At 71.2% G+C, this 56,272-nt stretch carries 52 protein-coding genes (1 of these 52 cut by a window edge); 32 read left to right on the top strand and 20 right to left on the bottom strand.

Features of this window, described 5'->3' with window-relative positions; translation table 11 throughout:
• On the bottom strand, positions 1-1,862 hold the 5' portion of the coding sequence (locus BM342_RS00260; RefSeq protein ID WP_092963440.1) for a S9 family peptidase. The gene continues 13 nt to the left of window position 1, outside the view; 1,862 of the gene's 1,875 nt are visible here — the first part of the coding sequence; it begins with the start codon at positions 1,860-1,862; its stop codon lies beyond the left edge, outside the window.
• A gap of 174 nt (positions 1,863-2,036) precedes the next feature.
• Between BM342_RS00260 and BM342_RS00255 the strand changes: the two genes are divergently transcribed.
• Positions 2,037-2,735 (top strand): TetR/AcrR family transcriptional regulator, encoded by a 699-nt coding sequence (locus BM342_RS00255; protein ID WP_092963438.1) that lies wholly within the window; start codon positions 2,037-2,039, stop codon positions 2,733-2,735.
• Positions 2,736-2,751: 16 nt separating this feature from the next.
• Here BM342_RS00255 and BM342_RS00250 read toward each other — a convergent pair whose 3' ends face one another.
• The 3 genes from BM342_RS00250 to BM342_RS00240 all read right to left on the bottom strand — a co-directional run bounded on the left by BM342_RS00250 (position 2,752) and on the right by BM342_RS00240 (position 6,266).
• Positions 2,752-3,867, bottom strand: a complete 1,116-nt coding sequence (locus BM342_RS00250) for a M20 family metallopeptidase (protein ID WP_218154870.1) — start codon at positions 3,865-3,867, stop codon at positions 2,752-2,754.
• On the bottom strand, positions 3,864-4,748 hold the full coding sequence (locus BM342_RS00245) for an alpha/beta fold hydrolase (protein WP_092963434.1): 885 nt from the start codon (positions 4,746-4,748) through the stop codon (positions 3,864-3,866). The genes BM342_RS00250 and BM342_RS00245 overlap by 4 nt, the downstream gene beginning before the upstream one ends.
• 111 nt (positions 4,749-4,859) lie before the next feature.
• Positions 4,860-6,266 (bottom strand): MFS transporter, encoded by a 1,407-nt coding sequence (locus BM342_RS00240; RefSeq protein ID WP_092963432.1) that lies wholly within the window; start codon positions 6,264-6,266, stop codon positions 4,860-4,862.
• A 188-nt stretch (positions 6,267-6,454) separates the two neighbouring features.
• On the opposite strand from BM342_RS00240, the gene BM342_RS00235 reads away from it, so the two are divergent.
• The 4 genes from BM342_RS00235 (at position 6,455) to BM342_RS00220 (ending at position 11,515) form a co-directional block, all read left to right on the top strand.
• Positions 6,455-8,008, top strand: a complete 1,554-nt coding sequence (locus BM342_RS00235; RefSeq protein WP_092963430.1) for a YncE family protein — start codon at positions 6,455-6,457, stop codon at positions 8,006-8,008.
• A 227-nt stretch (positions 8,009-8,235) separates the two neighbouring features.
• On the top strand, positions 8,236-9,729 hold the full coding sequence (locus tag BM342_RS00230) for an APC family permease (RefSeq protein ID WP_092963428.1): 1,494 nt from the start codon (positions 8,236-8,238) through the stop codon (positions 9,727-9,729).
• A complete protein-coding gene (locus tag BM342_RS00225) occupies positions 9,726-10,172 on the top strand; it encodes a hypothetical protein (protein WP_092963426.1) in 447 nt (148 codons plus the stop codon). The genes BM342_RS00230 and BM342_RS00225 overlap by 4 nt, the downstream gene beginning before the upstream one ends.
• A complete protein-coding gene (locus BM342_RS00220; RefSeq protein ID WP_092963424.1) occupies positions 10,169-11,515 on the top strand; it encodes a dipeptidase in 1,347 nt (448 codons plus the stop codon). The genes BM342_RS00225 and BM342_RS00220 overlap by 4 nt, the downstream gene beginning before the upstream one ends.
• A 22-nt stretch (positions 11,516-11,537) precedes the next feature.
• Here the strand turns inward: BM342_RS00220 and BM342_RS00215 are convergent, their stop codons facing one another.
• Together BM342_RS00215 and BM342_RS20050 are read right to left on the bottom strand one after the other, a co-directional pair.
• Positions 11,538-12,134, bottom strand: a complete 597-nt coding sequence (locus tag BM342_RS00215) for a hypothetical protein (RefSeq protein WP_092963422.1) — start codon at positions 12,132-12,134, stop codon at positions 11,538-11,540.
• 116 nt (positions 12,135-12,250) lie between these two features.
• Positions 12,251-13,126 (bottom strand): serine protein kinase RIO, encoded by an 876-nt coding sequence (locus BM342_RS20050; RefSeq protein WP_255368429.1) that lies wholly within the window; start codon positions 13,124-13,126, stop codon positions 12,251-12,253.
• A 273-nt stretch (positions 13,127-13,399) separates the two neighbouring features.
• Here BM342_RS20050 and BM342_RS00205 point away from each other — a divergent pair, with 273 nt between their 5' ends.
• Complete coding sequence (locus BM342_RS00205) at positions 13,400-14,983, top strand: MFS transporter (RefSeq protein WP_092963418.1); 1,584 nt, start codon at positions 13,400-13,402, stop codon at positions 14,981-14,983.
• Positions 14,984-15,053: 70 nt separating this feature from the next.
• Here the strand turns inward: BM342_RS00205 and BM342_RS00200 are convergent, their stop codons facing one another.
• Both BM342_RS00200 and BM342_RS00195 read right to left on the bottom strand, forming a co-directional pair.
• Complete coding sequence (locus BM342_RS00200) at positions 15,054-15,812, bottom strand: sulfite exporter TauE/SafE family protein (RefSeq protein WP_092963416.1); 759 nt, start codon at positions 15,810-15,812, stop codon at positions 15,054-15,056.
• A 120-nt stretch (positions 15,813-15,932) separates the two neighbouring features.
• Entirely contained in the window at positions 15,933-17,096 is a 1,164-nt protein-coding gene (locus BM342_RS00195; RefSeq protein ID WP_177231996.1) for a GTP pyrophosphokinase, read from the bottom strand.
• Positions 17,097-17,365: 269 nt separating this feature from the next.
• Between BM342_RS00195 and dnaK the strand changes: the two genes are divergently transcribed.
• From dnaK to BM342_RS00175, 4 genes are all read left to right on the top strand, one after another.
• Positions 17,366-19,234 carry a molecular chaperone DnaK gene (gene dnaK, locus BM342_RS00190; protein ID WP_092963412.1) on the top strand — a complete coding sequence of 623 codons (1,869 nt, stop codon included), beginning with the start codon at positions 17,366-17,368 and terminating at the stop codon, positions 19,232-19,234.
• Positions 19,235-19,243: 9 nt separating this feature from the next.
• Positions 19,244-19,828, top strand: coding sequence for a nucleotide exchange factor GrpE (locus BM342_RS00185; RefSeq protein WP_092963410.1), 585 nt, complete (start codon positions 19,244-19,246; stop codon positions 19,826-19,828).
• An 85-nt stretch (positions 19,829-19,913) separates the two neighbouring features.
• Entirely contained in the window at positions 19,914-20,915 is a 1,002-nt protein-coding gene (locus BM342_RS00180) for a DnaJ C-terminal domain-containing protein (protein WP_092963408.1), read from the top strand.
• Between the two features lie 7 nt (positions 20,916-20,922).
• Positions 20,923-21,345: a heat shock protein transcriptional repressor HspR gene (locus tag BM342_RS00175; protein ID WP_177231995.1), complete on the top strand. Its 423-nt coding sequence runs from the start codon at positions 20,923-20,925 to the stop codon at positions 21,343-21,345.
• A gap of 13 nt (positions 21,346-21,358) precedes the next feature.
• Here BM342_RS00175 and BM342_RS00170 read toward each other — a convergent pair whose 3' ends face one another.
• Positions 21,359-22,069, bottom strand: coding sequence for a hypothetical protein (locus BM342_RS00170; RefSeq protein WP_143109711.1), 711 nt, complete (start codon positions 22,067-22,069; stop codon positions 21,359-21,361).
• Positions 22,070-22,138: 69 nt separating this feature from the next.
• Here BM342_RS00170 and BM342_RS00165 point away from each other — a divergent pair, with 69 nt between their 5' ends.
• The 4 genes from BM342_RS00165 to BM342_RS00150 all read left to right on the top strand — a co-directional run bounded on the left by BM342_RS00165 (position 22,139) and on the right by BM342_RS00150 (position 25,427).
• Positions 22,139-23,275 carry a class I SAM-dependent methyltransferase gene (locus BM342_RS00165; RefSeq protein ID WP_092963406.1) on the top strand — a complete coding sequence of 379 codons (1,137 nt, stop codon included), beginning with the start codon at positions 22,139-22,141 and terminating at the stop codon, positions 23,273-23,275.
• Positions 23,276-23,342: 67 nt separating this feature from the next.
• Positions 23,343-23,633, top strand: a complete 291-nt coding sequence (gene clpS, locus BM342_RS00160) for an ATP-dependent Clp protease adapter ClpS (protein ID WP_092963404.1) — start codon at positions 23,343-23,345, stop codon at positions 23,631-23,633.
• Complete coding sequence (locus BM342_RS00155) at positions 23,630-24,121, top strand: DUF2017 family protein (protein WP_092963402.1); 492 nt, start codon at positions 23,630-23,632, stop codon at positions 24,119-24,121. Before clpS ends, BM342_RS00155 begins: the two co-directional genes overlap by 4 nt.
• 154 nt (positions 24,122-24,275) lie before the next feature.
• A complete protein-coding gene (locus tag BM342_RS00150; RefSeq protein ID WP_255368426.1) occupies positions 24,276-25,427 on the top strand; it encodes a DUF998 domain-containing protein in 1,152 nt (383 codons plus the stop codon).
• 133 nt (positions 25,428-25,560) lie between these two features.
• Here BM342_RS00150 and BM342_RS00145 read toward each other — a convergent pair whose 3' ends face one another.
• On the bottom strand, positions 25,561-25,956 hold the full coding sequence (locus BM342_RS00145) for an SHOCT domain-containing protein (RefSeq protein ID WP_092963400.1): 396 nt from the start codon (positions 25,954-25,956) through the stop codon (positions 25,561-25,563).
• Positions 25,957-26,106: 150 nt separating this feature from the next.
• Here BM342_RS00145 and BM342_RS00140 point away from each other — a divergent pair, with 150 nt between their 5' ends.
• From BM342_RS00140 to BM342_RS00115, 6 genes are all read left to right on the top strand, one after another.
• Positions 26,107-27,219: an AI-2E family transporter gene (locus BM342_RS00140; protein WP_092963398.1), complete on the top strand. Its 1,113-nt coding sequence runs from the start codon at positions 26,107-26,109 to the stop codon at positions 27,217-27,219.
• A gap of 32 nt (positions 27,220-27,251) precedes the next feature.
• On the top strand, positions 27,252-27,683 hold the full coding sequence (locus tag BM342_RS00135) for a DUF6325 family protein (RefSeq protein WP_092963396.1): 432 nt from the start codon (positions 27,252-27,254) through the stop codon (positions 27,681-27,683).
• Positions 27,680-28,051, top strand: coding sequence for an SHOCT domain-containing protein (locus BM342_RS00130; protein ID WP_255368425.1), 372 nt, complete (start codon positions 27,680-27,682; stop codon positions 28,049-28,051). The genes BM342_RS00135 and BM342_RS00130 overlap by 4 nt, the downstream gene beginning before the upstream one ends.
• A gap of 129 nt (positions 28,052-28,180) precedes the next feature.
• Positions 28,181-29,320 carry a type III polyketide synthase gene (locus BM342_RS00125; protein ID WP_092963392.1) on the top strand — a complete coding sequence of 380 codons (1,140 nt, stop codon included), beginning with the start codon at positions 28,181-28,183 and terminating at the stop codon, positions 29,318-29,320.
• Positions 29,321-29,324: 4 nt separating this feature from the next.
• A complete protein-coding gene (locus BM342_RS00120; protein ID WP_255368424.1) occupies positions 29,325-30,053 on the top strand; it encodes a methyltransferase domain-containing protein in 729 nt (242 codons plus the stop codon).
• On the top strand, positions 30,046-31,215 hold the full coding sequence (locus BM342_RS00115) for an FAD-dependent oxidoreductase (RefSeq protein WP_092963390.1): 1,170 nt from the start codon (positions 30,046-30,048) through the stop codon (positions 31,213-31,215). The genes BM342_RS00120 and BM342_RS00115 overlap by 8 nt, the downstream gene beginning before the upstream one ends.
• Positions 31,216-31,218: 3 nt before the next feature.
• Here BM342_RS00115 and BM342_RS00110 read toward each other — a convergent pair whose 3' ends face one another.
• From BM342_RS00110 to BM342_RS00100, 3 genes are all read right to left on the bottom strand, one after another.
• Positions 31,219-31,659 (bottom strand): nitroreductase family deazaflavin-dependent oxidoreductase, encoded by a 441-nt coding sequence (locus BM342_RS00110; RefSeq protein WP_092963388.1) that lies wholly within the window; start codon positions 31,657-31,659, stop codon positions 31,219-31,221.
• A 38-nt stretch (positions 31,660-31,697) separates the two neighbouring features.
• Entirely contained in the window at positions 31,698-35,048 is a 3,351-nt protein-coding gene (locus BM342_RS00105) for a hypothetical protein (protein ID WP_092963386.1), read from the bottom strand.
• A gap of 145 nt (positions 35,049-35,193) precedes the next feature.
• A complete protein-coding gene (locus BM342_RS00100; RefSeq protein ID WP_092963384.1) occupies positions 35,194-35,898 on the bottom strand; it encodes a YceI family protein in 705 nt (234 codons plus the stop codon).
• 191 nt (positions 35,899-36,089) lie between these two features.
• Here BM342_RS00100 and BM342_RS00095 point away from each other — a divergent pair, with 191 nt between their 5' ends.
• Positions 36,090-36,632: a hypothetical protein gene (locus tag BM342_RS00095; protein WP_092963382.1), complete on the top strand. Its 543-nt coding sequence runs from the start codon at positions 36,090-36,092 to the stop codon at positions 36,630-36,632.
• A gap of 22 nt (positions 36,633-36,654) precedes the next feature.
• Here BM342_RS00095 and BM342_RS00090 read toward each other — a convergent pair whose 3' ends face one another.
• Positions 36,655-38,091: a PucR family transcriptional regulator gene (locus BM342_RS00090; protein WP_092963380.1), complete on the bottom strand. Its 1,437-nt coding sequence runs from the start codon at positions 38,089-38,091 to the stop codon at positions 36,655-36,657.
• Positions 38,092-38,212: 121 nt separating this feature from the next.
• Between BM342_RS00090 and BM342_RS00085 the strand changes: the two genes are divergently transcribed.
• Positions 38,213-39,310 (top strand): alcohol dehydrogenase catalytic domain-containing protein, encoded by a 1,098-nt coding sequence (locus tag BM342_RS00085; protein ID WP_092963378.1) that lies wholly within the window; start codon positions 38,213-38,215, stop codon positions 39,308-39,310.
• Positions 39,311-39,417: 107 nt separating this feature from the next.
• Complete coding sequence (locus BM342_RS00080) at positions 39,418-40,791, top strand: APC family permease (RefSeq protein WP_177232162.1); 1,374 nt, start codon at positions 39,418-39,420, stop codon at positions 40,789-40,791.
• 100 nt (positions 40,792-40,891) lie between these two features.
• Here the strand turns inward: BM342_RS00080 and BM342_RS00075 are convergent, their stop codons facing one another.
• The 3 genes from BM342_RS00075 to BM342_RS00065 all read right to left on the bottom strand — a co-directional run bounded on the left by BM342_RS00075 (position 40,892) and on the right by BM342_RS00065 (position 43,772).
• Positions 40,892-41,314, bottom strand: a complete 423-nt coding sequence (locus tag BM342_RS00075) for a pyridoxamine 5'-phosphate oxidase family protein (protein WP_092963373.1) — start codon at positions 41,312-41,314, stop codon at positions 40,892-40,894.
• Between the two features lie 64 nt (positions 41,315-41,378).
• Positions 41,379-42,407: an LLM class flavin-dependent oxidoreductase gene (locus tag BM342_RS00070; RefSeq protein ID WP_092963371.1), complete on the bottom strand. Its 1,029-nt coding sequence runs from the start codon at positions 42,405-42,407 to the stop codon at positions 41,379-41,381.
• A 93-nt stretch (positions 42,408-42,500) separates the two neighbouring features.
• Positions 42,501-43,772 carry an MFS transporter gene (locus BM342_RS00065; RefSeq protein WP_092963369.1) on the bottom strand — a complete coding sequence of 424 codons (1,272 nt, stop codon included), beginning with the start codon at positions 43,770-43,772 and terminating at the stop codon, positions 42,501-42,503.
• Between the two features lie 89 nt (positions 43,773-43,861).
• On the opposite strand from BM342_RS00065, the gene BM342_RS00060 reads away from it, so the two are divergent.
• Positions 43,862-44,443: a TetR family transcriptional regulator gene (locus BM342_RS00060; protein WP_092963367.1), complete on the top strand. Its 582-nt coding sequence runs from the start codon at positions 43,862-43,864 to the stop codon at positions 44,441-44,443.
• An 81-nt stretch (positions 44,444-44,524) separates the two neighbouring features.
• Here BM342_RS00060 and BM342_RS00055 read toward each other — a convergent pair whose 3' ends face one another.
• On the bottom strand, positions 44,525-44,908 hold the full coding sequence (locus BM342_RS00055) for a hypothetical protein (RefSeq protein ID WP_143109709.1): 384 nt from the start codon (positions 44,906-44,908) through the stop codon (positions 44,525-44,527).
• Positions 44,909-45,085: 177 nt separating this feature from the next.
• Here BM342_RS00055 and BM342_RS00050 point away from each other — a divergent pair, with 177 nt between their 5' ends.
• The 6 genes from BM342_RS00050 to BM342_RS00025 all read left to right on the top strand — a co-directional run bounded on the left by BM342_RS00050 (position 45,086) and on the right by BM342_RS00025 (position 50,983).
• Entirely contained in the window at positions 45,086-45,655 is a 570-nt protein-coding gene (locus BM342_RS00050; protein WP_177231994.1) for a nuclear transport factor 2 family protein, read from the top strand.
• Positions 45,652-46,146: a MarR family winged helix-turn-helix transcriptional regulator gene (locus tag BM342_RS00045; RefSeq protein WP_218154869.1), complete on the top strand. Its 495-nt coding sequence runs from the start codon at positions 45,652-45,654 to the stop codon at positions 46,144-46,146. The genes BM342_RS00050 and BM342_RS00045 overlap by 4 nt, the downstream gene beginning before the upstream one ends.
• A 124-nt stretch (positions 46,147-46,270) precedes the next feature.
• Complete coding sequence (locus BM342_RS00040) at positions 46,271-48,439, top strand: ATP-dependent Clp protease ATP-binding subunit (protein ID WP_177231993.1); 2,169 nt, start codon at positions 46,271-46,273, stop codon at positions 48,437-48,439.
• A gap of 162 nt (positions 48,440-48,601) precedes the next feature.
• Positions 48,602-49,060: a YciI family protein gene (locus BM342_RS00035; protein WP_092963359.1), complete on the top strand. Its 459-nt coding sequence runs from the start codon at positions 48,602-48,604 to the stop codon at positions 49,058-49,060.
• Positions 49,061-49,079: 19 nt separating this feature from the next.
• Positions 49,080-50,408, top strand: coding sequence for an RNA polymerase sigma factor (locus BM342_RS00030; RefSeq protein WP_092963357.1), 1,329 nt, complete (start codon positions 49,080-49,082; stop codon positions 50,406-50,408).
• A 104-nt stretch (positions 50,409-50,512) separates the two neighbouring features.
• Positions 50,513-50,983 carry an aromatic ring-opening dioxygenase LigA gene (locus BM342_RS00025; RefSeq protein ID WP_092963355.1) on the top strand — a complete coding sequence of 157 codons (471 nt, stop codon included), beginning with the start codon at positions 50,513-50,515 and terminating at the stop codon, positions 50,981-50,983.
• Positions 50,984-51,049: 66 nt separating this feature from the next.
• Here the strand turns inward: BM342_RS00025 and BM342_RS00020 are convergent, their stop codons facing one another.
• On the bottom strand, positions 51,050-52,318 hold the full coding sequence (locus BM342_RS00020) for an MFS transporter (protein ID WP_369823079.1): 1,269 nt from the start codon (positions 52,316-52,318) through the stop codon (positions 51,050-51,052).
• Positions 52,319-52,416: 98 nt separating this feature from the next.
• Between BM342_RS00020 and BM342_RS00015 the strand changes: the two genes are divergently transcribed.
• Together BM342_RS00015 and BM342_RS00010 are read left to right on the top strand one after the other, a co-directional pair.
• Positions 52,417-53,973: a carboxylesterase/lipase family protein gene (locus BM342_RS00015; RefSeq protein ID WP_092963351.1), complete on the top strand. Its 1,557-nt coding sequence runs from the start codon at positions 52,417-52,419 to the stop codon at positions 53,971-53,973.
• Between the two features lie 114 nt (positions 53,974-54,087).
• On the top strand, positions 54,088-55,137 hold the full coding sequence (locus tag BM342_RS00010; RefSeq protein WP_092963349.1) for a zinc-dependent alcohol dehydrogenase family protein: 1,050 nt from the start codon (positions 54,088-54,090) through the stop codon (positions 55,135-55,137).
• 56 nt (positions 55,138-55,193) lie between these two features.
• On the opposite strand, the gene BM342_RS00005 is transcribed toward BM342_RS00010, so the two are convergent.
• Positions 55,194-55,862, bottom strand: a complete 669-nt coding sequence (locus tag BM342_RS00005) for a DUF2510 domain-containing protein (protein ID WP_092963347.1) — start codon at positions 55,860-55,862, stop codon at positions 55,194-55,196.
• Positions 55,863-56,272 lie beyond the last annotated feature (410 nt).

Raw genomic sequence — 56,272 nt, 5'->3', positions numbered from 1 at the left:
GATGCCTCGGACGGGCCCGCTGCGGCATCCTCCGACCATCGCCGCCCCGCGATCGCGCGCAGGGCGAGGTCGGTCATCCTGCGCTGGTCGTGCTCGAGCATGGCGAGCCCGGTCGGCTCGTGGCCGCCCGTGAAGATGTCGAGCACGACGTCGCCGCCGCGTGCGCCGAGGCGATCGACGTAGCTCTGCACGCCGATGATCGGGGTCCGCGTGTCGACCGACCCCTGGTTGATCCACACCGAGGCCGTGACGTCGTCGAGGTAGCTGACGGCCGAGAAGTGCTCGACCATCTCGGGCGGCACCCAGCTGCTCCACACGCTGCGCACCGCGGGGTTCATCGCCGCGATCGCGGCGGACCAGTCGGCCACGGCGACGTGCGCGAGGCCGCCGCGGAAGCGGTCGGGCAGCCGGCCGACGCTGAGCAGGGTGAGGTGCCCGCCGTAGGAGGCGCCGGTGATGAAGGTGGTCGCCGGGTCGCCGAGGCCCTGACTGCGCAGGAACGCGATCGCGGCGTCGACGTCCTCGATCTCGCGATCGCCGCCGACGCCCCAGAAGCCCTCGCGGAAGTCCCGGCCGAACGTGACCGAGCCCCGGTAGTTCAGGGTGGCGTAGGCGAACCCCGCCTCGATCCAGGCCTGCGCCGACGGGTTGTACGCGTCGACCATGACGAGGTTGGGGCCGCCGTGCACCTCGAGCACGGTGCCGATCGGTTCGCGATCGGTCGGCCTGCCGAGCCACAGCTGCACGCGGGTGCCGTCTGCGCTCTCGATCATGGTGGAGGTGAACGGCACGCCCTCCGGCACCGGTGCCGGTGCGATCAGCACCTCGGATGCCCCGTCGCGATCGATGCCGATGACGTGCCGCGGCTCGTGCCACCGCGAGCGCACCGCGCGGATCGTGCCGTCGGGCGCGAAGTACGACGCCCACTGGAACGGATGCAGGTCGGCGACGTCGGGGTCGGCGAAGCTCGCGCCGTCCATGACGACGCGCGCCGCGCCGGTCGACTCGTCGATCTCGAGCAGGCGGTGCAGCCCGTCCTCGACGTGGAGCGCGAGGATGCGGCCGGACTCGGCGTGCCAGTCGAGCGGGATCACCTCGCCGCGCAGCTCGGGCAGTTCGAAGTCGACGCGTTCGTTCGTCGTCGGGTCCCAGATCACGGGCCGCGCGAAGCCGGTGCGCTCGGTGTTGGCGAGCAGACGCGGGTCGCCGGCGATGCCGGCGAAGCGAACGCCGCGCACCGGCCCCGCGGGCAGGTCGTCGAGCACGCCGACGGTCGAGCCGTCGCGCGAGTCGACCACGGTGACGCGGGCTCGGCGGATGCCGGGATTGTGGTCGGTCGTGTCGACGGACACGAGCGCGGAGTCGGCGGAGACCTGCCCGTACCAGGCCTCGACGGGCGACGAGTAGACGACCTGCGGTTCGCCCCATGGCGCCGCGGGGATCCGCAGCACGTGGAACCCCTGCTCGTCGACGACCGTGGCGACGATGGAACGCCCGTCGTGGCTCGGCTCGATGCCGCGCAGCACGTACGGCTCGCGCCCGGGCGTGAGCGCCACCGTCTCGGACCCGTCGACGGCGATCGCGACGAGGGCGCCGACCTCCGACCCCCCGTCGTCGTCGAGGTCGACGACCCAGCGGCCGTCGTTCGTGAGCACCGCGCCGACGCCGACCGGGAAGGGCAGCAGTTCGCCGGGCGCCTCGCCTGCGCGCCAGAGCCTGGCGCGCGAGCCCTCGGGCTGGTCCTCGATGAGGAGAGCCAGGTCGCTCGTGCCGACCACCGGGCGGGCGGTGAGGAGCACGGGCGTCGCGAAGCGCGCCGTCAGGTGGTCGGGCCGGCTGTCCGGGTGGCGTACGTTCGTCACGACTGCTCCTCGCTTCACTGGTCAGGCGTGTTGACTATAACACTGACTAGTGATCGGATGGGGGCCCGGGAGCTGATCATCGTCATTGACTACGAGGCTGCTCCCTTAGGGTACGGTGGGTGCAATCCGGCCGCATCGCGCGTCGATGGCGACCGGTTCGAGGGGAGAGGCGCGATGGCGACCACGAAGACCGTGAAGCAGAGCCGGCCGCGGCGTGCGAGGGACTCGCTGAGCAGGGAGATCATCGTGGCGGCTGCCGAGGCCGTGGTGCAACGGGACGGCCTCGACCGCCTCACGTTCCAGGCCATCGGCGAGGAGCTCGACGCCCACCCCACGTCGATCTACCGCCACTTCCGCGACAAGGACGAACTGCTCCTCGAGCTCATCGACACGTTGCGCGCCAGATCGTACGCGGGCGCGATGATCGCGACCGACGACTGGATGGCGGACCTGCGTGCGCAGGCCCACCTGATCCACGACCACTACATGCGCTATCCCGAGTTCGCGCTGCAGATGGCCCTTCGCCGCCCGACCGACTTCAAGTCGATGGAGTTCTCGATCGGCGCGCTGCGTCGCGGCGGGTACGGGCCCGAGGAATCCGCGCTCTACGCCAGGGCGCTCGGCCAGCTGATCCGATCGGCGACCTCGATCCAGGCCGCGCTCGAGGCGCTGCCCGACGAGGTCCGCGACGCCGACGAGCTGACCTGGCAGATGGACTACCGCCGGCTCGACCTCGCCGAGTACCCGAACATCGCGTGGGTGGGCGAGAACCTGCCCGGCATCCGCGACCCCCGCGCGTGGGAGACCGCGCTCGAACTGCTGCTCGAGAGCATCGAGCGCCGCGCGCCGCGCAACGCCGCCGAAGGGGCCTGACGCGCGGCGAGCGTGCTCAGGCCGGTCCGGTGCCGGCCGACCCGCCGATGCCGTCGATGATGCCCGTGATGAGGGCGATCCGCTCCTCGATCGAGGCCAGTGAGACCCACTCGTCGATCGCATGGGCGCCGCCGCCGCGCGGGCCGAGGCCGTCGAGCGTCGCCGCCCCGATGGCCGCCGTGAAGTTGCCGTCCGAGGCGCCGCCGACCGAGACCGCCTCGACGGGCCCGTGCCCGAGGCGTTCGGCGACCGCGCGGGCGAGCGCGAGGAGGTCGCGCGACGTGGCATCCTCCATCGGCGGTCGGTTGATGCCCCCGCTCACGTCCACGCGCACGTCGGGGGTGTGCGTCGGCAGCGACGAGAACGCCGCGTGCACGCGCTCGAGTTCGCCCATGGTCCACGCGCGCACGTCGATCTGCATCTCGGCCCGGTCGGGGATCGCGTTCGTCACGGTTCCGGCGTGCGCGACCGTGGGGCTGACGGTGGTGCCCAACCGGTCGTCGGCGAGCCTCGGCAGGGCGAGCACCTGGTGGGCGAGCTCGGCCAGCGCGCTGCGCCCGAGTTCGGGCTCGAGCCCGGCATGGGCGGCCCGACCGTGCACCTCGAGGCGGTAGATGCTGCCGCCGCGCCTGGCGATCTTCACGGCGCCGTCGAGGCTGGGCTCGAGCACGAGCACCGCTCCGGCGCGCGCGGCCTCGCGTTCGAGCAGTGCGCGTGAGGTCAGCGATCCGATCTCCTCGTCACTGGTGAGGAGCACGGCGACGTCGCCCGTGTCGACGACGCTGCGGAGCGCCTCGGCCATGATGACGACGCCCGCCTTCATGTCGAAGGTGCCGGGGCCGGTGATGCGATCGCCGTCGATCGTGAACGGCCGCTCGCGGATGGTCCCGAGGGGCCAGACGGTGTCGAGGTGCCCGAGCAGCAGCACGCGGGGTGCGTCGCCGCCGCGCCAGAGCAGGTGCGTCACGCCGTCGACCACCACGGGTTCGCCGTCGCCGAGCAGGGGGTCGAGCCACGACCGCACGAGGCGGTGCGCCTCGGCCATGCCGTCGCGATCGCCCGTCGGCGTCTCGGTCGACACGAGCGCGTCGAGCCGGCTGATCACGCGGTCGCGGTCGAACGTCGTGGTCACCATTGCACGGTCCCGTCGTCGAGGAAGGCGGAGAGTGCGGTGGCCGTCTCGGCGGGCGCCTCCTCCGCGAGGTAGTGGTCGGCGTCGATCGGGGCTCCGGATGCCGCGTCGGCGAAGTCGCGCCAGACCTCGACGACGTCGAACGAGCGCCCGACGTAGCTGTGCGCGCCCCAGAGCGCGAGGAGCGGTGCGGCGACCCGCACGCCGGCGTCGCGATCGTCGCGATCGTGCTCGAGGTCGACGGTCGCAGCGGCGCGGTAGTCGGCGCAGCTCGCCCGGACGGTGTCCTCGTCGAAGCATCGGAGGTATTCGGCGAATGCCTCGGCCGAGATCGCGCCCTCGCGCACGGCGCGGCCGCGGAACCGGCTTTCGAGCCACTCGCGCGGGGCTGCGGAGATGAGTCGCTCCGGCAGTCCGTCGTCGCGTGCGAGGAAGAACCAGTGGAAGTAGCTCGTCGCCATGTCGCGGTCGACGTGCTCGAACATGTGCAGCGTGGGCACGATGTCGAGCACCGCGAGCGCGGCCACGGCCTCGGGGTGGTCGAGGGCGAGCCGGTGGCCGACCCGACCGCCGCGGTCGTGGCCGACGACCGCGAACCGGTCGTGCCCGAGCGCGCGCATGAGCCCGACCTGGTCGGCGGCCATCTCGCGCTTGGAGTAGCGGTCACCGGCCGGCTTCGTCGAGTCGCCGTAGCCGCGCAGGTCGGCGGCGACGACGGTGTGGCGCGTCGCGAGCTCGGCCGCGACCTCGCGCCACATCGCCCTCGTCTCGGGGTACCCGTGCAGGAGCAGCACGGGGGTGCCGGTTCCGGAGACGTCGGCGGCGATCCGCACATCGCCGACGTCGACGGTGATCGGTGACCCCGGATCGGTGGTTCGCACGGCGCCGCCTCTCTAGCAACATCGCAAGTCAATTGTGTTGACTATAGCAATGACTTGCGTCGCGCGACAGGCCGGGGGCCGGTGGGATGCCGGCCCGGGGAGTCCGAGTTCCTAGGCGGCGGGCGCCTTCGTCGCCTTCACCGGGATGAGCAGCGCGAGCCCCAGCGCGATCACGAGCACGATGCCGAGGATGCCGAAGTAGGGCGCCCCGCCGATCGTGACGAAGAGGGCGAATGCGGTCGGAGCCAGGAAGCTCACCGCGCGACCGGTCGTCGCGTAGAGGCCGAACACCTCGCCCTCGCGCCCGGCCGGGATGAGACGCGCGAGGAACGTGCGGCTCGCCGACTGCGCCGGGCCGACGAAGAGGCAGAGCGCGAGGCCCGCCGTCCAGAACACGATCTGGCCCCCGTCGTGCAGCACGAAGATGAGCAGGCCGCTGATCACGAGACCGATGAGCGCCGTCATGATGACCGGTTTCGCGCCCAACCGGTCGTCGAGTGCGCCGACGGCGATCGTCGAGATGCCCGCGACGACGTTGGCGGCGATCGCGAAGATGATGACCTCGCCGGCCGAGAACCCGAAGACCGAGGCTGCGAGCACGCCGCCGAAGGTGAAGACGCCCGCGAGGCCGTCGCGGAACACCGCGCTGGCGAGCAGGAACCAGACCGTGTTGCGCTGCTCCTTCCAGAGCCGCTGCACGTCGCGGCCGAGGCGCGCATACGAGGCGAAGAACCCCACCTTGCCGCGGTCGACGGCAGCGGGATTGCGGTACTCGGGCACCGCGAGCAGCACGGGCAGCGCGAACAGGCCGAACCAGATCGCTGAGACGAGCATGGTCACGCGCACGTCGAGGCCGTTGTCGCCGGTCACTCCGAACAGCCCGACCTCGGGCTGGATGAAGCCGAAGTACACGATGAGCAGCAGCACGATGCCGCCGACGTAGCCCATGCCCCAGCCGAAGCCCGAGACCTTGCCGATCGAGCGCGGCGTCGAGACCTGCACCAGCATGGCGTTGTAGTTGACGCCCGCGAACTCGAAGAACACGTTGCCCGCCGCGACGAGGAAGAGGCCCAGCATGAGGTACTCGGGCGCGGGCAGCACGAAGAACATCGCGAGGGTGATGGCCACGACGATGTAGGTGTTCACGGCGAGCCAGAGCTTGCGTCGCCCGCTCGTGTCGGATCGCTGGCCGGTGATGGGCGCCAGCAGGGCGATCAGCAGCCCGGCGATCGCCAGCGCCCATCCGAGCTGCGCCTCGACGGTGCCGCTCGGCCCGAACGACTCGCTCGTCAGGTACACGGTGAACACGAAGGTCGTCACGACCGCGTTGAACGCGGCCGATCCCCAGTCCCACAGGCCCCACGCGAGGATGCGTCCCTTCCGCGCACCGGCATCCGTCACGGCCTCGACCTGCTCGGTCGTCACGCCGATGGTGGCCGCCGCCCCGTCGGCTGGAGTGAGGTGCGTCGGCGGGAAGTTGCGCGGTGCGTCTGCGGGGGGCTCGGGGGGAGTGGTCATGCGAGCAGTCTCATTCGGTCGGGTGAACGGCCGGTGACGGATGCCGCAGGGCGGCGCCCGTCGACCGGTGCCGCCGGCTGGGCAGGCGTCTGATCGTCGGCGATCTGCACGAACACTACCCGCGCGCCGTCCGGTGCGTCGATGCCGAAGGTCTGGCGCACCGGCGCGTCGGATGCGAGACTCGATGAATGTTCGCCAACGACGGAGGCCCGCTCGCCCGAGGCGCTCGGCGCCGCCGCCGCCGGGTCTCGGCGGTCGCCGCGGTCGCCTTGGCGCTGCTCGCCGCATCGGCGACCGCACTCGTCGCGTCGCCCGCGGCATCCGCCGATCCCGAGATGACCTACGTGGCCGTTCCCTCCGGGCGGTACCCGATCGACGTCGACGCCACGCCCGACGGCGCCCACGTGTTCGTCATCTCGCGCGGCGACGGCGGCGTCGCCGACCTGCGGGTCTACGACACGACGAGCTTCGCGCAGGTCGGTGCCGTGACCTTCGGACCCGGCGCCGACTTCAACCCGACCTCGGTGCAGGTCTCGCCCGACGGCTCGCAGGTGTGGGTCGCGTTCTACAACCCGGGCCAGATCCTCGTCTACCCGGCCGCGGATCTCGAGGCGGGCGGCACCCCGACGCCTACCGTGATCACCGCCGGCGGCGGCTTCGTCGACCTCGAGGCCGACACGTCGGGCACGTACATCTACGCCGCGACCCTCTTCAATCCGCAGTACCAGTTCTCGACCGCCGATCCGACGGCCGCTCCTCGCACCATCTCCGTGCCGAACGGCTCCCGCGGCGTCTCGGTGCGCACCGACGACACCCAGGCGTACTTCACGTCGTTCGCGGCCGCGCCGGCCGGCGGCGTGCAGGCGGTCGACGTCGCCGGCGACGGCTCGCTCTCGCTCGGCACGCTCACCCCGACGGGCGACCTGCCGTGGGACACCGCGTACGTCGAGAACGTCGACCGGGTGCTGAGCTCGAACTCCGGCACGCCCACGTCGATCTCCGCGTTCACTCCGGGCTCCGCCGACCCCGTCGTGACGGATCCGGTCGACTGCGGTCCACGACTGCTCGACTCGACTCCGAATGGCGACCGGGTGTACGTCGCCTGCCTCACCGGCGGCATCGTCGCGATCGACTACGAGAGCGGCACGCCGGTCGGCGCTCGGGTCGACATCGGCGCGAACGTCGAATCGGTCGACGCGTACAGCGCGACCGGCACCGACGCCGATCGGCTCTACGCGACGAGCGGCGGCACCGACGAGCTGCTCGTCTTCACGAAGCCCGCGATCACGGGCAGCGGAGACCTCACCGTCGACGAAGGCACCGCTGCGACGTTCACGGCCATCGCCGCCGACTTCTGGCAGCAGATCCGGTGGCAGTCGAGCGTCGATGGCGGCACCACCTGGGTCGACATCGCCGGCGAGACCGGCGAGTCGCTCACGGTCGACGGAACCCTCGAGAACTCCGGCCTGCTCGTGCGCCTCGTCGCCACCAGCGCGCTCTTCGACCCCGTGCTCGGCGATCCGATGCTGTTGACGGTCACGCCGACGCCGACGCCGACGCCCACCCCGACGTCGGCCCCCTCGGGGGGCACGACGCCCTGCCCGCCGGGAGCCACGGACTGCCTGCCCGCGACGGGTGTCGACCCGGTGCCCGGAGCGGTGATCGGCTCGGCGTTCCTGATGGCAGCCGCCCTGCTGCTCATCGCCGCTCGCACCCGCAGGAGTCGCGCCGTCCGCAGCTGAACGCCGTACGGGCCCAGGCCGTCGTATCGGGCGCGCGGAGGTCTTGACGCGGGCTCGATCCTGAGAGCATTCTGAACCCATACTCGCATCGCGATGCGTGGGACCGTCCTGGGGCGACGGTCGCGGGAGCGCAGATGCGCCCATCCGGGGGTGGTTGCGTTGAAGCATCTGGTCTGGTCAGGTCTCGGGGCGCAGGTTCGCTCCTCGCTCGCGGGGCGGTGGGTGCGATGAGCGCGGATGCCGTCGCGACCAAGGCGCCGCGCACCGCCTACATCTCGTGGGTCGCGCTCGCGCTCATGACGACGGCCTCGGTCGCGAGCCTGCGGCCCGCGCCGACGATGGCGGTCTACGGACTCGCGTGCGTGTTCCTCTACCTCGTGCCGGCGCTCATCTTCCTGCTGCCGACCTCGCTCGTCTCGGCCGAGCTGGCGTCGGGGTGGAAGGGCGGCGTCTACAACTGGGTGGCCACCGGCATCTCGAAGCCGATGGGGTTCCTGGCCGTCTGGTGCCAGTTCGCGATGACGATCTTCTACTATCCGACGCTGCTCGGGTTCGTGGCGTCGACGCTCGCCTACGTGATCAACCCGGCGCTCGCCAGCAACGGCGTCTGGACGGCGCTCGTGATCGTGGTCTGCTACTGGTCGGGCGTGTTCATCTCGTCCCGCGGCACCAAGGGCGTCGCCGGCCTCGCGAGCGCGGGGCTCATCATCGGCACGCTGATCCCCGGCGCGCTGCTGATCGTGCTGGGCGCGGCGTTCCTCGGGCAGGGCAACCCGTCGGCCGCCCCCATGACGGCAGAGAACCTGCTGCCGCAGTGGGCGGGGCTCGCGAGCCTCGTGCTCATCGTGAACAACTTCCTCTCGTACAGCGGCATGGAGATGAACGCGGTGCACGTGTCGTCGCTGCGCAGGCCCGCCAAGGAGTTCCCGAGGGCGATCTTCCTGGCGTCGGGTCTCGTGCTGCTGATCTTCATCCTCCCGGCGCTCGCCATCAGCTGGATCGTGCCGGCCGACCAACTCTCGCTCACGGCCGGTGTCATGCAGGCGTTCGACGCGGTGCTCGCGGTCTTCGACTCGCAGTGGCTGACGCCGATCATCGGCATCGCGCTCGTGTCGGCGTCGCTGGCAGGCATGCTGACCTGGCTCGCGGGGCCGTCGAAGGGCCTGCTGCTCATCTCGCGGCAGGAGGGCTACCTGCCGCCGTTCCTGCAGAAGCTCAACAAGCACGGCGTGCAGCAGAACCTCCTGGTGACCCAGGGGGTCATCACGACCGTCATCGCCCTCGGCTACGCGCTCATTCCGAACGTGTCGAGCGCGTACTGGATCTTCTCGGTGATCACGACGCAGGTGTACCTCATCATGTACCTGCTCATGTTCGTCGCCGCGGTGCGCCTGCGACGGAACCACCCCGACCATCCACGTGGGTTCCGGGCTCCCATGCTCGTGCTCCTGTGCGGTGTCGGGTTCGCCGCGTCGCTCGCAGCCCTGCTCGTCGGATTCGTTCCTCCGTCGCAGTTCGGCGGCGGCGACCCGTGGGTGTACTTCCTGATCGTCGGCGGCGGCGCCCTGGGTCTCGGCCTGCTCGTGCCGTTCCTCTTCTACCGGTTCCGCAAGCCGTCGTGGAAGGCGGCCGATTCGGGCGACGGATCCGGTGACGCCGGTGACGCCGATGGCGCAGACGGGGCCGACGGCTCCGCCGATTCCGAGGAGGCGACGAGATGAGCACCGAACTCGAGCAGTCGGAGCCGCGGCACCGCTCGACGCTCTACGTGGTCGTCGTCATCGTGCTCGTGCTGCTGGGCGTGTGGGCGGTGATCGCCTTCGGCCAGGCGCGCGAGACCAAGCAGGCCGACGAGAAGGCGGCCGAGCTCTCCCAGGTGCTCGAGGACGCCGGCGCGTCGCCGCCTGCGACCGCGGTCATCGCCCGGGTGCTCGGCGATGACGGCGGCGCGGTGTGCGCTGCGCCGAACGAGGCGCTGAGCCGAGCGACGCTGTACGGCATGCTGACGACGAACCCCGGCGCGCCGGGTGAGCGACCGGTGATCGTCGACAACGACGTGCTGAAGGGCCAGTTGGCGATCATCCAGGTGTACTGCCCGGACGAGCTCGAGGACTTCCAGCAGTTCGTCGACGACCTGCAGACGACCGATTCGGCGAACGGATGAGCGACGACCTCCGGTCGCGCGTCCACGACCTGATGGACGGGGTCCGCCCCGAGCTGGCCGAACTCGTGGCGATCCGATCCGTCGCCGACCCGCGCCAGTTCCCGCCCGAGGAGTGCGCGAGGGCGGCCGAGTGGGTGCGCGGCCGGTTCGCCGAGCTCGGGTTCGCCGACGCCAGGCTCGAGCTCACGCCCGACGGCAGCCACGCGGTCGTCGGGTCGAGGGCGACGACGGTTCCGGATGCCCCGACGGTGCTGCTCTACTCGCACTACGACGTGCAGCCGCCGCTCGACGAGTCCGCCTGGAGCACGCCGCCGTTCGAGCTCACCGAGGTCGATGGCCGCTGGCACGGGCGGGGCGCAGCGGACTGCAAGGGCAACATCGTGACGCACCTGCTCGCCCTGCGGGCGCTCGGCGACGACATCCCGGTGAACCTGAAGGTCGTCGTCGAGGGATCCGAGGAGCAGGGAACGGGCGGACTCGAGGCGTATGCGGCCGCGAACCCCGACGTGCTGCGGGCCGACGTGATCCTGGTGTGCGACACCGGCAATGCGGCGGTCGGGCGCCCGGCGGCGACCGTGAGCCTGAGGGGCATGGCGAACGTCGTGGTCACGGTCGAGGCGCTCGCGTCCGAGGTGCACTCCGGCATGTTCGGCGGCGCCGCCCCCGACGCGCTCGCGGCCCTCATCGAGATGCTCGCGGGCCTGCGTGACAGCGAGGGCAACACGACGATCGAAGGCCTCGACGCCACCCGTGCCTGGCACGGCGAGCCGTATCCCCCCGAGCAGTTCCGCACGGATGCGGGCGTGCTCGAGGGCGTCGCGCTGCTCGGCGACGGCACGGTCTCGGACATGCTGTGGGCCAGGCCCGCGCTGACCGTGCTCGGCATCGACTGCCCGCCCGTGACCGGTTCGACCGCCGCGATCGTGCCGAAGGCCGCCGCACGGCTCAACCTGCGCGTGCCGCCCGGAACCGATGCGCAGGTCGCGCACGACGCCCTCGCGGCGCAGCTTCGTGCCGACGCGCCCTGGGGCGTGCACGTCGACGTGGCGACCGAGGCCGTGGGGGAGCCGTTCGAGGCGTCGGTCGACGGACCCGGGTTCCGTGCGCTCGGCGAAGCGATGCACGAGGCGTACGGCGTGCCCATGACGACGCTCGGCCAGGGAGGGTCGATCCCGCTGTGCAACGTCTTCGCCGACACCTATCCGGACGCCGAGATCGTGCTGCTCGGGGTCGAGGAGCCGCTCGCGCTCATCCATGCGCCGAACGAGAGCGTCGACCCCTCGGAGATCGAGCATCTCGCCTTGAGCCTCGCGCTGTTCCTGCGCGGCTACGGCGCGGCGTAGGGCTGACGGCGGCGGGCGCCGATCAGCTCGCCTCGGCCAGGTCGACGGCGTGCAGCGGAACGCTCACGAAGGTGAGGCGGTCGGCCCCCACGACCACGACCGAGGGAACGCCCGTGCCGGGATCGGCGGGCCCGGTGTAGGTGCCGGGCACGGGATCATCGGTGAGCGTATAGCCGGCCTCGGCGAGTGCCGCGGGCCATTCGGATGCCGGAACGTCGAGGCCCGCGAGCTGCACGACCGTGAACGCGACGTCGGACGACGGGCGTCCCCACTTGCACGCGAGACCCCCGGCAGCGATGAGGTCGTCGGCGATCGCGTAGAACGTCGACTGCCCGACGTCGACCTGGTCGAGCCCGTCGGCGGCCAGCTGCGCGTTCGCGTCGGCCGAGAGCACGGACTCGCACGTCGCCGCGGCTGCCTCGGTGCCGGTGCCGGTCGCCGGCTCCGCGACGGAATCCGACGGCGACGCGGAGACCGCAGGCGGTTCGGACGTCGCGGGGCCGGCCGGTGCGGGCGCGCCGGCGCTGCAGCCGGTGAGCAGCGCGGCGCCGAGCGCGAGCAATCCGAGGGTCGAAGCGGCCGCGGCCGCAGGCCGGAGGCCGTCGCGTGAGAGTCTCATGCGCCGCAGTGTATTGGCCGCCACCGGCACTCGACCAGAGGGCTGACCCTGACTCCGACCGGTCGTGCGACCCGGGGTTCGCGACATCCGCCTGCGGCTTCCGCGACCCGCACCCCTCACCAGATCACCGCGACCAGCTCGCCGAACAACTGCTCGGCGTCGCACTCGAGGCGCTGCCTGGTGAACCAGTCGCAGACGTTCACGCAGTCGCGGTGCAGCAGGTCGAGCCCCTGCGGGTTCGAGACGAGGTCGACCACCTGGGGCAGGTCGATCGCGACGACGCGGCCGTGGTGCACGAGCAGGTTGTACGGCGAGAGGTCGCCGTGGGCGAGCCCGTTCGAGGCGAGCACGTGCATGAACTCGACGACCTGGTGGAACAGGTCGCGGAGCTCGTCGGGCGCGGCCCGGACCTGGGCGAGGCGGGGCGCGGCGACGCGGCCGTCGCCGATGAACTCCATGAGCACCTCGGTCTCGCCGACCTGCACGGGGTACGGCACGGCCGCGCCGAGCTCGGTGAGGCGGCACAGCGCCTCGAACTCGGCGTTCGCCCACTGCACGCGGGCGACGGCGCGACCGAACGAGGTGCCCTTAGCCACGGCGCGCACGTCGCGCGTGCGCCTGAGGCCGCGGCCCTCGGTATAGATGCTCGAACGATGGAAGTCGGAGTGCTCGCTCGAGCGGTAGCGCTTCGCCGCGAGCACGACGGAGTTGCCCGGCACGTCGGCCGCGGCATCCGGGATCGCCCGCTCGATGAGGAACACGTCGCCCTCCTTGCCGGTCTTCACGACGCCGAGTTCGGTGTCGATCGCCGCAGCCGAGGTGACGAGCCAGTCGGGTCGCGGCATGGGGCCGCGCTCGCTGGGGGTGGTCGCCGGCCAGGTGGACCAGCGTTGGCCCTCGCCGGGCTCAGCGGTCTGGAAGGCGAGGGTGGACGGTGAGGATGCCGCGATCGAAGGTGCGGCGGTGTCGTCGAGAGACGAGAGGAAGGTCACGGTGATGCTCCGAATGAGATGGAGGCCACCGGGTGCGCCCGGCCGAACGACTGGTTCGACTACAGGCTGGAGGCCTCGCGGGAAAGGGGGTCTGCGAAACGCGCGACGAAGGCGTCGGTCATGACTCGCTCCTTTCACTCGGCGAGGCGGATGCCGCGGACAGCGGCTCGCGAAACGATACGCGCTGCGGCGCCGACTGTCCAGCACCCGGCACGCGGACGAACATGAGCGATCCTCTTCCACTCCGGGCGGCCGGTGTGGTTGCATGCGGATATGAGTGGGGGACCGGGCGCGGCGGCGCCGTTCAACTTCCGCCTCGCGTTGCTCCTGGCGATGGCGATGTTCGTGCTCGTCGTCGACACGTCGCTGATGAACGTGTCGATCTCCGCGGTCGTCCACGACCTCGACACCACGGTGAGCGGGGTGCAGGGGGCGATCGCGCTCGAGGCGCTCGTGTCGGCGGCATTCATCCTCATCGGCGGCAAGACCGGCGATCTCATCGGTCGCAAGCTGGCGTACGTCCTCGGCCTGCTCGCGTACGCGACCGGCGCGATCGCGATGGTCTTCGCGCAGGACCTCACGGCGATCATCGTCTTCTGGGCGATCATCGGCGGCATCGGCGCCTCGCTGCTGCTGCCGGCGATGCAGTCGCTCATCCACGGCAACTTCGAGGGCGCGCACCAGAAGCGCGTGTACGCGCTCGTCGGGGCGTCCGCGGCGATCGCTGCGGCCGTCGGGCCGCTGCTCGGCGGGTTCATCACCACCTTTCTCTCGTGGCGGGTCGGGTTCGCGCTCGAGGCGGTGATCATCGCCGTCGTGCTCATCGGCATCGGGCTCGTGAAGGACGTGCCGTACCACGGTGAGCGGTCGATCGACCTCGTCGGCGCGGTGCTGTCGATCGTCGGCATGGGCGGCGTCGTGACCGGCATCCTCGTCTGGCAGGAGGGCGGCGGCTACGTCGGCCTGCTGATCGGCATCGGCCTGCTCGGGCTCGGTTCGCTCGTGTTCTGGCTGCGCAGTCGCAAGCGGCGCGGCAAGCCGACGCTGCTCGACCCGACGCTGTTCGATTCGAAGCCGTTCCGCACCGGGGCGAGCGGCCAGCTGCTGCAGCAGATCGCGCTCGGCGGCACCATGATCGTGCTGCCGATCTACCTGCAGATGGTCTTCGAGTACAACGCCCTGCAGGCCGGCCTCTCGATCGCGCCGTTGTCGCTCAGCATGTTCGTCGTGGCGCTGCTCGCCGGCCGCGGGCTCAAGCAGCGACCGGCGAACATCATCCTCTGGGGGTTCGTGCTGGTCGTGGTCGGCGTCGCCGTGATCGTGCCGATCGTGCCGATCGCCGACAGCGGCTGGTATCTCGCCGTGCCGCTCATCATCGCCGGCTGCGGTCTCGGCCTGCTCGTCTCGCAGTTGAACAACTACACGCTCTCGCCGATCTCCGACGAGCGGGTGAGCGAGGCGGCCGGCGTGAACTCGGCGGCGGGCTCGTTCGGCCTGTCGTTCGGCCTCGCGTTCGCGGGCGCGATCATGCTCGCGACGCTCGCGTTCACCTTCACCGCGAGCGCCTCGGCGAGCACCGTGCTGAGCACTGACCAGCAGGAGCAGGTCGCCACGGTGCTCGAGGAGGACGCCGAGATCATGACCAACACGGGCCTCGAGCAGCTCCTCGCCGACGAGACGCCCGCGGTGCAGGAGGAGGTCCTGCGCATCAACACGGACTCCCGGTTCATCGCCCTGCAGGTCGCGCTGCTCGTGCCGATCCTCGCGGGAGTGCTCGGCATCCTGAACGGGTTCCGGATGCGGCGGCTCCCCGATCCCGCGCCGAACTCGTCGGCCGAGGGGTCGATGCTCGGCTGAACGGCTCGACCGAGTGGCCCGGCTGCCCGGCTCGACTGCCCGGCTCGACCGGGCGGCTCGACCGGGCGGATCAGGTGAGCACGAAGTACGCGAGCGCCGCGAGGCCGACCGTCACGATCACGACGCGGTACGCGGTCTGCGGGATCCGGCGCCCGTAGCGCGCGCCGAGCGAGCCGCCGACGAACGATCCGATCGCGATGGCCGCCGCGGCCGGCCAGGCGACGTCGGTCGTCACGACGAACACGATCGCGGCGGCGAGGTTCGCGACGCCCGCCATGGCGTTCTTGTAGGCGTTCGCCCTCGCGAGCGATCCCGCCATCGTGATCGAGAGGAGCGCGAGCAGCAGCACGCCCTGCGCGGCTCCGAAGTAGCCGCCGTAGATCGCCGTGAGCCCGGCGACGGCCGCGGTCGCGCCCGGGTGGTCGCGGTGTCCGGCCTCTCCGTGCAGGCGGGTGGTCCAACGCTTGATCCACGGCCCGGACACGACGAGCAGCAGCGCGAGTGCGATCAGCGCGGGCACGATCGCGTCGAAGGCCTCGCTCGGCAGGCGCAGCAGCAGCAGCGCGCCCGTGACGCCCCCCGCGGCCGAGAAGCACAGGAGGGAGCCCAGCCTCCGCCATTCGCCGGCGAACTCGTGCCGGTTCGCGTGCGTCGCCGCGAGCGACGCGGGCAGCACGCCGACGTTGTTCGTGACGTTCGCCAGCACGGGCGGGTACCCGAACGCGATCAGCAGCGGGAACGTCACGAGCGAGCCCGATCCTACGACCGCGTTGATCGAGCCGGCCACCGCGCCGCCGGCCACGAGCAGCAGGAACTCCAGTGGGTTCATCGCGTGCTGGGCTCGGTCGTCGGCATCCGTCGATTCAATCAGGCGCGGGAGGTGCCGGATGCCGCGGGCGACTCGGAACGCGACATGAACGCCCTCGGCCGGCCGGCCGGCCGAGCTGGCTCAGCCGAGGTCGATCGGGCGGAACACCGCGTCGTCGAGCGTGCCGGCCGGGGCGGCGAGCCGTTCGTAGCGGCTGCGCGTGGCGAGCGCCGAGGCATCCGGGTTGCGGAAGAGGTGCGTGGCGACCACGCGGTACTCGGCGAGCCGCCCCTGCGGCACGCGGCTCTCGCGCAGCGAGGCGCCGGTGACGAGCGAGGCCGCCATGGCGGTCCAGTAGACGCCGATGCCGCGGAAGGATCGCGGAGGCCGCTGGGGCTCGGCATCGGTGAGCAGGATGTCGTTGGTGCTGCTCGCGCACGCGATCGCGAGGCGCCGGCCGAGTTCGGAGTACTCGGCGAAGCCGTCGGCGAGAGCCTCGTACTGCAGCCATCCGGCAGCCCGCACGACGCTGCGCAACTCGCGTCCCGAGCCCGTCACGGCGCCGAACGGCACGTCGAGGGCGGCGGTGATGATCTGGTCGAGCGACCTCGAGTCGCCGTCGTACTGGATGAACCGCCCGATGTAGCCGCGCTCGCCGCCACCGTCGCCCGGGACGGGCACGCGCGCCTCCTCGACCTGCCGGCGGATGAGGTCGAGGTTGTCGTCCGCCTGCTCGAGCAGTGCCGCCGAGAGCGCGAAGAGCCGGTCGACCTCGCGCGGCAGCTGCCTGGCGGACTTGTACCTGAAGTCGTGCTCGAGCTCCGACCAGGTGTCCGAGAGCGCGGTTCGCAGCTGCACCTCGAGCTGCGTGGCGTCGGCCGGGTCGTCGGCGCCGTCGGGATCCTGGCCGGGCCCCGGCATCCGTCCGACGAACTGCACCGAGCGGTACCCGAACGCGTCGAGGGGCAGGAGTGCCGACTTGTCGACCCACGAGTCGTCGTCGACGATGAGCGCCTCGCGCACGACCTGCTCCATGCCGGGGAGGTCGCCCTCGAAGTTGGCCACCACGCGGACGCCGAGGATGTCGAGCACCTCGCGGTCGGGAGCGCGTCGAACCTTGCGCTCGAACGAGTCGCGGGACTTCACGCGGGCCGACACGTGGAAGTACTTGTATCCCGCCGCCTCGAGCCGACGCGCGAAGTCGGCCTCGATCTGGCCGCGCAGCCGACGGTAGCGCCGCAGCTCCCGGTCGTACCTGGCGAGTTCTGCGGCGACGAGGTCTTCGTCGTGCTCGCGTGCGTCCACACCCGGCAGGCTAGTGCGTGGCGGCGGGTGCGTGCGCGAGCAAGGCGGGCGGCCGCTTGGAATACTGAGCGCGCGCTGTGAGTTGAGTCAAGTGCACTCAAGTTTCGCCGACTCGACTTGACACGTCGAAACGGCCCTGAAAAGCTTGAGTCATCGGGACTCAAGTTCCGAAGCAAGAACTTCGATCGCGGGCCGGAACGGCCGAATCGACAGCCAGCGGGTGCCTGCGGCATCCGCACGCGAACCCCTGGCAGAAAGAGGAGACACACATGTCACGTGCAGTAGGAATCGACCTCGGAACCACCAACTCGGTCGTGTCCGTGCTCGAGGGTGGCGAGCCCACCGTCATCGCGAACGCCGAGGGCTTCCGCACCACCCCGTCGGTGGTGGCCTTCACCAAGGACGGCGAGGTGCTCGTCGGCGAGACCGCGAAGCGCCAGGCCGTCACCAACGTCGACCGCACCATCGCATCGGTCAAGCGCCACGTCGGCACCGACTGGAAGACCGACGAGATCGACGGCAAGAAGTACACGCCGCAGGAGATCTCGGCGCGCATCCTCCAGAAGCTCAAGCGCGACGCCGAGCAGTACCTCGGCGACACCGTCACCGACGCCGTCATCACGGTTCCGGCGTACTTCAACGACGCCGAGCGCCAGGCCACCAAGGAGGCCGGCGAGATCGCGGGCCTCAACGTGCTCCGCATCATCAACGAGCCCACCGCGGCCGCCCTGGCCTACGGCCTCGACAAGGGCAAGGAGGACGAGCTCATCCTCGTCTTCGACCTCGGCGGCGGCACGTTCGACGTCTCGCTGCTCGAAGTGGGCAAGGACGACGACTTCTCGACCATCCAGGTCCGCGCGACGGCCGGCGACAACCGCCTCGGCGGCGACGACTGGGACCAGCGCATCGTCGAGTGGCTCATCAAGCGCTTCAAGGAGTCGACCGGTGTCGACGTCTCGAACGACAAGATCGCCAAGCAGCGCCTCAAGGAGGCCGCCGAGCAGGCCAAGAAGGAGCTCAGCTCCTCGATGAGCACGAGCATCCAGCTCCCCTACCTCTCGCTCACCGAGAACGGCCCGGCCAACCTCGACGAGACCCTCACGCGCGCGCAGTTCGAGAACATGACCTCCGACCTGCTCGACCGCACGAAGAAGCCCTTCGAAGACGTCATCCGCGAGGCCGGCATCAAGCTCGCCGACATCGCGCACGTCGTGCTCGTCGGCGGCTCGACCCGCATGCCCGCGGTCGCCGAGCTCGTCAAGAAGGAGACCGGCAAGGACGCCAACAAGGGCGTCAACCCCGATGAGGTCGTCGCCGTCGGCGCCGCGCTCCAGGCGGGCGTGCTGAAGGGCGAGCGCAAGGACGTCCTGCTCATCGACGTCACCCCCCTGAGCCTCGGCATCGAGACCAAGGGCGGCATCATGACCAAGCTCATCGAGCGCAACACGGCCATCCCGACCAAGCGCAGCGAGACCTTCACGACCGCCGACGACAACCAGCCGTCGGTCGCGATCCAGGTCTTCCAGGGCGAGCGCGAGTTCACTCGCGACAACAAGCCGCTCGGCACCTTCGAGCTGACCGGCATCGCCCCGGCCCCCCGCGGCATCCCGCAGGTCGAGGTCACCTTCGACATCGACGCGAACGGCATCGTGCACGTGTCCGCCAAGGACAAGGGCACCGGCAAGGAGCAGTCGATGACGATCTCGGGCGGCTCGAGCCTCCCGAAGGACGACATCGAGCGCATGGTGCGCGAGGCCGAGGAGCACGCCGCAGAAGACAAGAAGCGTCGCGAGTTCGCCGAGACCCGCAACTCCGCCGAGCAGCTCGCCTACTCGACCGAGAAGCTCATCAAGGAGAACGACGACAAGCTCCCCGCCGACGTCAAGTCCGAGGTGCAGGGCGACGTCGACGCGCTGAAGTCGGCCCTCGCGGGCGACGACGACGAGGCCGTGAAGTCGGCCTTCGACAAGCTGTCGCAGTCGCAGGGCAAGCTCGGCGAGGCGATCTACGCGCAGTCGCAGGCACAGGATGCCTCGGCGGCCGGTGACGCTGCCGCCGACGGTGAGCCGCAGGCGGACTCGTCCGACGAAGACGTGGTCGACGCCGAGGTCATCGACGACGAAGACGAGAAGAAGTAGGGCGCGAGCATGGCTGACGAGAACGAGAACCCCCAGGTTCCCGAGCCCGACGCCGCCGACGGGGCGACGGATGCCGCGGCATCCGTCTCCCCCGAGGAGCTCGCCGACGCGGTCGAGGCCGACGAGCGCGAGCTCACGGTCGAGGACATCCTGAACGCGGCGAACGCCGAGGTCGAGGACCCCACCGACGAGCACCTCGCCGACCTCAAGCGGGTCACGGCCGAGTACGCCAACTACCGTCGGCGCACCGAGGCCAACCGCGAGCTCGAGAAGGAGCGCGCGATCGGTGCGGCCGTCTCGGTGCTGCTGCCCGTGCTCGACGACCTCGACCGTGCCGAGAAGCACGGAGACCTCGAGGGCGAGTCGGCGTTCGCGACGATCGCGGCGAAGCTGCGCACGTCGGTCGAGCGTCTCGGGCTCTCGAAGTTCGGCGAGCCCGGCGAGGCGTTCGACCCGCAGAAGCACGAGGCGATCTTCCAGCAGCCCTCGCCCGACGTCGAGATCGACACGGTCGCCGACGTCGTCGAGACGGGCTACACGCTGGGCGGCACGCAGCTTCGCGCTGCGAAGGTCGTCGTGAAGACGCCCGCGTAACCATTCGATCCGGGAGCCGGTCGGGGAGCGCACAGCTCCCCGACCGGCGTACCCTTTCCACCAGACTTCGAGAGACGAGGTGTCGATGGCCAGTCAGGACTGGTTCGACAAGGACTTCTACAAGGTGCTCGGCGTCTCGAAAGACGTGAGCGACGCCGAGCTCAAGAAGACGTACCGCAAGCTCGCCCGCCAGTACCACCCCGATTCGAACGCGGGTGATGCGAAGGCCGAGGCGAAGTTCAAGGAGATCAGCGAGGCGCACTCGGTGCTCTCCGACCCCGAGCAGCGCAAGGAGTACGACGCCGTGCGTGCCATGGGCACCGGCGCACGATTCACCGCGCCCGGCGCGGGCGGCGGCAACGGCGGCTTCGACGACGTCTTCGGCGGCATGTTCGGCGGCGGCGCGGGCGGTCGTGGCGGTCGCCAGCAGTACACCTACCAGCAGGGCGGCGACTACGACGATCTTCTCGGCGGGCTGTTCGGCGGCGGCCGGTTCGGCCAGTCGACCGGCGGGTTCCGCGGGGCGGGCGGCCCGACGAAGGGCCGCGACGTCACCGCGAGCACCACGCTCGACTTCATCACCGCGACCAAGGGCGACCAGCTCACGCTCCAGACCGGCGAGGGCCGCAACATCACCGTGCGCATCCCGGCGGGCGTGGCCGACGGCCAGAAGATCCGCGTGGCGGGCAAGGGGCAGCCCTCGCCCGACGGCGGAGCGCCCGGCGACCTCGTGCTCTCCGTCACGGTGCGCAAGCACCCGGTGTTCGAGCGCGACGGCCTGAACCTGCGGGTCACCGTGCCCGTGACGTTCACCGAGGCCGCGCTCGGGGCCACCATCCAGGTGCCGACGCTCGGCGGCGACCCCGTGAAGCTCCGGGTCGCGCCCGGAACGCCCAGCGGGCGCGTGCTGCGCGTCAAGGGCCGCGGCGTCGAGACCAAGAAGGCCACGGGCGACCTGCTCGCGGTCGTGCAGGTCGTCGTCCCATCACACCTGTCGAAGGCGGCCGAGCAGAAGCTCGAGGAGTTCGCGGCCGAACTGCCCGACGAGAACCCGCGCGACGACCTCATCGCACGGGCGCGCGGCTGAGCCGGCCATGAGCATCGACGAGTCCAGCCCGATCTTCGTCATCTCGGTGGCGGCGGAGCTGGCCGGCATGCATCCGCAGACCCTGCGCCAGTACGACCGCATGGGCCTGGTCTCGCCGACGCGGACCTCGGGCGGCTCACGGCGTTACTCGATGCGCGACGTCGTGCGCCTGCGCGAGATCGCCCAGCTCTCGAGCGAGGGCGTGAGCCTCGAGGGCATCCGCCGCGTGCTCGGCCTCGAAGACGAGGTGACCACGCTCCGGGCACGGGTGCGCGAACTCGAGGCGACGCTCGCCGACGAGATGCTGAACCGCCCGGGCCGCCGCGTCTTCGCGGCCGGCACGCAGGGCGAGGTCGTCACGCTTCGGGCTGGCACGCGCGTGCGCCGCGAGACCGCGATGGTCGTCTGGCGCCCGCTCGACCGCGAGTGAGGTGCCGGTCGGCTCAGCGCCCCCAGGCCTCTGCCGGGGCCTCGACGACCTCGTAGGGGCGCGAGCTCCAGTGCGTGCCGTAGCCGTAGTGGCTCGACGCCCACGGCGACGCCCAGATCGCCTGCGCCGTGGCATCCGCCGAATCGCCGCGCTGCAGCGCAGCGTCGACCTCGGGGTAGCGCCCCGACTTGATGTTCTCCGCCGCGTAGTACGCGGCCTCGACGAGGTCGACGTAGCTGCCGAGGCCTGATCCGCCGCCCGACCCCTGACCGTTGTTCAGCGGGTTGTTGCGGTTCCACCAGTTGTCGGCGCCGTTCTCTTGACGGGTCCAGCGCATCATGAACGTGATGTTCTCTTCGGTGACGGGCCAATCGCCGTCGATGAGCACGAGCTTGGCCCAGTCGACGTTGGTGCCGCCGGCGACGAGCGTCTGCGCGCCGGTCGCCGCGGTGTACGACTCGTGCGAGACCTGCTGCGCCTCGACGCCGTCGGCGACCTCGATGGTCTGCGCGTCTTCGACGGAGTCGGTGCCGCCGGCGAGCGCGGTCGGGATCGGCGCCGCCGGCACGAGCGAAAGGGTCGCGACGATGCCCAGCACGGCGAGCGTCGAGAACGCCGCGAGCGGTCGGATGCCGCGTGGTCGCCGCCCCGGGGTTCGCCTGACGCGCGACTCGGCTGCCTGCCGTGCCGCCCTGCGCTCCCCAGTCGTCTGTGCGTTCCCCATGCGGGCCCGAGAGTAGCAAACGTGTCTGCGTTCCGCACTCAGGGAGGAAGCGCCGCGTAGCCTTGGCGGGTGAGCCTGGACTTCGAACTGCTGCGCCGCGCGCCCGACGTCGAGGGTCACGGGCTCGAGGCGTCCGATGCCGCCGACCGGCTGATCCTCGACGAGGCGGCCGAGGCGATCGCCGCGGCGGGGTCGGGCGAGGTGGTCGTGCTCGACGACGCCTACGGGGCACTCGCCCTCGGGGCCGCGGCCCTCGGCGCGACGGGCGTGCGCGTGCACCAGGACCTCGCGACCGGTGAGCGCGCGCTGACGCGCAACGCCGTGCGGCTCGGCTTCACGGGCGAGCGGGTGCCGCTGTCGCTCCCGCTCTCGCCCGAACTCGTGCGGGGCGCCCGCGTGGTGCTCATGCGGCTGCCGCGCTCGCTCGATCGGCTCGACGAGCTCGCGGGTCTCGTGGCCGGGCACGCGGCATCCGACGTCCGCATCGTCGCCGGCGGTCGCCTGAAGCACATGTCGCTCGCGATGAACGACGTGCTCGCGGCGTGGTTCGACCGCGTCGACGTCTCGCACGCCAGGCAGAAGTCGCGGGTGCTGACCGCGAGCGCGCCCCGCGCGCAGCGTCGGCCGCCCGCGCCGGCCTGGCCGCGCGTGCAGCGCGAGGAGTCGCTCGGCCTCGAGGTCGCGGCCCACGGCGGCGTGTTCGCGGGCAGTTCGGTCGACATCGGCACGCGCCTGCTCCTCGGCACGCTCGAAGGCGCGGTCCCGGATGCCGCGACGGCCGTCGACCTCGCGTGCGGCACGGGCGTGATCGCCGCGTGGCTCGCGCGGGCCCGGCCGGATCTCCGGGTGACGGCGACCGACCGCTCGGCGTCGGCCGCGGCATCCGCCCGTGCGACCGCGGCGGCGAACGGCGTGGCCGACCGCGTGCACGTGACGCAGGCCGACGGCCTCGAGCTGCTGCCCGCGGCGAGCGAGCGGCTCGTGGTGCTGAACCCGCCGTTCCACTCGGATGCCGCGCTGCACACGGGCATCGCCGAGCACCTGTTCGCCGACGCCGCACGCGTGCTCGCGCCGGGCGGCGAGCTGTGGTGCGTCTGGAACTCGCACCTGCGCTACCGACCCGCCCTCGAGCGCATCGTGGGTCCGACGCGCCAGGTCGCGCGCGACCCGAAGTTCACGGTCACGGCCTCGCGTCGCGCCCGCTGACGGGACCGCCGGGTCGGCCGACCGACGCCCACTCGCGTCATCCGCCCGCTCGTGTCAGTCTTGATACGTGACCTCCACGCTCGAAGAACTCGACCGCGACACCATCACGCGTGTCGCGGCCGACGTGCCGTGGCAGACCGTCGTGTGGGACGACCCGGTCAACCTCATGACGTACGTGAGCTACGTGTTCCGCAGCTACTTCGGGTTCGCGCGAGACGAGGCCGAGCGCCTCATGCTCTGCGTGCACAACGAGGGTCGCGCGGTCGTCGCGACGGGCAACCGCGAGGCGATGGAGCGGCACGTGCAGGCCATGCACGGCTACGGCCTGCAGGCCACGGTGGCGAGGGCCGAGCCGTGATCGTCGCGGGGCGCAGCGACGGCGAGGGGGTGCGTCTCGTACTCGAGACCGAGGAGGCGATGCTGCTCTCCGAGCTCGCCGACCAGGTCGACTCGGTGCTGCTGCTCGGCGAGGTCGACGACCCGGCGCTCGGGCGGCTGCTGCCGAGCGCGTATCCCGACGACCACGCCGCCGCGCACGAGTTCGAGCGGTACACCCGCGACAGTCTCGTCGACGGCAAGCGCCAGGCCGCGCAGCGCGTGCGCGACGCGACCGCCGCGCACGAGGGCGAGGGCGTCGTGCAGATCGAGCTTGACGAGTCGGAGGCGTGGGGCTGGCTCACGTTCCTCACCGACCTGCGCCTGATCCTGGCCGAGCGCGTCGGCGTGGTCGAGGAGGGCGAGTCCGAGTCCGACGAGACCCGCGACGACTACCTGCGGGCCGCCTACGAGTGGGCCGGGTTCGTGCAGGGGTCGATGCTCGAGGTGCTCGACCCCATCTCGTCCTGACGCCGTCGCGCGATCGCGCGACACGCGCGTACGAGCGGATGCCGCGGCATCCGCTCCGCCTGTGGACTCGTCGCGTCGTGCGGTGCCATGCTGATCTCGTCTCGCCGTGTCGCCGACTCGAGGCGCGCGGGGGCGCAAGGGGTGGGGAGCGCACGTGTCGGGAGCAGCGTCGACGAAGGAACGGACCGAGCACAGGTCGATCAGGCGGGTGCTGAAGTACCCGGGCGCAGACGTCGCCACGGTGGAGTCGGCGGCGCTCCTGGTCGGCAGCGCCTTCTTCGTGCTCGGCGGGCTCGTCGCCCTGATCCTCTTCTGGGGCCAGGACCTGCCGATCTCCGGCCAGGGGTCGCTCGGCGAGTACGCGGCCATCGGCGGCGCCGTCGCCGCGCTGCTCGCCTTCATCGCCGGACGCTACGTGGCCGATCGCACGCCGAACCCCGCGCTGCAGCGCGAGATCGGCAAGGGCCTCTCGAACCCCGACGCGCGGCTGCACTGGTTCGACGTCGCCTCGCTGTCGATCGCGCACGGCGTCATCGCGCTGCTCGGCTGGACCGCGCTGGCGACCGTGCTCGAACTCTGCTTCCGCGACGCGGTCGTCTTCTCGGTGCCGGCCGCAGCCCTCGGCGGGGTCACGCTCGCGCTCTCGGCGTACGTGAGCTTCCTCTCGTCGGTGCGCATGACGCCGATGCTGCTCTCGCTCGTGCTCGCGGTGTTCCTCGTCGTCGGCGTGCTCGCGAGCATGCTCTCGGCCAGCGACGATCACTGGTGGAAGGAGAACCTCTCGGCGCTCGGCATGACCGATGACGTCTCGGCCCTGGCGTTCAACGTCACGCTCATCATCGCGGGGGCGATCGTCACGATCGTGGCGCGGTACGCGACCGGGTCGCTGCCCACGACGGATCCGGCCGAGCGGAAGGGCCGCGACACCGTGCGCCTGCTGCTGATCCTCGTCGGCATCTTCCTCGCGTGCGTGGGCATCTTCAAGGTCGACGAGTTCTTCTGGGTGCACAACTCCGTGGCCACGGGCATGGCCATCTGCTTCGCGATCATCGTGATCCGGCTGCCGTGGCTCGTGCACTCGGTGCCGCGCGTGTTCGTGCTGCTGGGCTACGCCTACCTGCTCGTGATCGCCGTGGTCGCCGTGTTCTTCGCGATCGGCTACTACAACCTCACGGCGGTCGAGCTCGTCGCGGCGTGCCTGATCTTCAGCTGGATCATCGTGTTCCTCCGCACGGCCGGTGCGTCGGGCGCGGCCGAAGCGGATGCCGCAGAGCAGGCCGATCAGGCCGCGGCCGCCGCCGAGTAGCGGCCCACCGGACTAGCGGCCGCCCCGCCGAGCAGCGGCCCACCGGCCGGGTAGCGGCCTCGAAGGCCGCGCAGCGCACACGAAGAGAGGGCCGGATGCATGCATCCGGCCCTCTCGTGTCAGCGCGCGGCGATCAGGCCTTCGACAGCGCCTGCGCCTTGAGGTGCGCGAACTCCTCGGCGCTGATCGCACCGGAGTCGAGCAGGCCCTTGGCCTTGGCGATCTCGTCGGACGGGCTCGACGAGCCTGCCGTCTGACGGATGTAGTCGTCGGTCGCCGCCTGCACCTGGCGCGCCTCCTTCTGCGAGCGCTCGGCCATGCCCTGACCGCGGGCGATCAGGTAGATCAGCGCCGTGAGGAACGGCACGAAGATCAGGAAGATGATCCAGATGGCCTTCCACCAACCGTTGAGCTTCTGGTCGCGGAACAGGTCGCCGATGATCGAGAAGAGGATCATCAGGTAGGCGACGAAGACGAAGATCCACAGGAACCACCAGATGATGTCCCAGAAGTTTGACCAGAAGTCCATGTACGTAATCCGTTCTCGAGTATCGCGCCCCCCAGATTCGAGCGCCTGAGCCGAATGTAGCGCCGTTGCGCCGATCGAGTCCAGCGAACGCGCGGGCGTCGGGAGGGTCGGCCCGGAGTCCGTCGGTATGGTGACTCGTGGGAGGCCACCATGGCGGACACCGCATCCGAGCACGCCGCAGACCCCGTGCCGGTCGACCGGCCGAGCGCCGGTCAGGGATTCACGCTCGGCCACCGAAGGGTGATCGCGCTCGCCGCAGCGGTCGTCGCACTCGGCGGTGTGTGGCTCGCGCGCGACGTGCTGGGCCCCCTCGCGGTCGCGGCCGTCGTCGTCACGATCGCGCATCCGGTGCGCTTCCCGCTCGAACGCCGCGGCTGGCCGAAATGGCTGGCCACGAGCGCGGTCGTCGCGGTGGCGTGGGCGATCCTCGCGGCGCTCGCACTGCTGCTCATCGTGGCGTCCGCGCAGTTCGTGTCGATGCTGCCCGACTACCTCGACGAGCTCGAGCAGACGGTCGCCGCGGCGGTCTCCTGGGTCGAGAGCACCGGCGTGACGACGGACGCCACGGCGAGCCTCTCGTCGATGCTCGACCCCGCACAGCTCATCGGGTTCGCGGGCGGCCTCGCGAACGCGTTGCTGGGCCTCGCGACCGCGTTCTTCTTCGTGCTCGCGTACGTGATCTTCATGTCGGCGGATGCTGCGCGCTTCGCGCGTGCCCGCCCGGTGTTCGGCACCGCAGCGGGCGACGTGATCGGCGGCCGGTACTTCTCGGGCGTGCGCCGGTACTACGTCGTCAATGCGACGTTCGGACTCGTCGTCGCCGTCATCGACGGCCTCATCCTGTGGTGGCTCGGCATCCCGGTGCCGCTCGTCTGGGCGATCCTCGCGTTCGTGACGAACTTCATCCCGAACATCGGGTTCGTGATCGGCCTGATCCCCCCGGCGGTGCTCGCACTCGTGGTCGGCGGATGGCCGCTCGCGCTCGTCGTCGTGCTGGCCTACTGCGTCGTCAACGTGACGCTGCAGGTGCTCGTGCAGCCGAAGTTCGTGAGCGACGCGGTGTCGCTGAGCCTCACGCTCTCGTTCGTCTCGGTCGTGTTCTGGACCCTCGTGATCGGGCCGATCGGGGCCATCCTCTCGATCCCGCTCACGCTGCTCGTGCGCGCCCTCTTCCTCGAGCCCGATGAACGGGCGACGACGCTCAGGCGACTCTCGGGAGATTCCTTCGAGGAGCCGGTGACAGCGGGAGGCGCGCGGGGATAGTCTCGCATCACAACACCACGGAGGGGGATCCAATGGCGGAGTTCGAGTACGGTCCGGTCGACCTGTATCTCGTCGGGTTCACGGGCGAAAGCCCTGATCAGGGCACGATGGACGCGCTCAGCGAGCTGGTCGGGAGCGGCGAGATCCGAATCCTCGACTTCCTGCTCGTCTCGCGCAGTCACGACGACGAGATCACGGTCGTCGAGTTCGAGGATCTGGGCGGCGAGCTCGAGATCGACATCGAGGTGCTCGAAGCCGGGCTCGTGGGCGATGAAGACGTCGAGGAGCTCTCCGCGCTCATCCCCGCCGGCACGTCTGCGGCGCTGGTGGCGATGGAGCTCGTGTGGGCCAAGCGGCTGGCCTCGAAGTTCGCCGCATCGGGTGCCGAGGTCATCCAGGCCGAGCGCATCCCCGCACCCGTCGTGAACGCGGTGCTGGCCGAGGCAGAAGGAGCAGAAGCATGATCAGGCGAATGGGCCGTCCCGGCCTCATCGGCATGGCCGCCCGCACGGCCGTCGTGGCGGGCACCGCGACCGCGGTCAGCGGCAGCGTGCAGCGCCACCAGCAGGAGAAGTACCAGCAGCAGGCGCAGGCCGACGCGTACGAGCAGCAGCAACAGCAGGCGCAGATGGATGCTGCGGCCCAGCAGGCCGCGCAGCAGGCGTTCGCGCAGCAGCAGTACGCGCAGCAGCAGGCTGCCGCGGCCGCACCGCCCGCCGCGGCACCGGCCGTCGACATCGTCGCCGAGCTGCAGAAGCTCGGCGCGCTGAAGGAGCAGGGCATCCTGAGCGACGCGGAGTTCGCGGCGGCGAAGGCCAAGCTGCTCGGCTGAGTCCGCGAACCGCGCGACACGCACCCGCGAAGCGCCGGCGACCTCGGGTCGCCGGCGCTTCGTCGTGCGCGGGATGAACAGGCGGGGCAACCCCTGTCGCGACATCCGCTCCCGTGCCTAAGGTGGGGCATGGCCATCTCGCTCAGGGGGATCTCGACGGTGGTTCCGGCCACCGTGCTCGTGCAGGACGCCGTGCGGGACGTGTTCGCCGCCCAGCCGGGGCTGAACCGGCTCGCGCAGCGCATCGTGACGACGTCGTTCAACGTCTCGGGCATCGAGCGTCGGCACTCCGTGCTCGAGGAGCTCACGCTCGAGCCGCGCGACGAGGCGCCGGTGTTCTTCGACCAGAAGACCGGCGAGCTGCTGCTTCCGGGCACCAAGGCGCGCAACGAGATCTACGCGCGCGAGGCGACCCGGCTCTACGTCGAGGCCGGTCGGGCCGCGATCGAGGCGACGCCAGGCGTCGAGGCATCCGATGTCACGCATGTCATCACGGTGTCGTGCACGGGCTTCTACGCGCCGGGCCCCGACTTCATGGTCGCCCGCGACCTCGGCCTGAACGCGGGCGTCGAGCGCTACCACCTCGGATTCATGGGGTGCTACGCCTCGATCCCCGCCCTCCGTCTCGCCCGGCAGCTCTGCGAGGCGGATGCCGCGGCGGTCGTGCTCGTGATCAGCGTCGAGCTCTGCACGCTGCACCTGCGCTCGTCGAACGACCCCGACACCATCGTCGCGTCGTCGCTCTTCTCCGACGGCGCGGGCTCGGGCATCGTCAGCACCCGCGACCCCGAGCCGGGCGAGCGCGCCTTCGAGCTCGACCGGTTCGCCACGCGCATCACGCCCGTCGGCGAGGGCGACATGGCGTGGAAGATCGGCGACCACGGCTTCGAGATGGTGCTCTCCAACGCCGTGCCGGCGATCATCGACGCGCACATCACCGGGGCGCTCGAACCGCTGTTCGCACCCGACGCGGCGCTCGCCGAGGCGCTCGCGAACGACACGTCGAGCGAGGCGATCGAGCACTGGGCGATCCACCCCGGCGGGCGCAGCATCCTCGACAAGGTGGAGGCGCGGCTCGCGCTCACCGAGGAGCAGCTCGTGCCGGCCCGCGAGACGCTGCGCGACTACGGCAACATGTCGAGCGCGACCGTGCTCTTCGTGCTCGCGAACATCCTCGAGTCGGATGCCGCCGCCGGCGACCGGGTCGCGGCCATGGCCTTCGGCCCCGGTCTCACGGTCGAGTCGGCGCTCCTGACGGTCCGCGGGTGATCGTGTGAGCCGATCGCGGTCCGTCGGGCTCTCGCAGCGCGACGATCGCGTGACCGAGCTCATGGACGCGGCCGACGCCGACCCGGCGATGCTCGCCAAGACGTATGAGCGGTTCCGACTGGTGAACGCCGTGGTCTCGGGCGAGCGGGCGGTGTACCGCCGATGGCTGCGTCCGCGCCTGTCGCCGGTGCACCGCACGCGCGTGCTCGACATCGGGTCCGGCAGCGCCGACCTGCCGCGTCGGCTGCTGCGCTGGGCGACGCGCGACGGGCTTCGGCTCGAGATCACCGCGATCGATCCCGACATGCGCGCGATGGAGTGGGCGAGCGCCCGCCCGCCGACCCCCGGGCTCGAGCTGCGCCGTGCCATGAGCGGCGACCTCGTCGCGGCCGGCGAACGGTTCGAGGTCGTGCTCTCGAACCACGTGTTGCACCACCTCGACGGCCACGAGCTGGGCGCGCTGCTGCGCGACACCGAGGCGCTGCTCGCTCCGGGCGGCCTCGCGGTGCACGGCGACATCGAACGCTCGCGGCTCGGTTATGCGGGGTTCTGGCTCGGAACGCTGCCGTTCGCCGGGAACCTGCTCGCCGGCTCCTACATCCGACCCGACGGGCTCACGTCGATCCGGCGCAGCCACACCGCGGCCGAGCTCGCACGCGTGCTGCCCGACGGGTGGGCGGTGCGACGCGCGATCCCCTCACGCCTCGAGGTCGTCAGGCGAGCGGATGCCTGAGCCGGCCGTCATGCACGAGGTCGCCGTCGTCGGCGGCGGGCCGGTCGGGCTGCTGCTGGCCTGCCTCCTCGCCAGGCGCGGCTGCGACGTCGTGGTGCTCGAGCGACGCACGCAGCGGTCGGGCGGGTCCCGGGCCATCGGGATCCACCCTCCCGGCCTGCGGGCGCTCGCGCGGGTCGGGCTCGACGACGAGGTGCGCGCGGCCGCGGTCGAGATCCGCGACGGGCGGGTCCTGTGCGAGGGCCGGGTGCTCGGCGCCATGTCGTTCTCGCGTGCGGGCTCGGTGTGGTCGCTGCCGCAGCTCGAGACCGAGGCGATGCTGCAGCGCCGGCTCGAGGAGCTCGCGCCCGGCGCGCTCCGCGCCGGGGTCGCGGTTCGGGCCCTGCGCGACCGGGGCACGCACGTCGAGGTCGACGTCGAGGCTCAGCAGGACAGCGGCTCGGTGCCGCACGACGCGACGGTGCTCGCCCGCTACGTGGTCGGGGCCGACGGCGTGCGCAGCGGCATCCGGAACCTGGTCGGCATCGGGTGGACGGCCAGGCCGGGCCGGGCCCACTACGTGATGGGCGACACGCGCGACGACACGGGCGAACCGGCGACGGCGCTGCTGAACTTCGAGCCGGCCGGGGTCGTGGAATCGTTCCCGATGCCGGGCGGGAGGCGGCGATGGGTGGCCTGGGTGCGCAGACCGCCGCAGGGGCTGGGGGCCGAGCAGCTCGCCACGATCGTGGAATCGCGCGTCGGCGGCGCCCGATTCGACGCGCAGGACGGGGTGGCGAGCGGGCCGAGCTGGTTCGAGGCGCGCCAGCACCTCGCCGAGCGGTTGCACGAGGGGCGCGTCGTGCTCGTCGGCGACGCCGCGCACGAGATCAGCCCCATCGGCGGGCAGGGCATGAACCTCGGTTGGCTCGATGCGATCGCCCTCGACCGGCAGCTCGCCCACGCGCTCGACACGGGCGCACCGTACGACGCCTTCGAGCGCTACGACCGCTCGCGCCGCGCGTCGGCGGCGCGGGCGATCCGGCAGGCGGCGTTCAACATGCGCATGGGCGCGCCCGCCGCGGGCGCGAGGCTGCGCGTGCGCAACGCGGCCGTGCGGGCGCTCGCAGTCCCGCCGATGCGGGCCGTGCTCGCCAGGGCGTTCACGATGCGCTGGCTGTGACGGTCAGAGCACGATGCGGGTGAGCGCGAACACCGGGATCGTCCGCTCGGTCTTCGTCTGGTACTTCGCGTAGTCGGGCCACGCCGCGACCGCACGGGCCCACCAGATCTCGCGTTCATCGCCCTCGAGCTCGCGCGCGGTGTAGTCGTGCTTCTCGGCGCCGTCCTGCAGTTCGACGTGCGGGTGCGCGAGCAGGTTCCAGTACCAGACGGGATGCTTCGCAGCGCCGCCGAGCGAGGCCACCACGGCGTACTCGCCCTCGTGCTCGACCCGCATGAGCGCCGTCTTGCGCAGGAGGCCGCTCTTCGCGCCGACCGTCGTGAGCACGATCACGGGCTTGCCGCGCAGCGTGTTCGCGTCGGCGCCGTCGCTGGCCTCGTAGGCCTCGGCCTGCTTGCGGGCCCAACCCGAGGTGCTCGGCGCGTATTCGCCTTCGAGTGGCATGGATGCTCCTTCGGTCGTGCCGCGGCGGCGGCGAGTGGTCAGCGTACCGTGCGACGGGTTCGCGAGGTCGAGATGAGCGCGGCCGCCCCCGCGAGCAGCAGTGCTCCCGCTGCGGCGAGCCAGCCAGCGGCGTCCGTACCGGTGGAGGCCATGCCGCCGGCCGTCGTGCCTCCTCCGGCGGGAGGCGCGGGCGATTCCGAGGGCGGCGGCGTCGACCCGGGTCCGCCCGAGAACGTGTTCGTGATCGTGCACGTCACCGAGACGTCCGCCGCGACGAGCGTGATCGTGTCGGGTGCGGCGAACTCGCCGCCCGTGCAACGCCAGGCCGAGGCGGTGTACGACGCGGCGAGGTCGACGGTCGAGGCCTCGGCGAGCCGGAACGTGCCGTCCTGCACCGGGGCGTCCGTGATGGCCGCGTCGCCCGTCGCGCCCGAGCCCGTGCGCGTCGGGTCGTCGACCTCGGTCCAGCTGAGCGTCCAGTCGGCGGTCATCAGTGCACCGCCGACGACCTCCTTGACGAGCGTCAGGCGGGGCGGGTCGAAGACGTTCGTGATCGTGCACGCCACGTCGTCGCCTGCGGCGAGGGTCAGGGTCGCGCCGACGAGGTCCGCGGGCTCGAAGCCCGCGCCGGTGCACGACCAGGCGCTCGCGCCGTAGTCGGGCGACGGCGGCGGCGATGCGGGGTTCGGAGCCTCGGAGAGCGCGTAGTCTCCGGTCGTCACGACCTGCGACACGATGTCGGGGCCGCCGCCGGGGCCCGTCACGACCGTGCCGTTCGCGGTCCCGGAGCCGGTCGCGGTGAGCACCCAGTCGCCGGGGGTCCCTCCGGGACCGTCGGGCCCGTCGTCGACGGCCTTGACGAGCGTGAGGGTCGGCGGGGTGTACGCGTTCACGAGCGTGCAGGTGACGTCGGCGGCGAGCGGCAGGGTCAGCTCCGCAGCACCCTCGCCGGTCTGCACGAGCCAGGAGGAGTCGTAGTTCTCGCCCGAGCAGACCCAGAAGTCCGGCACGTAGTCGGGGCTGCCGGTCGCGGTACTCGATTCCGTGAGCTCGTAGACACCGGCGTCGACCGTCTCGGGGCCGACGGCGCCGTTGCCGGTGATCGTCGTGGGGCCGGTCGCGATGAGGGTCCAGTCCGACGGGTCGGCGCTGCCGCCGGCCACCGACTTCTCGAGCGTGAGCGTCGGCGGGATCGGCGTGTTCGTGGCCGTGCACACGGCCTCGTCGCCGTAGTCGAGCGTGGCCGTCTCGGTCGATTCGTCGAAGTCCGCGCCGGTGCACGACCACGTCACGTCGTAGCCCGCCGGACCGTCCTCGCTGAAGACGTACTCGCCGTTCGGGGTCAGGCGGTCGGTCACGTCCTCGCTTCCCGAGACACCGGCGAACGCGGCGTTGCCGGGGCCGCGGGTCTTGAGCGTGAAGTCGTCGACGGTCGCTGTGCCGCCCGCACCGTCGACGAGGTCCTTCACGAGGGTGATCGACGGCATGATGCCGACGTTCGTCACCTCGCAGCGGATGGAGCGCCCGCCGGGGATCGTCACGGAGTCGGCGTCGTCCATGGAGACGCCGAGGCACGTCCACCCGAGTGACGTGAAGCCGTCGGGCCCCGCCTCGGAGAGGTCCCACGTGGAGTCGGCCGGAACCGGGGCGTCCGTGATCTCGGCGTCTCCGCTCGCGCCCGTGATGCTCGTGCCGCCCGAGGTGCCGGTGAGCTGCCACGAGGTCGCGGGCGGCGGCGTCCCGACGGGCGCGACGACCCGCTTGACGAGCGTGAGCTCCGACTGCGTCCACGTGTTCGTGATCGTGCAGGTGACGGAGGACTCGGCATCCGTGAAGGTGACCGTCTCTCCGGTCGAGTCGGCGTACGGCTCGCCGGTCGCGTCGTCGACGCACACCCACGCGCTCGCCGTGTAGAGGCCGGCTTCGGGTGCGGTGCTGGACTCGCTCAGGTCGTAGGTGCCGCTCCCGACGGTGGCGAAGCGCACGTCGGCGCTGCCAGCCGGCCCCGAGACGGTCTCGCTCGCGCTCGCGGCCGTGAGCGTCCAATCCCCAGCCCCGAGGGTTCCGCCGCCGCGGTTGACGACCTCCTTCGCGAGGGTGAGCTTCGAGGCGACGGCGACGTTCAGGATCGTGCACGTCACGTCGTCGCCCGGGGCGAGCGTCACGCTCGTGACGAATCCGTCGGCGTTCGAGCACTGCCATCCGTCAGTGCGGTAGCCGGTCGTCGGGCCCGACTCGGCGAGGTCGAAGCTCCCGGCGGCGACGACCGCGTCGGTGACCTCGGCCGAGCCGGCCGGACCGCTCAGTTGCTCGTCGGCGCCCGTCGCGACGAGTTGCCAGTCCTCGGGGGGCTGGTCTCCGTCGACCGTCTTCACGAGCGTGAGCCACGCGCCGTCGAAGGTGTTCACGATCGTGCACTCGAGGTCGGACGTGTCGGTGATCGTGACGGCTCCACCGGGCGCCGGCACCGCCTGCCCGGTCGTCTCGTCGACGCACGACCACGCACCCGCCGAGTAGCCGCTCGGACCCGTCTCGTCGAGCACGTAGTCGCCCGCGTCCACGCTCGCGTGCGACACCGCGGTCGATCCTGTCGCGCCCGAGATCGTCGAAGGGCCCGTGGCGCTCAGCGTCCAGTCGGTCGCCGGGTCGAGGGGGCGCCCCGCCGGCCCGTCGACCTCCTTGACGAGCGTCAGCTGCGGCAGGGACCCGGTGTTCGTGATCGTGCAGCGGATGCTCCGCCCGAGGTCGACCTGGAGCGAGCCGTTGCCGTCGACGGGCACGCCCTCGCCGGTCGTCTCGTCGACGCACGACCACGGTCCGGCCGTGTAGCCGGTCGGGCCGCCCGATTCCGAGAGCGTGTACCGCCCGATCCGCACGTCGCCCGTGACGCCGGTCGGCCCCGAGATGCTGCTCGGGCCCTGCGCGGTGAGCGTCCAGAGCGCCGGATCTGCACCGCCGCCGTCGACGATCTTCTCGAGCGTGAGGTTCGGCTTGATCGCCACGTTCTCGACGGTGCAGGTGAGCGACGCGCCCTCGGCGAGCGTGATGGTGCGTGTGGGCTCGGTGGTGACCTGTCCGCCGCACTCCCACTGCTCGAAGCGGTAGCCGGGCGGGCTGGCGGCGGTCTCGATCTCGGAGATGACGTACGAGCCCGCCGGCACGACGACGCTCTGCACGCCGTTGAGCCCCTGCCCGCGGATCACCTCCCCGGTGTCGACGTTCACGGCCTGCACGTCCCAGGCGCCGCGATCGCCGAAGCTCGCACCCGTATCGAGGTTCTCGACCCGCTTGAACAGCGAGAGGGTCGCCGTCCCGGCGGCGTGCGCGGTCTGCGGCACGGCCACGGCGCCGGCGGCCACGAGGGCGACCAGGCCGAGGCTGGCGAGCACCTGCCCCAGTCGATGCCTGGTGCGTGCCGTCGCCCGTCGTCGCTGCATGAAGATCCCCCCGAATCGACTTCCCCAGTCGACTCCACGCTAACCGGTGGGGGGTCCGATCGTCACGAAGGGGCGGGCGGAGCGCTTCGGCGCCGGCTCAGGCCCGCGCGATCTCGAGCGAGAACTCGACGTACCCGTCGGGCTCGACCGAGACGAACCCGAGGTTCGGCGCCTCGACGCCGTAGTCGGCGAACGTGATCGGAATGCTGCCGGCGACCTGCCCGGTCTCGCCGTTCAGCACGGCCTCGAGTTCGACGGTCACCGTCCGGGTGACGCCGGCGAGCGTGAGCTCTCCGGTCGCCTGGATCGTCTGCACGGCGCCCACGGTCGGCGTGCCGTCGCTCACGACCGCGTCGGTGAGCACGAACGTCGCCGTCGGGTTCGCGGCGACGTCCATCGCGTTCTGCCGGAAGTAGTCGTCGCGGTTCGAGCTGTCGGTCGCGATCGAGGCGACGTCGACCGTGATCTCGGCCGAGTCGAGGGTCGTGCCGTCGACGGCGAGCGTGCCGGTGACCTGCTCGGTGCGGCCGACGACCGTGACATCCGTGCCGTTCAGCACCTCGTCGACGCGGTAGCCCGCGAACGAGCCGTCGGCGACGGTCCACGAGCCGGTGAGGTCGGATGCCCCGGTGTCGCCCGGGTCGGCGCTCGGATTCGGCGTCACGGTGACGGTCGGCGCCTCGGCGGCCGGGCCGACGATGAGGTCGCGGTAGACGATCGGGCCCGCGATGGCGGCGGTCGCGCCGAGCAGGAGCACTCCCGTGACGATCGAGGCGGTGATGATCTTCGTGCGCTTCTGCATGGCGGGCCCCCGGGGGTTCGTCGTGTGGCATGGTCGTCGTGCTCGGATCTCGAGCATGACGGAACTTCGTATGAGAACGCATTGAATTCGCCATGAGAGTGCGGAACGGGTTCCACCGGGGAGGCCCATGCGGTAGGGCGCCCGGGCGTTCGAGGCTTCCGCGATGACGACGGATGTCGCAGACTGGCGCCATGAGCGATGAAGCCGGCTCGGCGGCGGCCGGGCCCGACCCGCACGTGCTCGGCCCCGGGCTGTTGCCCACGCCGTTCACGGCAGACGAGATCCGAGCGGCGAGCGGCGCCGGCAAGACCATCGGGCTGGTCGTGGAGCTTCCTTCAGGCGAGCGCTTCGAGCGGGTCAACCGCTTCGTCGACTGCGACGCCGAGGGGGCGACGCTCGAGCAATGGCGGCTCGACGCGGCCGGCGACGTCGACGGCGACGTGGCGAGCGGACGCGTGACGTGGCGCGACCTGCAGGAGCATGCGGCGTTCCCCGCCGAGCACACGACGAGGTCCGGCGTGACGCTCGAGCTGGTGCTCGGCGGCGAGGCCGTCGCACTCGACTGCCTGCGCTACGAGGTGCGGCACGGCGTCGGCGACGACGTGCAGGTCACCCGGTTCTGGTTCGCACTCGCCTACCCGGGCATGCCCGTGCGGTACGAGGTCCCGACGCCCACGGGCCTCGCACGCACGACGGTCACCGCGATCGACGTCACACCGCCCGCGGTCGGCTAGCGGCGCGTCGGGGTCGACCGCCTCACCGCTCGAGGGCGCGGAGGGCGAGCCACGCCGCCGTGCGGTCGTCGGGACTGCCCATCGAGAGGCCCGTCGACGCCTCGATGCGGTGGATGCGGTTCGCGAGGGTCTGGCGGTGCACGCCGAGCGTCTCGGCGGCGACCCCCCACGAGCCGTGTTCGGCGAGGTAGACGCGCAGGGTGCGGGTGAGCTCGCCGTGTTCGCCCGACGCCTCGCGCAACGGGTCGAGCACCTCGGCGAGACGCGCGCCGTCGCCGGCGTCGAGCCGATCGAGCACGAGGGCGACGGTGGGCAGGGCGCGATAGTGCGCGACCGTGCGGCCGTCCGTGACGGCGAGGTCGAGCGCCTGGCGCGCCTCGGCTGCGGTGCGTGCGAGGGCGTCGGATGCCGCGGGCGAGCCGATTCCCAGTCGCAGGGGCACGCGCGCGTCGGCCGCGACATCCTCGACCCGTCGGACCAGGTCGTCGATGCGGTCGTCGCGGAGGAATCCGAGCAGGCGGCCGGGCTCCTCGACGACGAGGTGCACGCTGCCGAACTCGTCGAGCCACCGCGTGACGAGGCGTTCGAGGTCGACCGATTTCGAGCGCGCCGTGATCGCGAACCCGGTCAGGGAGCCCTCGTGCACGCCCCACCGCCGCAGGAGTGCGGCAGCTGACGGGCCGCCGTCGAGGAGCGTGCCCATCATCAGCTCACGCCCGAGCCGTTCGGTCGTCGTTCGGTCGTGCGTGCGGAGCATGAGGTCGAGCAGCGCGGCCGCCTGCGAGGCGAGGTCGCGGCCCCGGCTCATCGACGCCTCGCGCGACGAGATCACGAGGTAGGCGCTGAGATCCTCGCCCGAGCCGACCCGGTGCACCTGGAGGCCCGGATGCCGCACGCGCACGGGTCTGCTGAAGGCCACCGCGACGGCGTCCTGCACGTGCAGCCCGCCGGCGCCCGCGGTCGAGATCACCTGGCCGTGCGGATCGAGCAGCACCGCCCAGCCGTCGATGCGCCTGGCGAGTTCGGCGACCACCGCGCCGACGCCGCCGCGCCGTGCGACCTGGGTGAGCACCTTCGTGCCGGTCGTCACGAGCCGGTCCTCTGCGGCCTGGTCGGTCGCGAGCAGGGCGACCAGCAGGGGATGCAGCACGGCGTCTCCTGCGTCGGTGCCGACGATCGCCGTGACCCCGGCGAGATCGACGGCGCGCCTGAGGGCGCGGGTCGCTCCATGGCTCACGAGCACGGTGCCGCGCAGCGCCTCGGCACGTGGCCCGCCGGCCGCGAGGGCGGCTGCGAGCGGCTCGGCGGCGGCCACCACGAGGGTCGCGAACGACGGGTGGCCGATGACGCTGAACTCCTCGAGCCGGATCGCCGAGTCGACCGGCGTCGCGGCGTCGAGGCCCGCGCCGACGAGCTCGCCGCCGAGCACGCGGGCGATGGAGAGCACGTCACGGGCCATGCGATCGAGTGTACGGAATGTCGCGGCATCCGATTCTGATTCGACATTCTTCACAGTGACGCGTTGGGTCGAGTCTGCCTAGCATCTTGCGTACCCCAGCACCAGATCCAAGGGAGCATCAATGAAAGCCATCGTCTTCCGCGCACCGGAGACGCCGATCGAGGTCGCCGACGTCGAACTCGCCGCGCCCAAGGCCGGCGAAGTGCGCGTCAAGATCGCGGCGGCGGGCGTCTGCCACTCCGACCTGCACGTGAAGCGAGGGGAATGGGACGCCCCGGCTCCGCTCGTCATGGGTCATGAGGGGTCCGGCGTGGTCGTCGAGCTCGGCGAGGGCGTCACGTCGCTCGCCGTCGGCGACCACGTGGTGCTCTCGTGGGTGCCGCCGTGCGGCGAATGCCGCTACTGCCGCTCGGGCCACGAGGCGCGCTGCCAGAAGGTCGCGACCGTCGTCGCACCGAAGGGCGTGCTCTTCGACGGGACCTCCCGCCTCTCGCAGGACGAGGAGCCGCTGCACCACTACCTCGGCGTCTCGTCGTTCGCCGAAGAGGTCGTCGTGCCCGCGTCCGGCGCGGTCAAGGTGCGCGACGACGCCCCCCTCGACATCGTCGCGGTCGTCGGCTGCGCGGTCGCCACGGGCGTCGGAGCGGTGCTGAACACCGCGGCCGTCGAGCCCGGCTCCACGGTCGTCGTGATCGGCTGCGGCGGCGTGGGCCTCAACGTCGTCCAGGGCGCCCGCCTCGCCGGTGCCGAGCGCATCGTGGCGATCGACGTGCGCGCCGACAAGACCGCGCTCGCCGTGCAGTTCGGCGCCACCGACCAGATCGACGCGTCGCAGGTCGACGCGGTCGAGGCGCTCTTCGACCTCATCCCCGACGGCGTCGACTACGCCTTCGACGCGATCGGGCGCACCTCGACGACCGAGCAGGCGATCCGCATGCTCGGCCTCGGCGGCGCGGCGGTCATCGTCGGCCTGCCCCCGACCGGCGCCAAGGCGTCGTTCGAGCCGCTCGTGCTCGCCGAGGCCGACCAGCGCATCCTCGGCTCGAACTACGGCTCGGTGCGCCCCTCCATCGACATCCCCGCGCTCGTCGACCGCTACATGGACGGCCAGCTCAAGCTCGACCCGCTGATCTCGTCGCGCCGACCGCTCGCCGAGGCGGCCGAGGCGTTCGACGACCTCGAATCCGGCGAAGCGCTCCGCACGCTCCTCATCCCCTGACCGCGCCCCACCCGACTCACTGGAGAGTTCGCATGACCACCCCCACCACGCAGGCGCCGGCCCCTCGGGCCGACGCCCCCACCGACGCCGGCCTCCGCCGCGGCGTCATGAGCGGGCCCGAGCTCGCCGCCCAGGCCATCGCCAACATCGCCCCGAGCGCGGTCATCGCCTTCACCGCGGCGGGCATCTACATCGGGGCCGGCAACGGCACCATGCTCTCGTTCGTGCTCGCGACGATCGTGATCCTCGCGGTCGGCTATTGCGTCGCCGTCTTCGCCAAGCGGCACGCCTCGGCCGGCTCGCTCTACACCTACGTCGCGAAGGGCCTCGGCCCGTTCGGCGCATACCTCGCCGGCGTCGCCCTGCTCGTGGGCTGCTGGGGCATCGCCGCCGGATCCCTCGGCGGCGCCGTGTCGTACATGAACCAGTTCCTCGTGCTCATCGGCATCCCCGCCGAGGGGCTCGGCTGGTCGATGGCGCTCGCGATCGTGCTCGGCGGCTTGGCGACGCTCTTCACGATCCGGGGCATCCGCCTCTCGGCCCGTGTCTCGCTCGTGCTCGAGCTCGTCTCGGTGACGATCATCCTGATCCTGCTCGTGCTGGCGCTCGTCTGGGCCGGCCCGAACGCGTGGGACCCGGCGCAGTTCTCGCTCGAGGGCGTGCCGTTCCAGGGCGTCGCCGCCGGCATGGTGCTCGGCATCCTCGGCTTCGTCGGCTTCTCGTCGGCCGACGCGCTGGGCCGCGAGGCGAAGAACCCGTACACCGCCATCCCCCGCGCGATCATGTGGAGCGCCGTGACCGTCGGCATCCTCTACGTCTTCGCCGCCTACACCCAGATCGCGATCCTCGGCGAAGACCTGGCGACGGCCGCGAGCCCGCTCGAGGCGATCGCCACGCAGATCGGCATGCCGACGTGGTTCGCCCCGATCCTCACGTTCGGCGTCGGCGCCTCGTTCTTCGCCGTCGTCGTCGCGCCGCTCAACGTGGTCGGCCGCATCATCTACGTCATGGGCAAGGAGGGCGTCGTCGCCGAGCGCTTCGGCCGCACCCACGATCGCCACCTGACCCCGCACCGCGTGCTGCTCGTCGCCGGCCCGGCCGCGATCGTGCTCGACCTCGTGCTGCTCGTCATGGGAGCCGACCCGATGGAGATCGTCGTCTGGGTCGACACCTACGGCACCTACGGCTACATGGTCGCCTACGCGCTCGTCGCGATCGCCTGCGTCGTCTACACGCGACGCGAGGGCATGCGCAACGGCCTCGTCTGGGTGTGCGCAGTGATCGCCGTCGTCTCGATGGCCTACGTGTTCTTCGCGAACGTCTGGCCCGTGCCCGCCTGGCCGCTGAACGTCATCCCGTACCTGTTCCTGGCCACGATGATCGCCGCGCTGGCCTGGTACCTGCACCTCGCCAAGCGTCGCCCCGAGGTGCTCGCGAACATCGGCAACACCGAGACCGACGCGCTCGAGGGCGTCGGCTAGATCGCCGGGTGCTCGGCCGTCGAGCGCCTGGCCCAAGACCCCGCGCCTCCTCGCCGTGACCCGGCGGGGAGGCGCGGACCATTTCCGGCCGCAGCCCGCGCTAGGGTCGCGGACGCTCGAACTGCCGGCCGTGCACCTCGGTGGGCGTGATGCGCACCCACCGGTCCTTCGTCTCGGGGGCCCAAGGCTCCACCCCGAGCCGTTCGGCCTCGGCGACCTCGGACTGGCGGTCGAACTCGACGGCGTCTCCCTTCACGACGACGCTGAACGCCTCGTGGTCGTCGGCGCCGTCGACCTCGAATGCGACGTGGTGGTGGATCGTGAGCTCGAGCAGTTTCGTGCCCGGAGAGGTGCGGAAGACGATCGTGCGATCGTGCGCGACGACGTGGTTCACCGGGAAGATGTCGACATCGCCGCCCGCGGCCGCGGCGATGCGGCCGTACGGGGCTTCGATGATGCGCTGCCAGCACTCCGCCTCCGTCAGGTGACGGGTCGGAGGGCGTTCGTCGAGTTCCTCGTCCATGCTTCGAGTCTGCTCCTGTCGTTGCCGAATCGCGAGAGGGGCGTGCCGAAGTCGGACCTCATCGTCAGCTGCGCGCCGGTTCCCATCCGAGGCTCGGCGCCACGTGCTTCGCGAAGGCGGTGATCAGCCGGAGGTTGAACTCCACGCCGAGCTGGCTCGGGATCGTGAGCATGAGCGTGTCGGCCTCGCGGATCGCGGCATCCTTCTGCAGCTGTTCGACGAGCTTGTCCGGCGTGCCCGCGTAGGTCTTGCCGAACGTCGAGCGGATGCCGTCGATCATGCCGACGCCGTCGCCGTCCTGGCGGCCGCCGAAGTAGAGCTCGTCCTCAGCCGTGGTGATCGGGAAGATCGACCGACTCACCGAGGTCCGCGGCTCGCCCGGGTGCCCGGCCTCGCGCCAGGCGTCGCGGAATGCCCGGATCTGCTGCGCCTGCAGCTCGTCGAACGGGATCCCGCGGTCCTCCGTGAGCAGCGTCGACGACATGAGGTTGACGCCGACGCGGCCGGCCCATTCGGCCGAGTCGCGGTTGCCGGCGCCCCACCAGATGCGAGACCGCAGGCCGGGCGAGTAGGGCTCGACGCGCTGCAGCCCGTGCCCGCCGCCGAACGGCGAGGCGGCGTCGCGCTCTGCGAGGCCCTGCCCCTCGATCGCCTGCAGGAACCGGGCGAAGTGCTCGCGTGCGAGGTCGGCTCCACGCGGGTCCTGCGAACCCGTGTATCCGAACGCCTCGTAGCCGCGCACGACGGACTCGGGTGATCCGCGGCTCACGCCGAGCGCGAGGCGCCCGCCAGAGATGAGGTCGACGGCCGCAGCCTCCTCGGCGAGGTGCAGCGGGTTCTCGTACCGCATGTCGATGACGCCCGTGCCGACCTCGATGCCCGTCGTGCGCGCCGCGATGGCGGCGAGCAGCGGCATGGGCGAAGCCTGCTGGCGTGCGAAGTGGTGCACGCGGAAGTACGCGCCGTTGACGCCGAGCTCGTCCATGCCCTGCGCGAGGTCGATGGCCTGCAGCAGGGAGTCGCCGGCCGACAGTTCCCGCCCGCCGCCGAGGTGTCCGTAGTGGCCGAACGAGAGCGTTCCGAAGCGTTGCATGCCTGAGGCAACGCCGATCGCTCCGAGTGCATTCCATCGCATGGATGTCGCCGACCCGCGGGACCGCATCCGGCTCGAGGGTCGGCGGCTGCGTCAGTGCACGAACCGCGGTGCAGCGGCATCGGGGATTCCCCTCGGTGCGAATCGCCGCGCACCGAAGACGGTGGCGACGGACAGCGCTGAAGCGACTGCGAACGCGATCGCGAAACCCGAGGAATCGCTCGAAGATGCGAGGCTCACCGCGGCGAGCGAGGCGAACGACGCCACCCCGACTGCGCCTCCGAGTTCGTGCGCGACGTTCATGACTCCCGATGCGAACCCGACGTGCGCCTGTTCGACCGCGGGGAGTGCCGTCGTGGTCGCCGCGACGAACGCCGCTCCGAGCCCGGTCGCCGCGACGGCGATTGCGGTGATCAGCACGGCAGGCACGGTGCTGCCGATTGCAGCTGCACCGAAGCCAGAGGTCGTCGTGCCGAATGCGATCATCGCGACCGTCCGGGGTCCGACGCGCCCGGTCAGCCGGCCCGCCGAGTGCGCGCCGAGCACCGTGCCGAGTGCCACGGGCAGGAACGCGAAGCCCGTCGCAAGGGCGGACCATCCGTGCGATGCCTGCAGCGCGAACGAGAGCAGGAAGGAGCTGCCGATGAGCAGGCCGCTCGCGACGAGCATGCTCGAGGCGCCGAACCGCATCGCAGGGATCCTGAAGATGCCGAGGTCCATCGGGCGGCGCGTGCTGCGCGCACCCGCGGCGACCGCCAACGGCACCAGGGTGAACACGAGCACCCCGACCGGAACGTTGACGAGGAAGATCCATCGCCACCCCGGGCCGGCGGTGAGCAGTCCGCCGAGGAGCACGCCGATCGCGCCCCCGGCGCCTCCGACGGCGGCCCAGGCCGCGAGCGCGCGGTGTCGCGCGGGGCCGGAGAAGCGCCCGACCAGGGCCGCGAGTGCTGCCGGCGAGAGCATCGCCGCGCCGATCCCCTGTGCAGCGCGGGCCGCGATGAGCGTCTCAGGGGTCGCCGAGAGCCCCGCGGCGAGCGAGGCGAACGTGAAGACGGCGAGTCCGAGGAGCACGAGGCGACGAGCTCCGAATCGGTCGGCGAGTGAGCCGCCGACGAGCAGGAGCGCGGCGTACGGCACGGCATAGGCCGCGATCGGCCACGCCGCCGAAGTCGGGTCGAGGCCGAGATCCCGGCTGAGATCCGGGATCGCGATGTTCACGATCGTCACGTCGAGCACGAGCATGAACTGGGCGAGGCAGAGCAGCACGAGGGCGAGGAGGCCCCGGCGTTCGCAGGACGGCGGAGTGGGGATCGCGCCGGGAGCGTGGTGCACGTGTTCCGGGGTCGGCATCTGATGTGACATCCGTCATTCTCCTAAACTGAACATGACTGTACGAGTTAATAGCGCAATTAATCTATACACTGTTGTTCGGAATAGCGAAAGGGGCCGTCGTGCCGGATGACACCAGGGAGCGCGCCACCAGGGCTGACGCCCGACGCAACCGCGATGCGATCCTCGAGTCGGCCAGTCGGCTGCTGGTGGCCGACCCGCGCGCCAACATGGCGCAGGTCGCCGCAGCTGCCGGGGTCGGGCGTGTGACGCTCTACGCGCATTTCGCCTCGCGCGCCGAACTCGTCGGCGCGACGTTCGAGCGCGCGCTCGCACTCGCTGAGGCTGAGCTCGCCCGCCTCGACCTCGAAGTCGATGCGTGGACCGCGCTCGAGCGGCTCGTCGACTCGTCCTGGCGGATCGTCGACGCCTCACGGGGGGTCCTCGCCGCCGCCGAACTCGAGTTGGGCCCCGAGGCCGTGCGTGCGATGCACGACCAGCCGATGCGGCGGGTTCGAGCCTTGCTGGCTCGCGGACGCCAGGCCGAGGTGATGCGTGCCGACCAACCGCTCGATTGGCAGGTCGCGTGCTTCCTCTCGATCCTCCATGCCGCCGCAGCCGAGGTCGATGCGGGCCGCCTCGACGAGGCGGCGGCAGGCGGCCTCATCCGGTCGACGATCCGTTCGCTCCTGCGGGTGGGCTGAGCGCGGCCTCGCGTCGACCGACCGGGCGTCACGCCGCGTCGGAACATGCGGGTCCGGGTCTGACGGCCCGGACCCGCGCGTTCATGCCGCGTGGCGAACGAAGCCTCCGACGAGGTCCTCGGACCCTTGCACGTCGACCCCCTGGGCGGCGTTGACCCGGAGCAGGCCCTCGATCCCGGGTCCGGGCTCCCCGAAGACCTCGATGCGACGCGTCTCGGCGAGTCGAAGTCCGGCGCCGATGTGCTCGTGGGCGATGGGCAGGTGCGCATCGGCCGACTCCGCGTCGGCGAGCACGTGCACGAGCGCGACCTCACGGCGGGCCGCGTCGAAGGCTGCGCTGAACGCGAGCATCCGGGGCTCGCGCTCGGCGATGAAGGCGGAATACCGCGCGACGGACTCGCGCGCCGCGCCCCAGTGCTCGGCCGGCACGCCGAGGGTGGTGATGAAGATGAACGGTGTCGACATGATCACTCCTGCTTCTCCAGAATCCGTACATGTTTGTACGGGATATGGATATCACAAACCGAACACGTCTGTATAGCTTCGCTCTCGGGCCTTGCCTTCTCGACTTGTCTCGCTAATGTTGGTAGCACCAACGTTGGTCATTCCAACGTTCAATCCCTCGACGAGATGAGCGAGATCATGAGCACTGCCGCTGCCATAGCCGCCTCGAACACCGATGCAGGTGTCGACCTGATCACCGATCGGGATCGCGTGCACCTCGCCGAGCTCGTCGCCCGCCTGGGCGCGGCGCTCGACGAGCATCGCTTCGACGTGCTCCGAGAGCTCTTCACAGACGATGCGACGGCGACCACCCCGGGCGGCACCGCCGAGGGCCGCGACGCGGTGATCGCCCAGGCGACCCGCAACCACGTCGGCTTCGAACGCCTGCACCACGTGATGACGAATGTGATCGTCGACGAGGGCTCGTCGCCGACGCCCCGCGTTCGTACCGCCGAGGTCCGCGCCAACCTGATCGCCCACTTCGCCCACGCCGATGGAGTGCCGGTGCAGGTGATCGGCGCGGTCTACCGGTTCGGCGTCCGCGAGACGCCTGCAGGATGGCGCATCGCCGGACTGCGGGTCACGCCGACCTGGCGGACCGGCGGCGCGGGCCCGACGCCGGCGCCCGTCGTGGAACCGGCGTCCGGCTCCGCCGCTGCCGCGCCCCTGGCCGCACCCGCGCCCGCACCGGCGCCCGCTGCCGCATGAGCGCGCCATCCGATGAGCGCGACTCGGGCATGGCGCACGTGCAGCCGGCGCCGCCGAGCCGCCTGGTTGGCCTGCCCAGCTGGCTCCTGAGCCGGGCGGCGGCGGTCGGCGCAGGTGCGGTCGGGGCTGCGCTCGGCGCGCACGGCATGCGCAGGCATCACTTCTCCGTGCTGCACGCCCTGGCCGAGGGCGGCTCGGTGAGCCAGGCGGAGCTCGGCCGCAGGCTCGGCCTCGACCGCAGCGACCTGCACGCCGTGCTCGGTGAACTCGAGGCATCCGACCTCATCGCGCGTTCCCCCGACGAGCGGGACCGTCGGCGCAACAGCGTCGAGATCACGAAAGCGGGCCGGGCTCGTCTCGTCGATCTCGACGTCGCGGTCGACGGGGCGCAGGGCGTGCTGCTCGCGCGGCTCGATGCCGACGAGCAGGTCGAGCTGCGTCGCCTGCTCGTCCTGCTGCTGGGCGACTCGATACCTTCGCCTGCAGGGTGATAGCGCTCGCCGCGGCATCCGTCTACCGTGAACCGGGGGGCGATTGCGTGCGAATGCCGGAATATCGACCCACTTCGCAAAGTTGAGTTAAGTACACTCAAGTTTGAGACGAAGGGAGTTCTGAGTGGCGAACATGCAGGGCGCGCCGAGCTCGCAGGAAGAGCAGAAGTCGGCGCTCGAACAGTACGGCGTCAACCTCACCGAGATCGCGAAGGCGGGCAAGCTCGACCCGGTCATCGGTCGTGACGCCGAGATCCGTCGCGTCAGCCAGGTGCTCACGCGCCGCACCAAGAACAACCCCGTGCTCATCGGCGAGCCCGGCGTCGGCAAGACCGCCGTGGTCGAGGGCCTCGCCCAACGCATCGTCGCGGGCGACGTGGCCGAGTCGCTGAAGGGCAAGCAGCTCATCTCGCTCGACATCTCGGCGCTCGTCGCGGGCGCGATGTACCGCGGCCAGTTCGAGGAGCGGCTGAAGGCCGTCTTGAAGGAGATCGACGAGTCCGACGGCGAGGTCATCACCTTCGTCGACGAGCTGCACCTGCTCATGGGAGCCGGTGGCGGCGAGGGCTCCGTCGCGGCATCGAACATGCTGAAGCCCATGCTCGCGCGCGGCGAGCTGCGCCTCATCGGCGCCACGACGCTCGACGAGTACCGCGAGTACATCGAGAAGGATGCCGCGCTCGAACGCCGCTTCCAGCAGGTCTACGTCGGCGAGCCGTCCGTCGAGGACACGGTCGCGATCCTCCGCGGGCTCAAGGGCCGCTACGAGGCCCACCACGGCGTGACGATCACGGATGCCGCACTCGTCGCCGCGGCATCCCTCAGCAATCGCTACATCACGTCGCGCCAGCTGCCCGACAAGGCGATCGACCTCATCGACGAGGCCATGTCGCGCCTCAAGATGGAGATCGACTCGAGCCCGATCGAGATCGACCAGCTCAAGCGCGAGGTCGACCGCATGAAGATCGAGGAGCTCGCCCTCAAGAAGGAGAAGGACGACGCGTCGAAGGAGCGGCTCGCGAAGCTGCGCGAGACGCTCGTCGGCAAGGAGCGCGAGCTCGCCGACCTCGAGGCGCGATGGACGCGCGAGCGGATGTCGCTGAACCGCGTCGGCGACCTGAAGAAGCAGCTCGACGAGGCCGTGACGGCCCGCGACCGCGCCATGCGCGAGGCCGATTACGCCACGGCGTCGCGGCTGGAATACGAGACGATCGCCCGCCTCCAGCGCGACCTCGTCGAGGCCGAGCGCGCCGAGTCGACGCAGGCCGACGAGCCGCGCATGGTCAACGAGCAGGTCACCGACGAGGACATCGCGGCCGTGATCGCGGCCTGGACCGGCATCCCGGTCGGGCGCCTGCTCCAGGGCGAGACCGAGAAGCTGCTCCACCTCGAGGCCGAGCTGGGCAAGCGCCTCATCGGCCAGAAGCGCGCGGTCGCGGCCGTCGCCGATGCCGTGCGCCGCACTCGGGCTGGCATCAGTGACCCGAACCGCCCGACCGGCTCGTTCCTCTTCCTCGGCCCGACGGGCGTCGGCAAGACCGAGCTGGCCCGGGCGCTCGCAGAGTTCCTCTTCGACGACGAGCACGCCATGGTGCGCATCGACATGTCGGAGTACGGCGAGAAGTTCTCGGTCTCGCGGCTCGTCGGTGCTCCCCCGGGCTACGTCGGCTACGACCAGGGCGGCCAGCTCACCGAGGCCGTGCGCCGCCGCCCGTACTCGGTCGTGCTGTTCGACGAGGTCGAGAAGGCCCACCCCGAGGTCTTCGACGTGCTGCTCCAGGTGCTCGACGACGGTCGGCTGACCGACGGCCAGGGCCGCACGGTCGACTTCCGCAACGTCATCATGATCCTCACGTCGAACCTCGGCTCGCAGTACCTCGTCGACCCGACGCTCTCGTGGGAGCAGAAGGAGGACGCGGTCATGCAGGCCGTGCGGCAGTCGTTCAAGCCCGAGTTCGTGAACCGGCTCGACGACCTCGTCGTGTTCTCGGCGCTGACCCAAGAGGAACTCGCCGAGATCGTGAACCTCTACGTCGACCGCCTGTCGGCGAGGCTGCACGAGCGCCGGCTCGAGCTCGCGGTCACGCCTGACGCGCGGGCCTGGCTCGCCGAGCGCGGCTACGACCCGCTCTACGGCGCCAGGCCGCTGCGCCGCCTCATGCAGCGCGAGATCGACGACCGCCTGGCGCGGGCGCTCCTCTCCGGAGACATCCGCGACGGCGACGCGGTCGTGGTCGCGCTCGACCCGTCGGGCGAGACGCTGAGGGTGGAGCGCGCCGAGCGGGAGCACTAGGAGCGACGCGGTTCCGGCCGCCCGGATCCTTGCGTCCGGGCGGCCGCCGAAAAAGTTCCGCGAACGTGTCGATCCGGCATCCGCTCGTTCGACGCATGAGTGAGGCGGCCCTTCGGCGCTTCCCGAACCGGCCGTCCGGCCACACGAAACGAGGAGAACACCGTGAAGTACATGCTGATCATGCGCTCGAACGATGCGGCCGTCGAGGCCTACGAGCAGCTCGACTTCAACGAGGTCATCGCCGCCATGGGCGCCTACAACGAGTCGCTCATCAAGGCCGGCGTCCTGCTCGGCGGCGAGGGGCTGACCGACGCGAAGGAGGGCTTCGTCGTCGACTTCGACACGACGCCTCCGGTCGTCACCGACGGCCCCTACGGCGAGACGAAGGAGCTGTTCAACGGCTTCTGGATCATCCAGGCGTCGAGTGCCGAAGAGGCCGCCGAGTGGGCCAAGCGGTGCCCCCTCGGACCTGGCGCGAAGCTCGAGGTGCGGCGCGTGAACGAGCTCGAGGACTTCCCCCAGGACAACGAGTGGATCCAGAAGGAGGCCGGCTGGCGCGCAGACTCCGATGCCGTCATCAGGGCATCGGCAGCGGCCGCAGCCGAGCGTCGCGCCGACTGAGCGGCGACCGGTCGTCAACATGGGAGCAACGGATGCCGCGGGCGCGGCCGGGTCGGCCGGTGAGGCCGCCCCGGCGGCCGCCGTCGAGGCGGACCGCACGGCCGACGAGCGCGCCCGCCGCGCCGTCGCCGCCGTCTGGCGCATCGAGTCCGCGCGCATCGTCGCGACCCTGGCCCGGTTCGTCGGCGACGTCGGGCAGGCCGAGGACCTCGCGCAGGAGGCGCTCGTCGAGGCGCTCAGACAGTGGCCGGCCGAGGGCGTCCCCGCCAATCCGGGTGCGTGGCTGACGACGGTCGCCAAGCGTCGTGCGATCGACGGATGGCGCCGCCGCGAACGGCTCGACGAGCGCTACGCCGCCATGGCGCGCGACCTCGAGGAGCGCGGCGGCGCGGCATCCGAGGTCTTCTGGGACCCCGACACGATCGACGACGACGTGCTGCGGCTCATCTTCGTGTCGTGCCACCCCGTGCTCTCGCGCGAGGCGCAGATCGCGCTCACCCTGCGCATCGTGGGCGGCCTCACGACCGAGGAGATCGCACGCGCGTTCCTCGTGCCGACCGCGACCGTGCAGCAGCGCATCGTGCGGGCCAAGAAGACCCTCGCGGCCGCGAACGTGCCGTTCGAGGTGCCCGAGCCGAACGAGTATCCGGCCCGCCTCGCTTCGGTGCTGCAGGTGCTCTACCTCGTGTTCAACGAGGGGCACGTCCCGGCGTCCGGGGCGGAATGGATGCGGGCGGATGTCTCGAACGAGGCCCTGCGTCTCGCCCGGGTGGTCGCGGGCCTCATGCCGCGAGAACCCGAGGCGTGGTCGCTGGTGGCGCTCATGGAGTTCACCGCGGCGCGCTTCCCCGCGCGCACGGCGCCCGACGGGTCGGCGATCCCGCTCGACCAGCAGGAACGCGTGCGCTGGGATCGCGCCCAGATCGTCCGCGGCCGAGCGGCGTTGGCGAAGGCCGACGGCATCGGCCGTGGTCGGGCCGCCTACGGACTGCAGGCGGCGATCGCCGAGTGCCATGCGGTCGCCCCGACCTTCGACGACACCGACTGGGCGCACATCGTCGTGCTCTACGAGGCGCTGGGCCGCATCGCCCCCTCGCCCGTGGTCGACCTGAACCGGGCGGTGGCCGTCGCGATGGCCACCGGCCCCGGGTCGGCACTGCTGCTGGTCGACGAACTCGTCGCCGGCGGACGGCTGGCCGGCTACGCCGGGCTCCCGGCGGTGCGCGGCGAACTGCTCGCCCGACTCGGCCGTACCGACGAGGCGAGGTCCGAGCTCGAGGCCGCGGCCCGCCTCACCGGCAACGAGCGGGAGCGCGACAGCCTGCGCGCGAAGGCCGCGAGGCTGTAGCGACGCATCCGCGCGGCGCCACGCCACGCCGGGCGCTTTCCGCCTGTTCGGGGAGTCCTGCGACCGATACGGTGGAGTCACACGTCGGCTTTCGGGGGGATGCGATGACTGAGAATTTCGAGACAGGTGGCGCGGTGCTCAACCGCACGCAGGTGAACGTGGTGCGGTTGACGGGGCTCGCCGGCATCATCGGCGGCATCCTGCTCATCGTCGTCGCGATCGTGGCGTGGGCGTCGGTGTCGAACCAGTTGGCCGCCGAGAAGATCGTGATCCCCGACGACGCTCCGATCCTCGCGGGGCAGACCGTCAACGGCCCGATCGACGCGTTCGTCCAGGCCGGGGTCATCGCCATGCACGCCGAGGAGATCGGCGGGGGCAAGACCTACGCCGAGCTCGACCAGGACGACCCGGTGCGCACGACGGTCATGAACGCCTCGTTCCTGAGGGCGTCGCTGTTCACGTCGGTCGTCGCGTTCGGCGTTGCGCTGTTCGCCGGTGCGGTCGGCGCGATGTTCGTGCTGTTCGGGTGGTCGCTGCGCACGATCGTGCCGCCATTGCCCAAGACCGCCGGGTAGCTCGCCCCGTCATTCCGGCGGCCGGGCTTCAGCCGGAGGTGCGCCGGTCTGCCGAGGGGCCGACCGTCAGTCGACCACCGGCTGCGGCTCGACGACGCCGTTCACGGCGGGCGTGATGCGGCGCTCGAGCGCGAGGGCCATGACGCCGATGCCGAGGCAGCAGACGACCATGATGCCGATGAACACGCCGTGCAGGCCGTGGTCGAGCAGGAATCCCGCGGCGATCGGCCCGGCGATCGCGCCGCCCTGGAACGCGGCGGAGTTGACGGCGTTGTAGCGACCGCGGTTGTGGTCGGAAGCGAGGTCGTTGTACACGGCCGGAACCGTCGGCTGCAGCAGTGTCTCGCCGAACGCGAAGACGGCCATGAAGGCGATGACGCCGATCGTGGCGGCGAAGGTGCCGGGCACGAGTCCGGTCGCGCCGAGCAGCAGCCAGGAGACGGCCCAGACGAGCGCCATGACCCACATGACGCGCGTGCGCCGCCTGCCGGAGATCCGCTTCAGCACCGCGAACTGCAGCAGCACGATCACGAGCGTGTTCGCGGCGAACGCGAAGCCGATCGTGCTGGTCGGCACCTCGGCGACCTGCCGGGCGAACGCGGGGAAGCCGGCCTCCATCTGCCCGTATCCGACGAACATCGCGACGAAGGTGAGCAGGGTCACCCAGATCACGGCCGGCCGGCGGATGATCTGCAGGTACCCGCCCCCTTCTGCGGCCTCGCCGTCGGCGGGCGCGTCGGCCTGCGTGCGCACGTGCCGCAGCGGCCCGAGCAGCAGGGCCATGGGAATGAGCGCGCTGGCCGCGTCGACGAGGAAGATCGTGACGAACGTCTCGGGCGCCTCGACGTTCACGTAGAACCCGCCGATGATGCCGCCGACGCCGATGCCGAGGTTCACGAGCGCGAAGTTGATGCCGAAGTACTGCTGCCTCAGGTCGCCCGTGACGACGCTCGCGATGAGCGCATTGAACCCGGGCCACGAGACGCCGAAGTTCACGCCGATGAGCACGAGCCCGACCGCGGCCACGGCGGGGTGGGTCGCGAACGCGAGCAGCACGTTGCCGAGGAGCATGGCGATCAGGCCGACGATCAGGATGCGACGGGCGCCGTACCGGTCGATGAGGCTGCCGCCCGGCCCGGTCACGATGAGCCCGACGACGGCGATGAGGCCCATGAGCGTGCCCGAGAGCGCGAGGTCGAACCCCCGCACCTCGTGCAGGTAGATGATCGTGAACGGCAGCGTGAGTCCGCGCCCGAGCGTCTGGATCGCGACGGTCGACAGGAGCCACCGCCCCTCGGTGGGCAGGGCTCGCCAGAAGCCGCGGATTCCGTTCACCCGTGCATCCTGTCGCATCCCACGGACATCCGCGTCGCCTCGCACGTTCATCGCGGTCCCAGCCCCTTGCGTTCACCGGCGGCGGGTATGCTCCCCGCATGCTCGTGGGGGGTGGCATCCGCACCGACGACCTCGTCGTCGACACCGACCGCGGAGCCGTTCGCGGCGTCCGCCGGCGCGGCCTGCGCATGTGGCGCGGCATCCCGTATGCGGCCTCGACCGAGGGCGAGGGCCGCTTCCGCGCTCCGGCCCCGCGCGCCGGCTGGGGCGACGTGCTCGACGCCGCCGAGTTCGGGCCGGTCGCGCCGCAGAACCGACGGGGCCAGTTCATCGGCGCCCACCCGCGGCTGCCCCGAAGCGAGGACTGCCTGCGCGTGAACGTGACGGCACCGGATGCCGCGGGCGGCCCGCTGCGGCCCGTCATGGTGTTCGTGCACGGCGGCGCGTACAGCGTCGGATCCTCCGACGAGTATCCGCGGCAGGGCGAGGGACTCGTGCGCCGGCACGGCGTCGTCTACGTGAGCCTGAACTACCGGCTCGGAGCGCTCGGGTGGCTGGACTTCCGGGCCTACGCCGGCCCGCGGCATCCGTTCGAGGCCAATGTCGGGCTCCGCGACCAGGTCGCCGCGCTCGAATGGGTGCGCCGCAACATCGCGGCCTTCGGCGGCGACCCCGACCGGGTCACCCTGTTCGGGGAGTCGTCGGGCGCGAACTCGGTCACGACCCTCATGGCGGTGCCCGCGGCCGAGGGCCTCTTCTCGCGGGCGATCGCGCAGAGCTCGCCCGCGAACGCGGTCTACCTGCCCGAGGTCGCCGCGCGGTGGGCCGCCGAGTACGTCGGCACGCTCAGCCGCCTGGTCGACGACGACGACCTCGAGAGCGAGTCGGGCGAGGACGCGGCCGCGATGCTCCTGGCGGCGAGCCCCCGCGTGCTCGCCGACGCGACGACCAGGCTGGCGCAGCGCACGCCCGACGAGAGCCCCGGCACGATCAGCCTCGCGCCCGTGATCGACGGCGAGTTCCTGCCGGAGCGTCCGCTCGACGCGTTCCGCGACGGCACGGCGCACCGCATACCGCTGCTGATCGGCACGAACGACCGCGAGGGGTCGCTGTTCGCCGGGCGCATCGACATCCTCCCGACCACGAAGCCGCGCATCCGCGCGATCTTCGCGAACACGCGCAAGAAGTCGCGCAAGGCCATCAAGCGCCAGTACCCCGGCCTGCCCGAACGTCGCCCGGCGGCCGACTTCGCCGGGGACTTCACGTTCTGGTTCCCGACCGTGAAGGTCGCCGAGCGGCACTCGCGGTACGAGCCGGTCTGGTTCTACCGCTTCGACGCAGCCCCTCGGATGCCCCGCCTCTTGGGCCTCGACGCGACGCACGGCCTCGAGCTGTTCGCCCTGTTCGAGAAGTTCGACACGCTCACCGGTGCCGGGCTCACCCTGCTCGGCGGGCGACGCCTCTACCGCGGGGTCGGACGACGGATGCAGGCGCACTGGGTGTCGTTCGCGGCCTCCGGCGCGCCCTGCGAGGGCTGGCCCCGCTACGACGAGCGGATGCGGCGCACCCTCGTCTTCGACGCGGTCGACCGGGTCGCGGTCGACCCGCGCCGCGAGAAGCGGATCGCCTGGCAGGAGTTCGTCCCGCACGTCTGATCCGCAGCGCCCAGCCGCTCGCCGGTCGAGCAGGCGCCCTGCGCCGTATCGAGGCCCGCGCCCCTGCTCCCCTCCGCCCTACTCCGCGGCGGTCTCCGCGCGTAGGCTCGAACCATGCTCGCCACCGTGATCCACGCCGCCCGCGACATCCGCGTCGAGACCGTTCCCGACCCCGTGCTCTCGACCGGCGGCGACGCCGTCGTGCGCGTCGTGGCGGCCTGCGTCTGCGGGTCCGACCTCTGGCCGTATCGCGGCGTGACCCCGACGCACGAGCCCCACCGCATCGGGCACGAGTTCGTGGGCGTCGTCGAGGCTGTGGGTGACGACGTGACGCTCATCGACGTCGGGGACTTCGTGATCGCACCCTTCTACGTGTGCGACAACATCTGCGCGAACTGCCGCAACGGCGTCAGCACCTCGTGCCTGAACGGCGGATGGTGGGGCGGCGGCGACCGGCTCGGCGGCTTCGCCGACGGCGGGCAGGGCGAGCGCGTGCGCGTTCCCCTCGCCGACGGCACGCTCGTGCCGGTCCGCGAAGAGGTCACCGCCGATCTCGTGCCCGGACTCCTGACCCTGAGCGACGTCATGGGCACCGGCCATCACGCGGCCGTCTCGGCGGGCGTCGGGCCCGGCGACTCGGTCGCGGTCGTGGGCGACGGTGCCGTCGGCCTCTGCGCGATCATCGCCGCGAAGCGCCTCGGCGCCACGACGATCATCGCGATGTCGCGGCACGCCGACCGGCAGGCGCTCGCGCGCACGTTCGGAGCGACCCACATCGTCGAGGAGCGCGGCGACGAGGGCGTGGCCGCGGTGCAGGCGCTCACCGGCGGCATCGGCGCCGATCGCGTGCTCGAGTGCGTGGGCACCAAGGAGTCGATGGACCAGGCGATCCGTTCGACCCGACCGGGCGGCATGGTCGGCTACGTCGGCGCGCCGAACGGCGGGCCCGAGCTGCCCGTTCGCCCGCTCTTCAATCGCAACGTCGGCGTCAACGGGGGCGTCGCACCCGTGCGCGGCTACATCGAGGAACTGCTGCCCGACGTGCTCTCGGGCGCGATCGAGCCCGGACTCGTCTTCGACCTGAAGCTGTCGCTCGCCGACGCGGCCGAGGCGTACGCCGCGATGGACGAGCGCCGCGCGGTCAAGGTGATGCTGCAGCCCTGACCCGCGACCGGTCAGGCGCCTCCGCGGTGCCGTCCCGAGACCAGCGGATGCCGCTGCTACAGCGCCCCGGCGTACGCGCCGGAGTACTCCATGGTCGCCTGCACCAATTGCGCCGTCATGACGATCACCCAGATCATGGTGCCGATGAACGTCGCGACGGTCGTCCAGATCGCGACGTGCATGGGTGCGGTGCCGCGCCCGGCCTGTCGCTTGACCACCACTGACCGGCCGATCACGTAGACGAGGCTCGACAGGAACGTCCAGGCCCAGTGGAACTGCCGGCCGAAGCCCCGACGTCGCAGCTCGGCGCGGTCGAGGGCGGCGAACCAGACCCCGAGCCCGTAGGCGGTCCAGCCGAGGACGAGTGCGCTGAGGTACCAGGGGTCGAGGTACATGCGGAACTGCGCCATCGGGTCGGTGATCGAATCGACCATGTAGCCGGTCATGTCGAAGCCGAACAGGGGGATCACGCCGAGCAGCGGGAGCGCGATCATCAGCCAGATCCACGGCGTCGAGGTCGGGGTCCCCGCCGGCACCTGCGTGTGGACGAGATGCTCGCCGTAGGGTCGCAGCACGGGCGCGCCCGATGCGCCGGCCGCGCCGGCCGTGGTGTGCTCGGTCCAACGGAGGCCGTCCCACCAGCGGAGCGTCGGCGCTCCGCTCGGATCGGGGTACCAGCCGGCGGGTGATGCGGCGGGTGCGGAGTGGGCGAGTTCGTTCGTCATCGGGCTCCTCGTCGGGTTCGCTGAATGCTAACGGCGGCGGGTGACCAGAGGCGAGCGGATGTCGCGTCCAGCGCACCGGGTGCCCCGGCATGCGTGCGACACGCCCGGGGTGTGTGTTGGATTTGTGTGGTCGGGGTGGGGGTGCGTATGTTTATCCATGTCGCCGCGGCGGTCGGGTCTTCGGGCCGGATGGTCGGGTGCGGTTCTAGCCAAATAACCTCGAAGGCGCAGGAATGCGACTCGGTGATTTCAAGTCTAGGATTGAACCTTTCTCCTCTTGGTGTTCTCAGCTGGTTTCCGGTTTGGGTGTGCTGGGTGGTGGTATGGTTGGCAGGTTGCCCTGAATTGCAGGTCCACGGGTTGTGGGTGTCTGGTTTTGTGGCGTCTGGTTCTTGAGAACTCAACAGCGT

Source organism: Agromyces sp. CF514, assembly GCF_900113185.1.
Lineage (GTDB): Bacteria > Actinomycetota > Actinomycetes > Actinomycetales > Microbacteriaceae > Agromyces.
This window is presented reverse-complemented; position numbering and strand designations above follow the sequence as displayed.

Excerpts from the sequence above, each read along its gene's own strand:
- BM342_RS00255 (WP_092963438.1), top strand. The coding sequence starts at position 2,037 with ATGGCGACCACGAAGACCGTGAAGCAGAGCCGGCCGCGGCGTGCGAGG.
- BM342_RS00240 (WP_092963432.1), bottom strand. The coding sequence starts at position 6,266 with ATGACCACTCCCCCCGAGCCCCCCGCAGACGCACCGCGCAACTTCCCG.
- BM342_RS00235 (WP_092963430.1), top strand. The coding sequence starts at position 6,455 with ATGTTCGCCAACGACGGAGGCCCGCTCGCCCGAGGCGCTCGGCGCCGC.
- BM342_RS00230 (WP_092963428.1), top strand. The coding sequence starts at position 8,236 with ATGAGCGCGGATGCCGTCGCGACCAAGGCGCCGCGCACCGCCTACATC.
- BM342_RS00225 (WP_092963426.1), top strand. The coding sequence starts at position 9,726 with ATGAGCACCGAACTCGAGCAGTCGGAGCCGCGGCACCGCTCGACGCTC.
- BM342_RS00220 (WP_092963424.1), top strand. The coding sequence starts at position 10,169 with ATGAGCGACGACCTCCGGTCGCGCGTCCACGACCTGATGGACGGGGTC.
- BM342_RS00215 (WP_092963422.1), bottom strand. The coding sequence starts at position 12,134 with ATGAGACTCTCACGCGACGGCCTCCGGCCTGCGGCCGCGGCCGCTTCG.
- BM342_RS00205 (WP_092963418.1), top strand. The coding sequence starts at position 13,400 with ATGAGTGGGGGACCGGGCGCGGCGGCGCCGTTCAACTTCCGCCTCGCG.
- BM342_RS00200 (WP_092963416.1), bottom strand. The coding sequence starts at position 15,812 with ATGAACCCACTGGAGTTCCTGCTGCTCGTGGCCGGCGGCGCGGTGGCC.
- dnaK (WP_092963412.1), top strand. The coding sequence starts at position 17,366 with ATGTCACGTGCAGTAGGAATCGACCTCGGAACCACCAACTCGGTCGTG.
- BM342_RS00185 (WP_092963410.1), top strand. The coding sequence starts at position 19,244 with ATGGCTGACGAGAACGAGAACCCCCAGGTTCCCGAGCCCGACGCCGCC.
- BM342_RS00180 (WP_092963408.1), top strand. The coding sequence starts at position 19,914 with ATGGCCAGTCAGGACTGGTTCGACAAGGACTTCTACAAGGTGCTCGGC.
- BM342_RS00175 (WP_177231995.1), top strand. The coding sequence starts at position 20,923 with ATGAGCATCGACGAGTCCAGCCCGATCTTCGTCATCTCGGTGGCGGCG.
- BM342_RS00170 (WP_143109711.1), bottom strand. The coding sequence starts at position 22,069 with ATGGGGAACGCACAGACGACTGGGGAGCGCAGGGCGGCACGGCAGGCA.
- BM342_RS00145 (WP_092963400.1), bottom strand. The coding sequence starts at position 25,956 with ATGGACTTCTGGTCAAACTTCTGGGACATCATCTGGTGGTTCCTGTGG.
- BM342_RS00140 (WP_092963398.1), top strand. The coding sequence starts at position 26,107 with ATGGCGGACACCGCATCCGAGCACGCCGCAGACCCCGTGCCGGTCGAC.
- BM342_RS00135 (WP_092963396.1), top strand. The coding sequence starts at position 27,252 with ATGGCGGAGTTCGAGTACGGTCCGGTCGACCTGTATCTCGTCGGGTTC.
- BM342_RS00130 (WP_255368425.1), top strand. The coding sequence starts at position 27,680 with ATGATCAGGCGAATGGGCCGTCCCGGCCTCATCGGCATGGCCGCCCGC.
- BM342_RS00125 (WP_092963392.1), top strand. The coding sequence starts at position 28,181 with ATGGCCATCTCGCTCAGGGGGATCTCGACGGTGGTTCCGGCCACCGTG.
- BM342_RS00115 (WP_092963390.1), top strand. The coding sequence starts at position 30,046 with ATGCCTGAGCCGGCCGTCATGCACGAGGTCGCCGTCGTCGGCGGCGGG.
- BM342_RS00110 (WP_092963388.1), bottom strand. The coding sequence starts at position 31,659 with ATGCCACTCGAAGGCGAATACGCGCCGAGCACCTCGGGTTGGGCCCGC.
- BM342_RS00100 (WP_092963384.1), bottom strand. The coding sequence starts at position 35,898 with ATGCAGAAGCGCACGAAGATCATCACCGCCTCGATCGTCACGGGAGTG.
- BM342_RS00095 (WP_092963382.1), top strand. The coding sequence starts at position 36,090 with ATGAGCGATGAAGCCGGCTCGGCGGCGGCCGGGCCCGACCCGCACGTG.
- BM342_RS00090 (WP_092963380.1), bottom strand. The coding sequence starts at position 38,091 with ATGGCCCGTGACGTGCTCTCCATCGCCCGCGTGCTCGGCGGCGAGCTC.
- BM342_RS00085 (WP_092963378.1), top strand. The coding sequence starts at position 38,213 with ATGAAAGCCATCGTCTTCCGCGCACCGGAGACGCCGATCGAGGTCGCC.
- BM342_RS00080 (WP_177232162.1), top strand. The coding sequence starts at position 39,418 with ATGAGCGGGCCCGAGCTCGCCGCCCAGGCCATCGCCAACATCGCCCCG.
- BM342_RS00075 (WP_092963373.1), bottom strand. The coding sequence starts at position 41,314 with ATGGACGAGGAACTCGACGAACGCCCTCCGACCCGTCACCTGACGGAG.
- BM342_RS00070 (WP_092963371.1), bottom strand. The coding sequence starts at position 42,407 with ATGCAACGCTTCGGAACGCTCTCGTTCGGCCACTACGGACACCTCGGC.
- BM342_RS00065 (WP_092963369.1), bottom strand. The coding sequence starts at position 43,772 with ATGTCACATCAGATGCCGACCCCGGAACACGTGCACCACGCTCCCGGC.
- BM342_RS00055 (WP_143109709.1), bottom strand. The coding sequence starts at position 44,908 with ATGTCGACACCGTTCATCTTCATCACCACCCTCGGCGTGCCGGCCGAG.
- BM342_RS00050 (WP_177231994.1), top strand. The coding sequence starts at position 45,086 with ATGAGCACTGCCGCTGCCATAGCCGCCTCGAACACCGATGCAGGTGTC.
- BM342_RS00045 (WP_218154869.1), top strand. The coding sequence starts at position 45,652 with ATGAGCGCGCCATCCGATGAGCGCGACTCGGGCATGGCGCACGTGCAG.
- BM342_RS00030 (WP_092963357.1), top strand. The coding sequence starts at position 49,080 with ATGGGAGCAACGGATGCCGCGGGCGCGGCCGGGTCGGCCGGTGAGGCC.
- BM342_RS00025 (WP_092963355.1), top strand. The coding sequence starts at position 50,513 with ATGACTGAGAATTTCGAGACAGGTGGCGCGGTGCTCAACCGCACGCAG.
- BM342_RS00015 (WP_092963351.1), top strand. The coding sequence starts at position 52,417 with ATGCTCGTGGGGGGTGGCATCCGCACCGACGACCTCGTCGTCGACACC.
- BM342_RS00010 (WP_092963349.1), top strand. The coding sequence starts at position 54,088 with ATGCTCGCCACCGTGATCCACGCCGCCCGCGACATCCGCGTCGAGACC.
- BM342_RS00005 (WP_092963347.1), bottom strand. The coding sequence starts at position 55,862 with ATGACGAACGAACTCGCCCACTCCGCACCCGCCGCATCACCCGCCGGC.